Annotated in this window: 48 protein-coding genes (2 of these 48 running past the window's edge); 29 read left to right on the top strand and 19 right to left on the bottom strand. The window is 73.1% G+C overall.

What is annotated here, in order from left to right:
- The 4 genes in view from sufC to ACQ452_RS19205 are tightly spaced (at most 32 nt apart) and all read left to right on the top strand, a layout consistent with a single transcriptional unit that may run on beyond the window.
- Positions 1 to 729, top strand: partial view of a Fe-S cluster assembly ATPase SufC gene (gene sufC, locus ACQ452_RS19220; protein WP_433386510.1) — the 3' portion only. It extends 45 nt beyond the left edge of the window; only the last 729 of its 774 coding nucleotides appear in the window; the start codon falls outside the window, past its left edge; its stop codon occupies positions 727 to 729.
- Positions 730 to 761: 32 nt separating this feature from the next.
- The gene (locus ACQ452_RS19215; RefSeq protein WP_433386509.1) at positions 762 to 2,066 is read left to right on the top strand and encodes a cysteine desulfurase; all 1,305 of its coding nucleotides are present in this window, start codon (positions 762 to 764) and stop codon (positions 2,064 to 2,066) included.
- The gene (sufU, locus tag ACQ452_RS19210; protein WP_433386507.1) at positions 2,066 to 2,533 is read left to right on the top strand and encodes a Fe-S cluster assembly sulfur transfer protein SufU; all 468 of its coding nucleotides are present in this window, start codon (positions 2,066 to 2,068) and stop codon (positions 2,531 to 2,533) included. The genes ACQ452_RS19215 and sufU overlap by 1 nt, the downstream gene beginning before the upstream one ends.
- A complete protein-coding gene (locus ACQ452_RS19205) occupies positions 2,530 to 2,961 on the top strand; it encodes a metal-sulfur cluster assembly factor (RefSeq protein ID WP_433386505.1) in 432 nt (143 codons plus the stop codon). Before sufU ends, ACQ452_RS19205 begins: the two co-directional genes overlap by 4 nt.
- A gap of 76 nt (positions 2,962 to 3,037) precedes the next feature.
- Here ACQ452_RS19205 and ACQ452_RS19200 read toward each other — a convergent pair whose 3' ends face one another.
- On the bottom strand, positions 3,038 to 4,516 hold the full coding sequence (locus ACQ452_RS19200) for a PQQ-binding-like beta-propeller repeat protein (protein ID WP_433386503.1): 1,479 nt from the start codon (positions 4,514 to 4,516) through the stop codon (positions 3,038 to 3,040).
- A 315-nt stretch (positions 4,517 to 4,831) separates the two neighbouring features.
- Here ACQ452_RS19200 and ACQ452_RS19195 point away from each other — a divergent pair, with 315 nt between their 5' ends.
- A complete protein-coding gene (locus ACQ452_RS19195) occupies positions 4,832 to 5,485 on the top strand; it encodes an acVLRF1 family peptidyl-tRNA hydrolase (protein WP_433386501.1) in 654 nt (217 codons plus the stop codon).
- A 108-nt stretch (positions 5,486 to 5,593) separates the two neighbouring features.
- On the opposite strand, the gene ypfJ is transcribed toward ACQ452_RS19195, so the two are convergent.
- Positions 5,594 to 6,511: a KPN_02809 family neutral zinc metallopeptidase gene (gene ypfJ / locus ACQ452_RS19190; RefSeq protein ID WP_433394241.1), complete on the bottom strand. Its 918-nt coding sequence runs from the start codon at positions 6,509 to 6,511 to the stop codon at positions 5,594 to 5,596.
- A gap of 246 nt (positions 6,512 to 6,757) precedes the next feature.
- On the opposite strand from ypfJ, the gene ACQ452_RS19185 reads away from it, so the two are divergent.
- From ACQ452_RS19185 to ACQ452_RS19170, 4 genes are all read left to right on the top strand, one after another.
- Positions 6,758 to 8,365 (top strand): ABC-F family ATP-binding cassette domain-containing protein, encoded by a 1,608-nt coding sequence (locus tag ACQ452_RS19185; protein WP_433386499.1) that lies wholly within the window; start codon positions 6,758 to 6,760, stop codon positions 8,363 to 8,365.
- 238 nt (positions 8,366 to 8,603) lie between these two features.
- Positions 8,604 to 8,831: a helix-turn-helix domain-containing protein gene (locus ACQ452_RS19180; RefSeq protein WP_007462679.1), complete on the top strand. Its 228-nt coding sequence runs from the start codon at positions 8,604 to 8,606 to the stop codon at positions 8,829 to 8,831.
- Positions 8,832 to 8,877: 46 nt separating this feature from the next.
- A complete protein-coding gene (locus tag ACQ452_RS19175) occupies positions 8,878 to 9,645 on the top strand; it encodes an enoyl-CoA hydratase/isomerase family protein (RefSeq protein ID WP_433386497.1) in 768 nt (255 codons plus the stop codon).
- 113 nt (positions 9,646 to 9,758) lie between these two features.
- Positions 9,759 to 11,738, top strand: coding sequence for an ABC transporter ATP-binding protein (locus ACQ452_RS19170; protein WP_433394239.1), 1,980 nt, complete (start codon positions 9,759 to 9,761; stop codon positions 11,736 to 11,738).
- 56 nt (positions 11,739 to 11,794) lie between these two features.
- On the opposite strand, the gene mug is transcribed toward ACQ452_RS19170, so the two are convergent.
- From mug to ACQ452_RS19140, 6 genes are all read right to left on the bottom strand, one after another.
- Positions 11,795 to 12,415, bottom strand: coding sequence for a G/U mismatch-specific DNA glycosylase (gene mug, locus ACQ452_RS19165; protein ID WP_433386495.1), 621 nt, complete (start codon positions 12,413 to 12,415; stop codon positions 11,795 to 11,797).
- The gene (locus tag ACQ452_RS19160) at positions 12,415 to 13,182 is read right to left on the bottom strand and encodes an SDR family oxidoreductase (RefSeq protein ID WP_433386493.1); all 768 of its coding nucleotides are present in this window, start codon (positions 13,180 to 13,182) and stop codon (positions 12,415 to 12,417) included. Before ACQ452_RS19160 ends, mug begins: the two co-directional genes overlap by 1 nt.
- A 139-nt stretch (positions 13,183 to 13,321) precedes the next feature.
- The gene (locus ACQ452_RS19155; protein ID WP_433386491.1) at positions 13,322 to 13,768 is read right to left on the bottom strand and encodes a hypothetical protein; all 447 of its coding nucleotides are present in this window, start codon (positions 13,766 to 13,768) and stop codon (positions 13,322 to 13,324) included.
- Positions 13,765 to 14,583 carry a DUF692 domain-containing protein gene (locus tag ACQ452_RS19150; protein ID WP_433386489.1) on the bottom strand — a complete coding sequence of 273 codons (819 nt, stop codon included), beginning with the start codon at positions 14,581 to 14,583 and terminating at the stop codon, positions 13,765 to 13,767. Before ACQ452_RS19150 ends, ACQ452_RS19155 begins: the two co-directional genes overlap by 4 nt.
- A complete protein-coding gene (locus tag ACQ452_RS19145) occupies positions 14,580 to 15,485 on the bottom strand; it encodes a TIGR04222 domain-containing membrane protein (protein ID WP_433386487.1) in 906 nt (301 codons plus the stop codon). Before ACQ452_RS19145 ends, ACQ452_RS19150 begins: the two co-directional genes overlap by 4 nt.
- Positions 15,486 to 15,641: 156 nt before the next feature.
- Positions 15,642 to 16,214 carry a TetR/AcrR family transcriptional regulator gene (locus ACQ452_RS19140; RefSeq protein WP_433386485.1) on the bottom strand — a complete coding sequence of 191 codons (573 nt, stop codon included), beginning with the start codon at positions 16,212 to 16,214 and terminating at the stop codon, positions 15,642 to 15,644.
- Between the two features lie 105 nt (positions 16,215 to 16,319).
- Here ACQ452_RS19140 and ACQ452_RS19135 point away from each other — a divergent pair, with 105 nt between their 5' ends.
- The 3 genes from ACQ452_RS19135 to ACQ452_RS19125 all read left to right on the top strand — a co-directional run bounded on the left by ACQ452_RS19135 (position 16,320) and on the right by ACQ452_RS19125 (position 19,170).
- Positions 16,320 to 17,189 carry a carbon-nitrogen hydrolase family protein gene (locus ACQ452_RS19135; protein ID WP_433386483.1) on the top strand — a complete coding sequence of 290 codons (870 nt, stop codon included), beginning with the start codon at positions 16,320 to 16,322 and terminating at the stop codon, positions 17,187 to 17,189.
- Between the two features lie 67 nt (positions 17,190 to 17,256).
- Complete coding sequence (locus ACQ452_RS19130; RefSeq protein ID WP_433386481.1) at positions 17,257 to 17,901, top strand: HAD family hydrolase; 645 nt, start codon at positions 17,257 to 17,259, stop codon at positions 17,899 to 17,901.
- Positions 17,902 to 18,234: 333 nt separating this feature from the next.
- Positions 18,235 to 19,170 carry a serine protein kinase RIO gene (locus ACQ452_RS19125; RefSeq protein WP_433386479.1) on the top strand — a complete coding sequence of 312 codons (936 nt, stop codon included), beginning with the start codon at positions 18,235 to 18,237 and terminating at the stop codon, positions 19,168 to 19,170.
- Positions 19,171 to 19,213: 43 nt separating this feature from the next.
- On the opposite strand, the gene ACQ452_RS19120 is transcribed toward ACQ452_RS19125, so the two are convergent.
- Positions 19,214 to 19,462: a DUF2630 family protein gene (locus ACQ452_RS19120; protein ID WP_433386477.1), complete on the bottom strand. Its 249-nt coding sequence runs from the start codon at positions 19,460 to 19,462 to the stop codon at positions 19,214 to 19,216.
- Positions 19,463 to 19,847: 385 nt separating this feature from the next.
- Between ACQ452_RS19120 and ACQ452_RS19115 the strand changes: the two genes are divergently transcribed.
- The 7 genes from ACQ452_RS19115 (at position 19,848) to ACQ452_RS19085 (ending at position 27,906) form a co-directional block, all read left to right on the top strand.
- The gene (locus ACQ452_RS19115; RefSeq protein WP_433394237.1) at positions 19,848 to 21,134 is read left to right on the top strand and encodes a cytochrome P450; all 1,287 of its coding nucleotides are present in this window, start codon (positions 19,848 to 19,850) and stop codon (positions 21,132 to 21,134) included.
- A 35-nt stretch (positions 21,135 to 21,169) separates the two neighbouring features.
- A complete protein-coding gene (locus ACQ452_RS19110) occupies positions 21,170 to 22,078 on the top strand; it encodes a terpene synthase family protein (protein ID WP_433394235.1) in 909 nt (302 codons plus the stop codon).
- A complete protein-coding gene (locus ACQ452_RS19105) occupies positions 22,075 to 23,679 on the top strand; it encodes a prenyltransferase (RefSeq protein WP_433386475.1) in 1,605 nt (534 codons plus the stop codon). The genes ACQ452_RS19110 and ACQ452_RS19105 overlap by 4 nt, the downstream gene beginning before the upstream one ends.
- Positions 23,680 to 23,791: 112 nt before the next feature.
- A complete protein-coding gene (locus tag ACQ452_RS19100; RefSeq protein WP_433386473.1) occupies positions 23,792 to 26,404 on the top strand; it encodes a sensor histidine kinase in 2,613 nt (870 codons plus the stop codon).
- Between the two features lie 89 nt (positions 26,405 to 26,493).
- A complete protein-coding gene (locus ACQ452_RS19095; RefSeq protein WP_433386471.1) occupies positions 26,494 to 26,916 on the top strand; it encodes a roadblock/LC7 domain-containing protein in 423 nt (140 codons plus the stop codon).
- Between the two features lie 5 nt (positions 26,917 to 26,921).
- Positions 26,922 to 27,308 carry a DUF742 domain-containing protein gene (locus tag ACQ452_RS19090; protein WP_433386469.1) on the top strand — a complete coding sequence of 129 codons (387 nt, stop codon included), beginning with the start codon at positions 26,922 to 26,924 and terminating at the stop codon, positions 27,306 to 27,308.
- Positions 27,289 to 27,906 (top strand): GTP-binding protein, encoded by a 618-nt coding sequence (locus ACQ452_RS19085; protein ID WP_433386467.1) that lies wholly within the window; start codon positions 27,289 to 27,291, stop codon positions 27,904 to 27,906. The genes ACQ452_RS19090 and ACQ452_RS19085 overlap by 20 nt, the downstream gene beginning before the upstream one ends.
- Positions 27,907 to 28,109: 203 nt before the next feature.
- Here ACQ452_RS19085 and ACQ452_RS19080 read toward each other — a convergent pair whose 3' ends face one another.
- Together ACQ452_RS19080 and ACQ452_RS19075 are read right to left on the bottom strand one after the other, a co-directional pair.
- Complete coding sequence (locus tag ACQ452_RS19080) at positions 28,110 to 30,965, bottom strand: aconitate hydratase (protein WP_433386465.1); 2,856 nt, start codon at positions 30,963 to 30,965, stop codon at positions 28,110 to 28,112.
- 416 nt (positions 30,966 to 31,381) lie between these two features.
- Entirely contained in the window at positions 31,382 to 32,023 is a 642-nt protein-coding gene (locus ACQ452_RS19075) for a C39 family peptidase (RefSeq protein WP_433386463.1), read from the bottom strand.
- 655 nt (positions 32,024 to 32,678) lie between these two features.
- Between ACQ452_RS19075 and ACQ452_RS19070 the strand changes: the two genes are divergently transcribed.
- Both ACQ452_RS19070 and ACQ452_RS19065 read left to right on the top strand, forming a co-directional pair.
- Positions 32,679 to 33,146, top strand: a complete 468-nt coding sequence (locus tag ACQ452_RS19070) for an ArsC/Spx/MgsR family protein (RefSeq protein WP_433386461.1) — start codon at positions 32,679 to 32,681, stop codon at positions 33,144 to 33,146.
- Between the two features lie 185 nt (positions 33,147 to 33,331).
- Positions 33,332 to 35,005 carry a right-handed parallel beta-helix repeat-containing protein gene (locus tag ACQ452_RS19065; RefSeq protein ID WP_433386459.1) on the top strand — a complete coding sequence of 558 codons (1,674 nt, stop codon included), beginning with the start codon at positions 33,332 to 33,334 and terminating at the stop codon, positions 35,003 to 35,005.
- Positions 35,006 to 35,013: 8 nt separating this feature from the next.
- Here ACQ452_RS19065 and ACQ452_RS19060 read toward each other — a convergent pair whose 3' ends face one another.
- A complete protein-coding gene (locus tag ACQ452_RS19060) occupies positions 35,014 to 35,196 on the bottom strand; it encodes a hypothetical protein (protein ID WP_433394495.1) in 183 nt (60 codons plus the stop codon).
- A gap of 19 nt (positions 35,197 to 35,215) precedes the next feature.
- Here ACQ452_RS19060 and ACQ452_RS19055 point away from each other — a divergent pair, with 19 nt between their 5' ends.
- The 4 genes from ACQ452_RS19055 to pulA all read left to right on the top strand — a co-directional run bounded on the left by ACQ452_RS19055 (position 35,216) and on the right by pulA (position 42,908).
- Positions 35,216 to 35,929 carry a hypothetical protein gene (locus ACQ452_RS19055; protein ID WP_433386457.1) on the top strand — a complete coding sequence of 238 codons (714 nt, stop codon included), beginning with the start codon at positions 35,216 to 35,218 and terminating at the stop codon, positions 35,927 to 35,929.
- A 37-nt stretch (positions 35,930 to 35,966) separates the two neighbouring features.
- Positions 35,967 to 36,356 carry a hypothetical protein gene (locus tag ACQ452_RS19050; protein ID WP_433386455.1) on the top strand — a complete coding sequence of 130 codons (390 nt, stop codon included), beginning with the start codon at positions 35,967 to 35,969 and terminating at the stop codon, positions 36,354 to 36,356.
- A gap of 115 nt (positions 36,357 to 36,471) precedes the next feature.
- A complete protein-coding gene (locus tag ACQ452_RS19045) occupies positions 36,472 to 37,164 on the top strand; it encodes a cellulose binding domain-containing protein (RefSeq protein ID WP_433386453.1) in 693 nt (230 codons plus the stop codon).
- 263 nt (positions 37,165 to 37,427) lie between these two features.
- On the top strand, positions 37,428 to 42,908 hold the full coding sequence (gene pulA, locus ACQ452_RS19040; protein ID WP_433386451.1) for a pullulanase-type alpha-1,6-glucosidase: 5,481 nt from the start codon (positions 37,428 to 37,430) through the stop codon (positions 42,906 to 42,908).
- A gap of 69 nt (positions 42,909 to 42,977) precedes the next feature.
- Here the strand turns inward: pulA and ACQ452_RS19035 are convergent, their stop codons facing one another.
- The gene (locus ACQ452_RS19035; protein WP_433386449.1) at positions 42,978 to 44,606 is read right to left on the bottom strand and encodes a hypothetical protein; all 1,629 of its coding nucleotides are present in this window, start codon (positions 44,604 to 44,606) and stop codon (positions 42,978 to 42,980) included.
- Positions 44,607 to 45,090: 484 nt separating this feature from the next.
- Complete coding sequence (locus tag ACQ452_RS19030) at positions 45,091 to 46,566, bottom strand: aminopeptidase P family protein (protein ID WP_433386447.1); 1,476 nt, start codon at positions 46,564 to 46,566, stop codon at positions 45,091 to 45,093.
- A gap of 218 nt (positions 46,567 to 46,784) precedes the next feature.
- Here ACQ452_RS19030 and asnB point away from each other — a divergent pair, with 218 nt between their 5' ends.
- Positions 46,785 to 48,746: an asparagine synthase (glutamine-hydrolyzing) gene (gene asnB, locus ACQ452_RS19025; RefSeq protein ID WP_433386446.1), complete on the top strand. Its 1,962-nt coding sequence runs from the start codon at positions 46,785 to 46,787 to the stop codon at positions 48,744 to 48,746.
- 116 nt (positions 48,747 to 48,862) lie between these two features.
- Here the strand turns inward: asnB and ACQ452_RS19020 are convergent, their stop codons facing one another.
- Positions 48,863 to 49,990, bottom strand: a complete 1,128-nt coding sequence (locus ACQ452_RS19020) for a lytic polysaccharide monooxygenase (protein ID WP_433386445.1) — start codon at positions 49,988 to 49,990, stop codon at positions 48,863 to 48,865.
- A 274-nt stretch (positions 49,991 to 50,264) separates the two neighbouring features.
- The gene (locus tag ACQ452_RS19015) at positions 50,265 to 50,639 is read right to left on the bottom strand and encodes a nuclear transport factor 2 family protein (RefSeq protein ID WP_433386443.1); all 375 of its coding nucleotides are present in this window, start codon (positions 50,637 to 50,639) and stop codon (positions 50,265 to 50,267) included.
- Between the two features lie 63 nt (positions 50,640 to 50,702).
- Between ACQ452_RS19015 and ACQ452_RS19010 the strand changes: the two genes are divergently transcribed.
- Positions 50,703 to 51,644 (top strand): carbohydrate kinase family protein, encoded by a 942-nt coding sequence (locus ACQ452_RS19010; RefSeq protein ID WP_433386441.1) that lies wholly within the window; start codon positions 50,703 to 50,705, stop codon positions 51,642 to 51,644.
- A gap of 25 nt (positions 51,645 to 51,669) precedes the next feature.
- Here ACQ452_RS19010 and ACQ452_RS19005 read toward each other — a convergent pair whose 3' ends face one another.
- Positions 51,670 to 52,323 (bottom strand): TetR/AcrR family transcriptional regulator, encoded by a 654-nt coding sequence (locus ACQ452_RS19005; protein WP_433386439.1) that lies wholly within the window; start codon positions 52,321 to 52,323, stop codon positions 51,670 to 51,672.
- Between the two features lie 138 nt (positions 52,324 to 52,461).
- On the opposite strand from ACQ452_RS19005, the gene ACQ452_RS19000 reads away from it, so the two are divergent.
- A complete protein-coding gene (locus ACQ452_RS19000; protein WP_433386437.1) occupies positions 52,462 to 54,615 on the top strand; it encodes an ABC transporter permease in 2,154 nt (717 codons plus the stop codon).
- 109 nt (positions 54,616 to 54,724) lie between these two features.
- Here ACQ452_RS19000 and ACQ452_RS18995 read toward each other — a convergent pair whose 3' ends face one another.
- The gene (locus ACQ452_RS18995) at positions 54,725 to 55,552 is read right to left on the bottom strand and encodes an MBL fold metallo-hydrolase (protein WP_433386435.1); all 828 of its coding nucleotides are present in this window, start codon (positions 55,550 to 55,552) and stop codon (positions 54,725 to 54,727) included.
- On the bottom strand, positions 55,549 to 55,953 hold the full coding sequence (locus ACQ452_RS18990) for a thioesterase family protein (RefSeq protein ID WP_433386433.1): 405 nt from the start codon (positions 55,951 to 55,953) through the stop codon (positions 55,549 to 55,551). The genes ACQ452_RS18995 and ACQ452_RS18990 overlap by 4 nt, the downstream gene beginning before the upstream one ends.
- A gap of 94 nt (positions 55,954 to 56,047) precedes the next feature.
- On the opposite strand from ACQ452_RS18990, the gene ACQ452_RS18985 reads away from it, so the two are divergent.
- A protein-coding gene (locus tag ACQ452_RS18985) for a phosphatase PAP2 family protein (protein ID WP_433386431.1) crosses the window boundary here: on the top strand, positions 56,048 to 56,621 show its 5' portion. Its footprint extends 473 nt past the window's final position; the window shows 574 of its 1,047 coding nt (coding positions 1-574); its start codon is at positions 56,048 to 56,050; its stop codon lies off the right edge, out of view.

Here is a 56,621-nt window from a genome sequence, read left to right as displayed (position 1 = left end):
CCCGAGGGTGAGCTCAAGCCGATCCTGCATGGGGTAGACCTGGAGGTGAACTCCGGTCAGACTCACGCGATCATGGGCCCGAACGGCTCCGGCAAGTCCACCCTGGCCTACTCGATCGCGGGCCACCCCAAGTACGAGATCACCGGCGGTTCGGTGACGCTCGACGGCGTCGACGTGCTGGCCATGTCCGTCGACGAGCGGGCCCGCGCCGGCCTCTTCCTGGCGATGCAGTACCCGGTCGAGGTCCCCGGCGTCTCGGTCGCGAACTTCCTGCGTACCGCCAAGACCGCCATCGACGGCACCGCGCCGAAGCTGCGCACCTGGGGCGGCGAGCTGCGCGGGGCCATGGAGCGCCTCCAGATGGACCCGGCGTTCGCCCAGCGCAACGTCAACGAGGGCTTCTCCGGCGGCGAGAAGAAGCGGCACGAGATCGTGCAGCTCGAGCTGCTCAAGCCGAAGATCGCCATCCTCGACGAGACCGACTCCGGCCTTGACGTGGACGCGCTGCGCGTGGTCAGCGAGGGCGTCAACCGGGTCCGCGACACCGGCGACACCGGGATGCTGCTGATCACCCACTACACCCGGATCCTGCGCTACATCAAGCCGGACTTCGTGCACGTCTTCGTCGCCGGCCGGATCGTCGAGCAGGGCGGCCGGGAGCTGGCCGACAAGCTCGAGGAAGAGGGCTACGAGCGGTACGCCGCCGGAGCCGGCGCGGCGCGGGCCTGAGTCCCCTCGGAAGAATGGGTGGGCCGGTCGACATGACTTCCATCGCGATCCCGGCGGGGATGCCGCAGTACGACGACGTGCCGCGTTACGACGTGGCGAAGGTGCGCGCCGACTTCCCGATCCTCGACCGGGAGGTCAACGGCCACCGGCTGGTCTACCTCGACAGCGCCAACACCTCCCACAAGCCGCGGCAGGTGCTCGACGTGCTCGGCGCGCACTACGCCATGCACAACGCCAACGTGTCGCGCTCGGTGCACACCCTGGGCACCGAGGCCACCGAGGCGTACGAGGGCGCGCGGGCCAAGATCGCCGCGTTCGTCAACGCGCCGAGCGTGGACGAGGTGGTGTTCACCAAGAACTCCACCGAGGCGATCAACATCGTGGCGTACGCGTTCTCCAACGCCTCGCTGCGGCCCGACGCCGACCCGCGCTTCCGGCTCGGCCCCGGTGACGAGGTGGTGATCTCCGAGATGGAGCACCACTCGAACATCGTGCCGTGGCAGCTGCTCTGCGAGCGCACCGGCGCGACCCTGCGCTGGTTCCCGGTCACCGACCAGGGGCGACTGGACGAGTCGGGGCTTCAGGACCTGGTCACCGAACGGACGAAGATCGTCTCGCTGGTGCACATGTCCAACATCCTCGGCACGGTCAACGCCACCTCGCGGATCACCGCGCGGGTCCGTGAGGTGGGGGCGCTGCTGCTGCTCGACTGCTCGCAGTCGGTGCCGCACATGCCGATGGACGTGGTCGAATACGACGCCGACTTCGTCGTCTTCACCGGGCACAAGATGTGCGGGCCGACCGGCATCGGGGTGCTCTGGGGTCGCGCGGAGCTGCTGGCGGCGATGCCGCCGGTGTTCGGCGGCGGTTCGATGATCGAGACGGTGTCGCTGGCGGGCTCGACGTTCGCCGCGCCGCCGGCGCGGTTCGAGGCGGGCACCCCGCCGATCGCCGAGGCGGTCGCGCTCGGCGCGGCCGTCGACTACCTCACCGGCGTCGGGATGCGGGCCATCCAGTGGCACGAGAAGGAGCTGACGGCGTACGCGCTGGACGCCCTCGCCACGGTGCCCGGCCTGCGGATCTTCGGACCCACCGTGCCGGTGGGCCGGGGCGGCACCATCTCGTTCGCCCTCGGCGACATCCACCCCCACGACGTGGGGCAGGTGCTCGACTCGCTGGGTGTGCAGGTGCGCGTCGGTCACCACTGCGCCAAGCCGGTCTGCACCCGCTTCGGCGTGCCGGCCATGACGCGGGCCTCGTTCTACCTCTACACCACCACCGGGGAGATCGACGCCCTGGTGGAGGGCCTGGCGCGGGTGCGGAAGGTGTTCGACTGATGCAGCTCGAATCTCTCTACCAGGAGATCATCCTGGACCACTACAAGCACCCGCACGGTCGCGGCCTGCGCGACGCGGACGCCCGGGTCGCCGAGGCGCACCACGTCAACCCGACCTGCGGTGACGAGGTGACCGTCCGGGTGGCCACCGACGGCGACGTGCTGCACGACGTCTCGTACGACGGGCTGGGCTGCTCGATCAGCATGGCGTCGGCGAGTGTGCTGCACGAGCTGCTGGTGGGCCGGGGCGCGGGCGACGCGTTCCGGGTGCACGAGGCGTTCGTGGAGTTGATGTCCGGCCGTGGCCAGGTCACGCCGGACGAGGACGTGCTCGGTGACGGGGTCGCGTTCGCGGGCGTCGCCCGCTACCCCGCCCGGGTCAAGTGCGCGCTGTTGCCGTGGATGGCGTTCAAGGACGCCGCGGCACGCGCCGGTGTAAGCGTGAGCCCTTCGGAGGTTGAGGCATGAGCAGCGAGGACACCGCCACCGAGGCGACCCCGACGACCGAGGGCGGGACCGCCCCGGCCGTGGACGCCGCACCGGCCGCGACCGGTGCGCCGGCCGCCGGCGGGAAGGCCGCCGTCGCCGACATCGAGGAGGCGATGAAGGACGTCGTCGACCCCGAGCTGGGCATCAACGTGGTCGACCTCGGCCTGTTGTACGGCGTGCACGTCGGCGACGACAACGTCGCCACCCTGGACATGACGCTGACCTCGGCGGCGTGCCCGCTGACCGACGTCATCGAGGACCAGACGCGGCAGGCGCTCACCACCGGCCCCGGTGGGGGCCTGGTCGGCGACATCCGGATCAACTGGGTGTGGCTCCCGCCGTGGGGCCCCGACAAGATCACCGACGAGGGGCGCGACCAGCTCCGTTCCCTCGGCTTCAACGTCTGACGCTGCATCGTCGAGCGCGGCACCCCGGTTGGGGGTGCCGCGCTCGACGCGTCACCGGACCATCCCGTGACAGGGGCTACGGGCGGCCCAGAAGTCCGTCCGCGTCGCGGCCGTCGACGAAGCTGTAGCCCTGGATGAAGGCTCGCCCCGGTGCGACTCCGGAGATGCCGGAGTTGCGCGGGTGCGGCAGGACCAGTCGGGCGGTCGTCCGGCCGGTGCGCGCGTCGAGCACCGTGATGAGGCACGCGTCGTGCTCTCCGGTGAGTTCGGTGAGCCGCTCGCCCGGGCTCGACGCCACCACGACAGCGCCCGGCCCAAGAGTGAGCATCGTCGGATAGAGAGGGCCCGGAGCGCGGAAGGTCCAGCGGGCCTGGCCGGTGGCGGCGTCCACACCGGTGAGGGTCCGGCCGCGTCGCTCGACCCACATCTCGTCGCCGGCCACACCCGTCGTGCGATGCGGAAGGAACCGGCTGTCGAAGTCGGTCTGGAGAGGGCCGGTCGCGCGCCACTGACCGTCGTCGAGACCGACCGTGACGGTGCCGGTCCATTCGTCGTCGGTGAAGTACTTGAAGTAGAGGCGCTTCTCGAAGTATCTCGGGTTTGCCTTCCAGGCACCCTTTGTACAGGGCAGGCCCTGGGTGGTCCAGATGGCCTTGCCGCCCCGGACGGCGGCGAGCTGGCATCCGCCCACGTCCAGCACTACCGTCTCGCCGATGACGGCGGTCGCGTTGCCGCGTGTGGTGCCCAGGATCCGTCCGTCGGCCCCGCGTACCGTGGTCGTCCTGATGAGGGTCGCATGCTCACCGATGGGCGGGTTCGGGTCGATGGCGACGACAGTCGGAGCGACCCGGAGGAGCGTACTACTGATGTGATCGTTGCCGACGGGGCCGAACTGGGTTTCGCGGTGGGCGCCGGTGGCCGTCCACAACACCGCGGCGGACGGCCCGTGCCCGGTGTAGACGCACGAGTCCTTGAGGCAGTCGCGCAGGACGATGGTGCCGTTGCCCATGGCGACCAGTGCGCGCTCGACAGGGACACCGGAGGGGTGCGCAAGCTGCCACAGCAACGAGCCGGCGGCGCTGTAATATCTGATTTCGTCGCTGTCATACACCGCCATGTTTCCGTCCGGGCCGACGAAAACGCGACCGTCCTTGGTCCAGATCGCGAACGTGCTCTCGCCCGTCTGCGGGTCGCGCCCCCGCAGCCCGCCACGGGTCTTCATGAGTAGCACGTGTGGCAGTGCCTTGACCTCGTCGACGAACGCGCCGAACCTGTCGTCGCCGGTGCCTCTCGACGAGTGCCACACGTACGGCCCGTCCGACTGGGACATCACCAGGCGTGGTGCCTGGACGAGTGCCCCGGCGGCGAAGGTGGCGAGGACGACCGTGGCGACGAGCAGTGGCCGTGGTCGGGTGCCGCGCAGCCCGCCGGAGATCCTGAAGACGATCACCGCGACGCCCGCCGCGGCCGTCACGGCGCCGACGCCGTACACCTCCCGGAGGGGAAGCCACCAGCCGAGGAGAAGCAGGGCCAGCCCCAGGGGCACCCAGAGCATGTCCCGTACCCGCAGCCGCCGGGAGTCTTCCGTCGCGGCGGGATCGGCTGCGCTCGAAGCCTCTGCGCCGCCCGGCGGGTCCGCACTCGTCCCGACCGGGTCGCCGACAGGACTCTCCATCCCACCCGTTTCCGCCCCCATGCCTGCCTCCCGTCGATGGTTGCCGCGGCGAGATACGACCGCCCGGAACCGGCCCCGATCCGGGGAGCCGGCCGGCGGCGAGCGTACTAGACCCGGTCGATGTCCCGGATCCGTAGCCGTCCTGCCGGGCGACCGCCGGAGGCGGGCGGCCGAGAGTGGCGTACCTTCGGGCCTATGAGCAGCAGACCGGCGGCCGGGGGAGGCCGGTGGGTGGACGTCGAACCCGGCCGGATCGGCCGCTGGGTCGAGGGCTTCGCCGACCGGCACGGCCCGCCCACCACCACCTCCCAGGGGTACGGCCTGCTGCTCGTCGCGCCGGACGGCACGACCGCCGAGCTGCACACCCCGCCCGGCGCGCCGGTCACCTCGGACGTGCCCGACTTCGTGGTCGCCGCGACCACGCCCCGCCGGATCGGCCTGCTGCTCGCCCGCAAGGGCGCGGTGGCGGTGGGCGTCGCGGCGGGGGACGAGCTGGTGGTCTCCAAGGTGGACACCCGCTACGTGCAGGGGCGCACCGCCGCCGGGGGCTGGTCCCAGCAGCGCTTCGCCCGCCGACGCGACAACCAGGCGAAGGCGGCCCTGGGCGACGCGGCCGACCTGGCCGTACGACTGCTGTTGCCACAGGCGTCGTCGCTGGACGCGCTGGTCTGCGGCGGCGACCGGCGGGCGGTCGACACCGTGCTCGCCGACCGGCGGCTCGCCCCGCTGGCGGCGCTGCGCGTGGACCGACTGCTGGACGTGCCCGAGCCCCGGCACGCCGTGCTGGTCGGCGCGATCGCCGCGGCCCGCGCGGTCCGGGTCCTGGTGCGCGACCCCGCTCCGGCCTGACCACAGCCACGGCGACCGCCCGACACACGGCACGGGCCCGGTCGCCGAACGACCGGGCCCGTGCCGTGGGGTGCCGCGGCGGCGCTCAGCCCGCCGCGCCCACCGCCCTCACAGCGCCCCGCTGAAGGTGTCGCAGGACTTGGGGTCGCCGGTGTCGTACCCCTTGCTGAACCACTGCTTACGCTGGGCGGACGAGCCGTGGGTGAACTCGTCCGGGTTGACCGGCCGGTTGGCCCGCTCGGAGATGGCGTCGTCGCCGATCTTCTCGGCGGTGTCGATGGCCTGCTGGATGTCCTGCTCGCTGATGCTGGTGAAGATCTTCTGACCGCTCGCGTCGGCCGTGCCGGTGGCGTTCTTCGCCCAGGCACCGGCGTAGCAGTCGGCCTGCAACTCCAGCTTGACCGAGAGCGCGTTCGCGTTGTCCGGGTCGCGCTGCTGCTGGCGGCGCATCTGGGCCTCGGTGCCGAGCAGGTCCTGCACGTGGTGGCCGTACTCGTGGGCGAGCACGTACGGCTGGGCGAATTCGCCTTCGGCGCCGAGCTGCTGCGCGAGGACCTGGTAGAAGGTCAGGTCGATGTAGACGAGGTCGTCGGCGGGGCAGTAGAACGGCCCGACGCCGGAGTCGGCCTGCCCGCAGGCGGTGTTGACGCCCTGGCTGAAGAAGACGGTGCGCGACGGGCGGTACTGCTCGCCGAACGCCTCTGGCAGGGCCTTCTGCCAGTAGGCCTGGATGGAGTTGACGTAGAGAGCGTTGCGGCAGTCGAGCTGCTGGAGCGCGTCGTCGGCCGCGCACTTCTGCTCCAGCGACGCGTTGTCGCCCTGCGGCTCGTCGCCGCCGCTGGTGGCCGCGTTCAGGCCGAAGCCGCCGCCGACGAGCGCGACGAGCACGGCGATGACGATGCCGACGATGCCGCCCCGGCCACCGCCGATGGGGATGGGGATGCCGCCCAGCCCGCCGCCCCCGCCGGATCCTCGCCGGTCGTCCACCTGGCTGGTGTCGACCCGTGCGTTCTCGTTCAGCTCCATGTCTACCCCGATCACCCGATTTGATCCGTTTGGTGGTTGCGGTACCGGACCGGGTCCGGACGGCGTTTCGGGTACCCGATGATCTTGATTGGTAATCCGGCGGGCCGCCCGCGCGACGCCCGGTACACTTGGCGGGTGCTGCTCTGCGAAGGCTGAACCGCCCCGCGCCGACGGGCCTCGTGCTCGCCGGCGCTTTCGCGTGCCCATGAGTCAGCCCTTCCAGACCCCGAGAGCGAGTCGTCCGACATGATCACTGCCACCGGCCTGGAGCTGCGCGCCGGCGCCCGCATCCTGCTCTCCGACACCACCCTGCGCGTGCAGCCGGGCGACCGCATCGGCCTGGTCGGCCGCAACGGCGCCGGCAAGACCACCACGCTCAAGGTGCTGGCCGGCGAGGGCCAGCCATACTCCGGGCAGATCGACAGGCGCAGCGCCATCGGCTACCTCCCGCAGGACCCGCGCACCGGCGACCTGGAGGTCACCGGCCGCGACCGGGTGCTCTCCGCCCGGGGCCTGGACGTGCTGATGGCCCAGATGAAGGAGGTCGAGGAGAAGCTCGCCGAGGGCGCCGACGACGACAAGCTGGTCCGCCGCTACGGCACGCTGGAGGACCAGTTCGCCTCCCTCGGCGGGTACGCGGCCGAGGCCGAGGCCGCCCGGATCTGCGCCAACCTCGGCCTGCCCGACCGGGCGCTCGCCCAGACCATCGGCACGCTCTCCGGCGGTCAGCGCCGCCGCATCGAGCTGGCCCGGATCCTGTTCCGCGACGCGGGCGAGAACGGCGGCGGCATCCTGCTGCTCGACGAGCCGACCAACCACCTCGACGCCGACTCGATCACCTGGCTGCGCAGCTTCCTCGCCAACCACAAGGGCGGCCTGATCGTGATCTCCCACGACGGCTCCCTGCTGGAGTCGGTGGTCAACAAGGTGTGGTTCCTCGACGCCACCCGCTCCGTGGTCGACGTCTACAACCTCGGCTGGAAGGCCTACCTGGAGGCCCGCGAGACCGACGAGCGGCGCCGACGCCGGGAGCGGGCCAACGCCGAGAAGAAGGCCGGCGCGCTGATGGCGCAGGCCGACAAGATGCGGGCCAAGGCCACCAAGACCGTCGCCGCGCAGAACATGGCCCGCCGGGCGGAGAAGCTGATCTCCGGCCTGGAGGAGGTACGCGTCTCCGACCGGGTGGCGAAGGTGCGCTTCCCGAACCCGGCCCCGTGCGGCAAGACCCCGCTCACCGCGACCGGCCTGTCGAAGTCGTACGGCTCGCTGGAGATCTTCACCGACGTGAACGTGGCGGTCGACCGGGGCTCCCGGGTGGCCATCCTCGGGCTCAACGGCGCCGGCAAGACCACCCTGCTGCGGATGCTCGGCGGCCTGCTGGAACCGGACACCGGCGGCGTGCACGCCGGCCACGGCCTGCGGCTCGGCTACTACGCGCAGGAGCACGAGACGCTCGACGTGGACCGCTCGGTGCTGGACCACATGCGCAGCGCCGCCAACGAGCAGACCGACACCGACCTGCGCAAGATCCTCGGCGCGTTCCTGTTCTCCGGCGACGACGTGGAGAAGCCGGCCGGGGTGCTCTCCGGCGGCGAGAAGACCCGGCTGGCGCTGGCCACCCTGGTCTGCTCCGGGGCGAACGTGCTGCTGCTCGACGAGCCGACGAACAACCTCGACCCGGTCAGCCGGGAACAGGTGCTCGACGCCATCGCCCGCTATCCCGGCGCGATCGTGCTGGTCACCCACGACCCCGGCGCGGTCATGGCGCTGAAGCCCGACCGCGCGATCCTGCTCCCCGACGGCGACGAGGACGCCTGGAGCGACGACCTGCTGGAACTCGTCGAGCTGGCCTGATCCCCGCCACCCCTCGGCGTTGATCATGAAGTTGTTGCACTCCGCCCCGGCGTGTCGTGGCAACAACTTCATGATCACGCGTGGGGCGGGGGTGGGGTGGGTGGTCACGCTATCGGGAAGTGGACAATGCATAGCGTGTCGGTTGGCGAAGAGTTGATATCTGGCGCATGATCGTTCGAGGCGGTCTAATAGGTGGGACCGTATCCGAACCGCACAGTCTGGGACGTGAGGACACAACATGGCAGCCACTGGCACAGCCACCAGCACTGAGAAGGGTCGCCGGATCGTCGGAGCCGAGCGTCAGACGCTCGCCAAAGACCTGGTAAAGCGGTACACCTCTGGTGAGAGCATCCGCGCGCTCGCGGCCTCGACCGGCCGTTCCTACGGGTTCATCCACCGGGTGCTCACCGAGTCCGGCGTGCAGCTGCGACAGCGTGGCGGCGCCCGCCGCCGCAAGAAGGCGTGACCCGCCCACCAACGTCGTCCGTCAGCGCCGCTCCCCAGGTCGCCCCATGACCGCCGAGGCGACCGGGGTCCGGCTGCAATGCGACGGGCCGGTCGCGACGGTCACGTTGTGTCGGCCCGACGTGCTCAACGCGCAGACCCCGGCGATGTGGCGCGCGATGAGCGACTTCTCCCGGGACCTTCCCGGCGACGTGCGTGTCGTCGTGGTCCGTGGGGAGGGGCGGGCGTTCTCGGCCGGCCTCGACCTGTCGGTGGCCGGTGCCTCCGGCCCGGGGTCGTTCGCCGAGCTGGCCAGCCTGCCCGAGCAGGAGTGCGCCGACCGGATCGCGGAATACCAGGGCGGCTTCACCTGGTTGCACCGCCCCGACGTCATCTCCGTCGCCGCCGTGCAGGGGCACGCCATCGGCGCCGGTCTCCAACTGGCGCTCGCCTGCGACCTGCGCGTCCTCACCGAGGACGCGAAGCTCTCCATGGCCGAGGTGACCCTCGGCCTGGTCCCCGATCTCGCCGGCACCGGGCGCCTGGTCGACCTGGTCGGCTACGCCCGCGCGCTGGAGATCTGCGTGACCGGCCGACGGATGGACGCCGCCGAGGCCGACCGGATCGGCCTGGCCACCCTGGTGGTGCCGAACGCCGAGCTGGACGCCGCGGTGCGCGACCTGACCGCCGGGCTGCTGGCCAACGACCGCAACGCGGTGGTGGAGATCAAGGCCCTGCTGGCCGGCGCGAGCGGCCGGTCCGCCCGGGAACAGCAGCGGGCCGAACGGGAGGCGCAGACCCGCCGGCTACGCGATCTCACCGGACGGGGAGAATAGTAAGGACCCTTCGGGAAGATCAGGGTTACGACCGAGGTTGTCAGAGTCGTCGGGAGAATCGACCCTGACGATGCGGTCAACCCGACGACCCGGAGGTGAACGTGTCCCACTCGATGTCCGGCGGCGGCATGACCGGCTGGAGCATGCTCCGGTCGATACGCAGTCGTGACGAGATCTCCACCCACCGGCTCAAGCGCGGGGTCGCCCGCCGGATCGTGGCCTTCGCCCGCCCCTACCGCCGGGACATCGTCGTCTTCCTGGTCACCGTGGTGCTGGCCGCGGTCATCGGCGTCGCCACCCCGGTGCTCGCCGGTGACGTGATCGACACGATCACCCGCGGCGGCACGGACGCCGGCAGCGTGGTGGTCCGGCTGGCGTTCGTCATCGCCGGGCTCGCGGTGGTCGACGCGCTGCTCTCCCTGGCCCAGCGGTGGTATTCCGCCCGTATCGGCGAGGGCATCATCCTCGACCTGCGCACCCGGGTCTACGGCCACGTCCAGCGGATGCCGCTGCAGTTCTTCACCCGTACCCAGACGGGTGCGCTGGTCAGCCGGCTCAACAACGACGTGCTGGGCGCGCAGCGGGCATTCACCTCGACGCTGTCCGGGGTGGTCAGCAACGTCATCCAGCTCGTGCTCACCGCGGCGGTGATGTTCACGCTCTCCTGGCAGATCACCGCGCTCTCGCTGGTGCTGCTGCCGGTCTTCATCATCCCGGCCCGCCGGGTCGGCAAGCGGCTCGCCGAGATCACCCGCGAGTCCTACGACCTCGACGCGAAGATGAACGCCACGATGACCGAGCGGTTCGGCGTCTCGGGTGCGTTGCTGGTGAAGCTCTTCGGCCAGCCCGAGGTGGAGGCGCGGCGCTTCGCCGGGCGGGCCGAGCGGGTCCGCGACATCGGCATCCAGTCCGCGATGTACTCGCGGACCTTCTTCGTGGCGATGCTGCTGGTCGCGTCGCTGGCCCAGGCGCTCACCTACGGCCTCGGCGGTTGGCTGGCGGTAACCGGCAACGTCAGCGCCGGCACCGTGGTGACCCTCGCCCTGCTGCTCACCCGCCTCTACGGCCCGCTGACCGCGCTGTCCAACGTCCGGGTCGACGTGATGAGCGCGCTGGTCTCCTTCGACCGGGTCTTCGAGGTGCTCGACCTCAAGCCGACGATCCAGGAGAAGCCCGACGCCGTGCCCGTGCCCCGGGCCAGCGGTCGCGTCGAGTTCCGCGACGTGCGGTTCCGCTATCCCAGCGCCGCCGAGATCTCGCTCGCCTCCCTGGAGGAGGTCGCCACGCTCGACCGCACGATCAACGAGCCCGTGCTCAAGGGCGTCTCGTTCGCCGTGGAGCCGGGACAGATGGTGGCGCTTGTCGGCCCCTCCGGCGCCGGCAAGTCGACGCTGTCCATGCTGATCTCCCGCATCTACGACGTCACCGACGGGCAGGTGCTGGTCGGCGGGGTCGACGTCCGCGACGCCACCCTCGACTCGCTGCGCGACGAGATCGGCGTGGTCACGCAGGATTCGCACCTGTTCCACGAGACCATCGCCGAGAACCTGCGCTACGCCAAGCCTGACGCCACCGACGACGAGATCTGGGCGGCCCTGGCCGGGGCGCAGGTCGCCGACCTGGTCCGAGCCCTGCCCGACGGGCTGGACACGCTCGTCGGTGAGCGCGGCTACCGTTTCTCAGGTGGCGAGAAGCAGCGCATCGCCATCGCCCGCCTGCTGCTCAAGGCCCCGTCGATCGTGATCCTCGACGAGGCGACCGCGCACCTCGACTCGGAGAGCGAGGCCGCGGTGCAGCGGGCGCTGTCGGTGGCGCTGACCGGGCGTACGGCGCTGGTGATCGCGCACCGGCTCTCGACCGTCCGCGACGCCGACAAGATCCTGGTACTGGACGACGGGCGGATCGTCGAGCGGGGTCGGCACGACGAACTGGTGGCCGTGGGCGGGCTGTACGCCGAGCTCTACCGCACCCAGTTCGCGGTCGCCGACTCGCCCACCCCGTACGCCGACGCGACCGGGCCCGAGCCGGTGGCCGTGCCACCGCTGCGGCCCTACCTCGCCGACGAGGCGCTGCCGCCGGCGGCGGCCAACTGACGGCGCTGCCGCCGGCCGCGCCGACCCCGGCCGCGTCGGCCGGCTGGCTGCCCGGTTCAGCCGGCGGCGACGGCCGCCCGCAACTCGCCGAACGCGGCCCCGAGTGTCTCGGGGGTGAAGTGCGCGTTCAGGCCGCTGGGGTTGGGCAGCACCCAGAGCCGGGCGCCGGCCAGCGGCTCCGGCTGCGGCCCGAAGGCGGCCTTCGGCCGGGCGAACCCGATCCGGTACGCGGTCACCCCGACCACGGCCACCCAGCGGGGGCGGTAACGGGCGACCTTGCCGGCGAGGATCCGCGCTCCCTCGACCAGCTCGGCGGGGGTCAGCTCGTCGGCTCGGGCGCTGGCCCGCGCGACCATGTTGCTGATGCCCAGGCCGTACTCCGGCAGCTCGTCCTGCTCGCTGGGGTGCAGGAGCCGGGGCGTGAAGCCACCCCGGTGCAGCGCCGGCCAGAAGCGGTTGCCCGGCCGGGCGAAGTGCCATCCGGTCGCGGCCGACCAGAGCCCGGGGTTGATCCCGACGAAGAGCACGTCCAGGCCGGGGGCGACGACGTCGGGGATGGTGCGCTCCGCCGCCGCCGCGAGATCCTCCCGGCTGGGCCGCGGATACGTACGCGCGGACCCGGTCGCCCGCCGCCGGGTGGGGGAGCCGGGGTCCCGACCGTCGGCGGGCGTGACCATCACAGGCCCCGAAGCGCGCCGCCGTCGACCGGTACGGTGACCCCGGTGAGGTAGCTGGCGGCCGGGGAGAGCACGAACGCGGCGACCCGGCCGAACTCGTCCGGCGCGCCGATGCGGCGCAGTGGGATGGCCGCCTCGGCCTGCGCGCGCGCCCGGTCGGGGTCGCCGGTGGCGGCGAAGAGCTCCACGTTGCGGTCGGTCAAGATCCGTCCGGGCAGCAGGCCGACCACGCGCACGCCCCGGGGGCCGTACTCGTCGGCGACGTCCTTGGCCACGCCCGCCAGGCCGGGCCGCAGGCCGTTGGAGACGCCCAGGCCGGGCACCGGCCCGCGCGCCGAGGTCGACAGGACCAGCCCGACCGCGCCGCCCCCGCCGTCGGCGAGGTCGTCGGCGACGGTACGGACCATGCGGACGGTGCCGAGGAAGACCGTCTCGAAGGAGCGGCGCCACTGCTCGTCGGTGACCGATGCGGCGCTGCCCGGCGGCGGCCCGCCGACCGAGACCAGCGCCCCGTCCAACCGTCCGAAGTGTTCCCGGGCCGCAGCCACGAGGCGCTGCGGCGTCTCGGCGTCGGTGAGGTCGGCGGCCAACCCGACGGCCCGTTCAGGCCCGCCGAGGCGCTGGGCGGCGGCGCTGACCGCGTCGGCGTCGCGGGCGCAGAGCACGACGCGGGCGCCGTCGGCGACGAGGCACTGCGCGGTGGCGTAGCCCAGCCCCCGCGAGGCGCCGGTGAGTACGTACACCCGATCGGTCAGTCCGAGATCCATGCCGTCGATCCTGCCGTATCAGGTCGGAACCGCCACCGGGCCCCCACGGCGCGCTCCGCCCACCGGCGGGGCGGGGCGGTGGAGCGTTCAGGGGCGTGGCGGGGCGGTGGAGCGGGCCGGCGGCGAGGCGGTGGAGCGTTCAGCGGCGGGCGGGGCGCAGCAGGCGTACCCGGCCGGCGACCTGGACCGCGACGGCCCCGCCGGCCCGCCCCCAGCCGGGCAGCCGGCGCCGGCGCGGCGCAGCGTGCCCGTCGTAACGGTTCGCGGACTCGCGCGCGGCCAGCTCCTCCGCGCCCAGCGGCGGCAACGTGCCCCGGTCGCGCAGGTCGCGGGCCAGGTCCCAGCCGTCGCGCAGCGAGCCGGGGGACGGCCGTCCCGCCGCCCACCCGGCGAACGTCGCCGGCCACCGTGGGCCGAGGCCGGCGGCCAACAGCGGCCAGTGCCGGGCCACCTCCCCGGCGCGCTTGCGCAGCAACGCGGCCCCGGCGGCGGCGAGCGCGGCGGGGTCGAAGCCGGCCGGCGCCGGGGCGCCGGCCACCAGCGCGGCCACCAGCGCCGCCTGCCGGCCGGCCAGGTCGCCGCTCACGTCACCACCGGGAAACCGGACGCGGCGGCGAGGGCGTCCAACTCGCCGCGCAACAGGGGAGCGGGCGGGTAGTGCCCGTCGCGTTCGAGCAGGAGTGCCGGCGGCCGGTGGCGGGCGCACAGCTCCCGCAGCAGGTCGAGCACCGCCGGAGGGACCGCATCGGTGTGCGTGTCGTGATAGAAACCGGCGTGCTCGGCGCCGCCCGCGACGTGCGCGTAGGCGACCCGCTCCAGCGGCAGCCGGTCGAGCAGGGCCACCGGGTCGGTGCCCCGGTTGCGGGCGTTGGCGTACACGTTGGCGACGTCGAGCAGCAGGAACGCGCCGGTGCGCTCCAGGATCTCGGTGAGGAAGTCGGCCTCGTCCAACTCGTCGTCGGGCCAGTCGAACAGCGCCGCTACGGGTTCCAACGCGATCGGTACCGGCAGCTCGGCCTGTGCGCGGGCGACGTTGGCGCAGACGACGTCGACGGCCTCCCGGCTGCGGGGCAACGGCAGCAGGTGCCCCGCCTCGACGCCGCCGGCCCGGACGAAGGCGATGTGCTCGCTGACCAGTGGCGCCCCGACCAGCCGCGCCACTGCGCCCAGGTGGGCGACGCGCGCCGGATCGACGGGCTCCGCGCCGCCGAGGGAGAGCCGCACGCCGTGGGGTACGACGGTCACGCCCCGCTGCCGCAGCGCGGCGAGCCCCGCCGGCAGGGGGCCCGTGGCGCTGATGCCCTCCGCGACGACCTCCACGAAGCGCAGCCCGGGCAGGTCGGCGACGAGACCGGCGATCTCCGGCCGCCAGCCGATGCCCACGCCGTGCGGTCCGTTCATCCGCCGCACCCGCCGCCGCATCCCCCGCCGCCACCACCGCCGCAGGAACCGCCACCGCCGCAGGAACCGCCGCTGTCCCCACCGGCGGACCCGCCGGTGCTGCTGATCGCCTGCCGCTGGATCTCGGCCTGCTCGGCGAAACCGGGGTCCATCACCCACAGCGTCGCGGGGCCGAACAGCGCGACCCCCATCGCGGCTGTCGTCGGTCCGTACATGGAGTAGGCGGGGTTCGAGGCGGGCGCGAGGTGGATGTGCTGCTTGCGGAGGCTGCGCAGCGCCCGGGTGGCCGCGTGGGTGCGCCGGGGCACCCGGTTCACAAGGAAGGCGACCACGATCAGCGGGAGCTGGCTCAGCGCGAGCCAACCCACCGGCTGGTCGTTGGCCAGGCCCGCCACGATTCGTGCGACCCCGAGCAGTACCAGGACGGCGAGCAGGCCCGCGCGACGGTGCACCGAGGACTGGATCTCGGGGGTGATCACGAGGCCGCGCTGCTCCAGATCGATCCTGAGCTGGCGGAGTGCCCGGCGGACCCACTCGTCGCGGCCCAGTTCCCTGCTGACGGCGTGCCGGCTGGCGGCGAAGTGGACCGCCCGGTCCAGGCGCGTGAGCCCGGGCGGCGGCGGACCACCCGTGGTCAGCCGCCGGTCCGGCCGTACGCCGATCGCCCCGCTGCTGCGCAGCCCGCCGAGCGAGGCGCAGATCGCCAACCGCTCACCGCCGTTGAGATAGGCGACCTGCTGCGGGTCGAGCTGACCCAGGTCGGGCGTCGACGGGCCGGCGAGGACCCGGCGGCGCTGGACGACCACGCCGATGATGATCACTGCGGCGGCGAGGAGGTAGAGCCCGAGGAAGGCGGGGCCGGGGATGCCCCAGGTGTCACCGGGGGCGGCGAGGAGGCTCATGTGCGGCTCCTGTCGATGCGGGGGTGCCGCTCAATTGTGGAGCAGGCACACCAGCCCGCGTTCGCCCGCCCGAGCGGGTGGCGGCGGACGGCCTTCGCGGACCGGCCGGGCGCCGGTTCGCTGGCGGTGGCCGTCCCGGAGCGACCGGGCACCGGTTCAGCGGCGGCGGACGGCCTCCTCGACCAGGTCGAGCACCGGGCCGAGATCACCGGCCGGGCGGCCCATCGCCAGGTGCAGCACCAGGCCGTCGTAGGCGAGTTCCAGGAACTGGGCCAGCACGTCGATCGGCACGTCCTCGCGGAGCACGCCCGCCTCCCGCTGCCGGGCCAGCCGGTCGCGGGTCGCCTCGGCGACCGCGGCGGAGCGCTCCGCCCACCGCTGGGCGAACGCCGGGTCGGTCCGCAGCCGCCGGGACACCTCAAGCTGGCTGCCGAGCCAGCCCGTGGTGTCGGGGGAGACCGAGCCGGCCAGCAGGTCCCGCATGACCTGGACCAGGCCGTTGCGGGCCACCGTTTCCACCATGGCCGCCGCGTCGTCCTCGGCGACGGCCAGGAAGAGCGAGTCCTTGTCGCGGAAGTGATGGAAGATCGCGCCCCGGGACAGCCGGGTGGCCTCCTCGAGCCGGCGGACGGTCGCGCCTTCGTAGCCGTGCCGGGCGAAACAAGCCCGCGCGGCGGCGAGGATCTCCTGCCGGCGCGCGTCGAGCTGGTCCTGACTTACTCTGGGCACGGGTCGATCGTGGCACCTCACCCCCTCGCCATGCAAACCGTACGTACGGCTTGGTTTGACCGCCGGTGATCGTCTTCCCGGGGTGCCCCGGTCTACGATCGCCCGATGACGCAGCCCCCCACCGCCGTCGCGGTCCCCGCCGCACCCCTGACCGTCGCGGCCGTGCAGGCCGAGTCCGTTCCCGGCGACGTGGCCGGCAACGCGGCGAGCGCCGCCCGGCTGGTCCGCCACGCGACCGGGCGGGGCGCCCGGGTCGCCGTGCTGCCCGAGCTGTTCCTGCCCGCGTACCACCTGCCGACGCTCGCGGCGGACCCGGCCGGCACCGACGTCGCGGCCGACGCGGCGGGCACCGTCGACGACCCGCGGCTGGACCCGCTGCGCGAGGCGGCCCGCGACGGCGCCGCCGCCGTGGTGGTCGGTGCGGCCGTGCGGCATCCCGACGGCCGGCGCACGATCTCCGCGCTGCTGGTCGACCCCACCGGCGACGTCCGCGTCGGCTACGACAAGCAGCAGCTGTGGAGCGGCGAGCAGGAGTTGTTCGTCGCCGGCGACCGGGGCGCCACCCTGCTCGTCGACGACTGGCGGCTGGGGCTCGGCATCTGCTATGACGGTTGCTTCCCCGAGCACGGCCGGGCCGCCGCGGCCGACGGCGCGCACGGCTATCTCTGCCCGAGCGGCTACCTGGCCGGCTCCGAGCACCGCCGCGACCTCTACTACGCGGCCCGCGCGCTGGACAACACGATGTACGTGGTGTTCGCCAACCTGGTCGGCGGCACCGATCCGTGGCGGTTCAACGGTGGCGCCGCAGTCTACGACCCGCAGGGCCGTCCGTTGGCCAGGGGCGCCGACACCGGCGAATCCGTGCTGGTCGTCGCGCTCGACCCGGAGATCCTCGCCGCGAGCCGGGCCGCCCACCGCATGCTGCTGGACCGCCTGCCCGGGCAGGGGGGCGCCCGGACGACGCTGACGGCCTGACCGCGCGACGTCCATCCGGTGGGCTCGGCACTGTCGGCGGGGGGTCCCGGTCCCGTAGATTGCCCGAGTGCCGCTCCTCCTCCTGGACCTGGACAACACGTTGCTCGACCGGGCCGGTCCGTTTCGCGCCTGGGGGCAGCGTTTCCTGGCCGGGGTGGGCGCGCCGCCGGCCGACATCGACTGGCTGCTCGCCGTCGACGCCGACGGGCTGACCGACCGGTGGGACGTGGCGGATGCCGTGCGCGAGCGCTACAGCCTGCGGGTGCCGTCCATCGACCTGGTCGAGGAACTGCACGACGGCGTGGTGGCGAACATCCGGCTCGATCCGCTGGTCGCCTGCGCGCTGCGGATCGCCGGCGGGGCCGGCTGGACGCCCGTGGTGGTCAGCAACGGCGGTGTGCGGCAGCAGGAGGCCGTCATCCGGCGTACCGGGCTGGACCGGCTCGTCGCCGACTGGGTGATCTCCGAGGAGGTGGGCGTGAGCAAGCCCGATCCGAGGATCTTCACGCTGGCGACCCGGCGGGTGCGGCTACCCCTGCGTGGTGCCTGGGTCGTCGGCGACGGCCCGGAGGCGGACATCGGGGGCGCCGTCGCGGCGGGCCTGCCCAGCGTCTGGCTGCACCGGGGACGGCGCTGGGTCGAGACCCGGTTCGCCCCCACCCGCACCGTGGACGGCGTGATCGCCGCCGTCGCGGCGGTGCTCGCCGCCTGAGCCGACGGCGGTGCTCGCCGCCCCGCAACGGCGGCGGTGCTCGCCCGCAACGGCGGCGGTGCTCGCCGCCCCGCAACGGCGGCGGTGCTCGCCGCCCCGCAACGGCGGCGGTGCTCGCCGCCCCGCAACGGCGGCGGTGCTCGCCGCCTCGCAACGGCGGCGCGGCCGGGGTGGGTTAATTCGGTTGACCAGGCCGGCGTCGGACCGTGAGCATGGTCGACGCATCGTGCACCCGGGCCCGCGCCCGGTCGAGGAGAGGGGGTCGGTCATGGCCGTCTTCACGGGTCGTTTCCACCTGCCCCCAACAGCCTCGAGCAAGGGAACACCACACCAGTGCGCGATCACGACCTTCCGGCGCGCGAGCGCCGTAGCAGCGGCAGACGCCGCTTCGACGACGACGAACCGCTCTTCCTGAAGCGGGGCCGGGCCGCCGCGCCCGCCCCCGCCGATCCCGACGCCGAGCCCGATCCCGACACGGGGGAGCGCTGGTCCTCCTGGGACGACGCCGTGCACGGCCCGCAGCCCCACCCGGACTGGCTGGTCACCGACCTGGCCGCCAGGGACACCGAGTTGGGTGTGCTCAAGACCGGCAAGGAGGCGGACGTCCACCTGGTGCGCCGGGCGGTGCCCGGCACCGACCGGTCCTGCCTGCTGGCGGTCAAGCGCTACCGCGACGCCCAGCACCGGCTCTTCCACCGCGACGCCGGCTACCTGGAGGGTCGCCGGGTCCGCCGCTCCAGGGAGAACCGGGCGATGGCCGGCCGCACCGCCTTCGGGCGGCAGATGATCGCCGGGCAGTGGGCGGCGGCCGAGTTCGCCGCGCTGGCCCGGCTCTGGGAGGTCGGCGCGCGCCACGGCACCATCACCGTGCCCTATCCGGTGCAGGTGCGCGGCACCGAACTGATGCTGGAGTTCCTCGGCGACCCGGACGAGGGGCTGGCCGCGCCCCGGCTGGCCCAGCTCCGGCCGGACGCGGCGCAGGTGCGCGAGCTGTGGGAACAGCTCGTCGACGCCCTCGTGGTGCTCGCCCGCGCGGGTCTCGCGCACGGCGACCTGTCGCCGTACAACCTACTGGTGCACGCCGGGCGGCTGGTGCTGATCGACCTGCCGCAGGTCGTCGACGTGGTGGCCAACCCGCAGGGGTCCGAATTCCTGGCCCGCGACGTGCGGGTCGTCGCCACCTGGTTCGCGGCCCGGGGCCTGCCCCCGGCACAGGCCGACGCGGGCGCGCTGACCGCGTTGCTGCTGCGGGAGGCGGGGCTGCGCTGACCGCGGCGTCCGGGCGGCCGCCGTGGGCCGCCCGGGACACCGGTCACTGCAGGTAGCGCTCCACCTCGGGCTTGGGCCGCATCCCCTGGGCCTCCGGGTCGGCGTGGGTCTGCCGGGCGGCCCGCCGCCGGCGGAGCAGGTCCCAGCACTGGTCGAGGGACTCCTCCAGCTCGCGTAGCCGGGTACGGGCGTCGTCGTCGGTGCCCGGCTCGCCGGTCTGGGCGTCGCCGCGCAGCCGGTGCTCCTCGTCGACCAGCTCGGAGATCCGGTTCAGGATGGTCTTGTCGTCCATGTTCTGAGCCTGGCACAGCCCGGGCGGGCGCGCCCGCGTTCCCGCGTCGCGCGCCCCGACCGGGGAGCCGACGGCGGGGGCGCCGGAAGTGAGACTTGCCACGGGATCCTTCATGGACGCGTCTTCCCATGAACAAAATTCTCATTCGGTGCCTAGCGGAGCCTCGACGGGTGATGGCATGCTTCCTCGGCATCGTGACGCAAGGCAGCCGTACGCATGACGGTCTGTCACAACGGAGCGTGACATCGAGCGGGAGGAGTCAGGGGTGCGGGATGCGACGGCCGGGCCAGGTGCCGACGACCCAGGGGGGCGGGCGACCCGGCCCGCACCACTGTGGAGGAGGCTGCCGGCCCTGCTGCGTGATCCGTTGGGCCAGCTCGTCGCGATGGCTGATGCCGCCCCCGGCGAGGTCCTGCGGCTCAACCTCGGGACGATCCGCCCCTACCTGGTCGCGGAGCCGGCCCACGTACAGCACGTGTTGCGCGACAACGCCGCCAACTACACCCGCGGCGGCCGGAGCATGCTGTGGCGGTCGGTCCGCCAGCTCACCGGCGACGGCATCATGGCCGACGGGCCACGGTGGCAGGCCAGCCGCGGCCGGATGCAGCCGCACTTCACCGCCAAGCGCATCGACTCCATGGTGGACTCGATGAGCCGCGCCGTCAGTGATGCCGTCGACGAACTCGACGAGCCGGCCCGCACCGGCCGGTGGCTCGATGCCGGCACCGAACTGGGCCGGGTCATCTGCCGGTCGGTCAGCAGCGTCTTCTTCGCCGATCGGGTGAGCCTCGCCGACCAACTCCGGATCGTGGCCGCCCAGGACGTCATCGTGACCGCGCTGCGGTTGCGGCTGCTCCTGCCCTTCGTGCCGAACGCCGTGCCGGTGCCGGGCGACCGCGCCCTGCGCCGCGCCGTCGGCGTCGTTGACGACATCATGCTGCCCCTGGTGCGCGCCGAGCGGGCCCGGCCGCGCGACGGCGACGACCTGCTCGCCGCGCTGGTCAACGCCCGCGACGAGGATGGCCGCCCGCTCGATGTGCAGGGGGTACGCGACGACGTGGTGTCCGTGTTCGCCACCGCGACCGAGACGACGTACGCCGTGCTGACCTGGCTGTGGCCGATCCTGGACGCCAACCCGGAGGTCGCCGACCGCCTCTACGCCGAGCTGGACGAGGTGGTGGGCGCGGACCGGGTGATCAGCCGGGAGCAGTTGCTCGCCCTCACGTACACCCGGCAGTTCGTCGACGAGCTGCTGCGCATGTACCCCGCCGGTTGGCTGGTGCCCCGCGCGGCGGTGGCCGACGACGTCATCGGCGGCACCAAGATCAAGGCAGGCAGCGTGGTCGCCGTCAGCTCCTACGTCACCCAACGGCTGGCCCGGTACTGGGACCGCCCGGACACCTTCGACCCCGAGCGGTTCCGCGACGACCAGCCGCGCCGGGCACGGGCACACCGGTACGCGTACTTCCCGTTCGGTGGGGGCCCGCACCAGTGCCTCGGGCAGTACCTGTTCAACCTGGAGGCCCCGCTGGTGGTGGCGACGATCCTCAGCCGGTACCGCTTCCGCCTGCGCGACGCCGGGATGCCACCCAAGCAGCTGGCCGCGACCCTGCGTCCGGGGCGGCCGGTGGTCGTGGCACTGACCCCGGTGCGCGAGCGGAGGCCGGCATGAGCGCCGTGCCGGCGCCCGACCGGCTGCGCGCGGTGATGGCGGCGGTGACGCCGGGCGGGCGCGACGAGCTGCGTGACGCCCAGGAGCAGGGCCGCGTCTGCGGCCTGGCGGTACGCGGCCAGCGCGACCTTCAGGCGTCGGCCGCGACCCACCCCGAGCTGTTTCCCGCCGACCCCTTCGACACCATGCTGTTCACGAACATCTCGCTGGCCCTCGCCTTCGGCGCCCCGTGGTGCACGGCGGAGCAACTGCGGGCCGCGAACCGCACCGTGCTGTGGGGCTTCGCCCTCGACTGGCTGGTCGACCACCGGGCGCGCACGGGCGACGAGGTCGACGGGCTCGTCGCGCGCTGCCGCGCGGTCGCCGCCGGCGACGCACCGGCCGCCGACGACCACCTCGGCGCCTACCTGGCCGCCCTCCAGGACGAACTCGCGACGTCCCCCGCCTTCGCGGCGCACCGTCCGCTGTGGCGCGACCGCCTGGACGCCACGGTGTGCGCGATGGCCCGCGAGTGGCGGTGGAAGGCAGCCTGGCGGCCCGGTGACCGCTCGTCCCTGCCGAGCCTCGACGCATATCTCGACAACGCCGACAACCACGCGTGCACGATCGTCAACGTCGCGCACTGGCTCTACACCGGTGACGAGAACACCCTCGCCCGGCTCGACGAGCTGGTCGCGGTCAGCGACCAGGTGCAGCGCGCCCTGCGTCTCGTCAACGACCTCGGCACGTACGAGCGTGACCTGCGCTGGGGCGACCTGAACGCGCTGCTGCTGGTCGAGGACCGCACGGAGGTGGAGCAGCGGCTCGCCGACCTGGTGGACACCTGCCGCCGGATGCTGGTGCCGCTGCGCGCGTCCTGCCCGCGCGAGGCGGACTACCTGGCCCGGCAGGTCGGCTTCAGCAGCGGCTTCTACCAACTGGCGGACTTCTGGGGGATGTTGTGACGGCGCCCCCGGTCGCCGTCGGGGAGCTGGCCGGGCAGGGGCTCGCCGGGGCCGGCCGCCGACTGGTGGCGGCGATGCTGGACGCCCCCGCTGGCACGGTCTCACCCTCGGTCTACGAGACCGGCCGGCTGGTCAGCGACGCGCCCTGGCTGCCGGGGCACGCCGAGCGGTTGCGCTACCTGCTGGACACCCAGCGCGCCGACGGCGGGTGGGGGGCGCCGGGCGCGTACGGCCTGGTGCCGACCCTCAGCGCGGTGGAGGCACTGCTGGGCGCCCTGGACGGGCCGGGAGGCGTCGGCCCGCGGGAGGCGGGCCGGCTGTCGCCGGCCGCGCGGCGGGGCGTGGCGACGCTGCGCGACCGGCTGCTGGTCGCCGCCGAGCCCGTGCCGGACATGCCGGGCGTCGACCTGATCGTGCCCGCCCTGCTCGACCGGATCGACGCGCGCCTCGGCGCCGGGGCAGGGCGCCAGCCGGCGCTGCCGATGCCGCACGGCATGACCCGGCGCCGGGTCGAGGCCGTCGGGCGGCTGCTCGCGGCGGGCGCTGCCGTGCCGCAGAAGCTGTGGCACGCCTTCGAGGTGCTGGACGAACGGGCGCGGCGGCACCTGCGGGCGACACCGGTGGCCGGGGCCGTCGGCGCCTCGCCGGCCGCCACCGCGGCCTGGCTGGGTGATCCCGCCCGGCCCGACGCGGACGGGGCCGCGCTGGGCTACCTGCGGGGTGTCGTCGCGAGCGGCGGCGGGCCGGTGCCGTGCACGACACCCATCGCCGTGTTCGAGCGGGCCTGGGTGCTCGGCAGCCTGGCCCGCGTCGGCGCGGCGGTGGACGTGCCCGCCGAGCTGACCGTCGGCCTGGCCGCCGCGCTGGGTCCGACCGGCGCGGCCACCTCGCCCGGCCTGCCGGCCGACGCCGACACCACCGCCGCGGTGCTCTACGCGCTGGCGCGGCTCGGCCGCCCGGTCGCGCCCGAGAGCCTCCTGGCGTACGACACCGGCGCGCACTTCTGCACCTGGCAGGGCGAGGACGGCGCCTCCGTCACCACGAACGCCCACGTGCTGGAGGCGTTGGGCTGGCACGCCCGACACCGACCGGGTCGCCCGCACGCCGACGTGGTGCGGCGGGTGGCCGGCTGGCTGGTCGACGGCCAGCGCGCCGACGGCTGCTGGACGGACCGTTGGCACGCCTCGCCCTACTACGCGACGGCCAGCGTCGCGACGAGTCTTGCCGGGTACGGGCCCGACGGCACGGGTGCCCGGCTCGACCGGGCGGCCGGGTGGGTACGCGACACCCAGCGCGCCGACGGCTCGTGGGGACTGTGGGCGGGTACGCCGGAGGAGACCGCGTACGCCCTTCAGGTGCTGCTCGGCACCGGGCGGGCGGCCCGCGCGGGCGACGCGACGGTGGTGCGCCGGGCGCTCGCCTACCTCGACGAACACCGCGACGCGACCGGCGGGAGTCCACTGTGGCATGACAAGGATCTCTATCATCCGGTGCTCATCGTGCGGGCCGCCGTGCTTGCCGCGCGGCACCTGGCCGTGTTGACCGGGCACGCGGGGCGCGCGGCCTCCGATGAGGACGCGCCGGCCATGTCCCGCTCATGATCAGCACTGCTTGAGTGATCCTCGGGACACTGCTACCGTGCGCCGGTCGGTCGATGCGCCATGCGGAAACCGCCGATCGGACGAATCAGGCTCCCGGCGAGGGATGGTTTCAATGAGTTCCCGCAGTTCCAATCTGCGCCGGAAAGTCGTGGCCCTGCTGGCGTCACTCGTTGCGCTGTGGGCGTTCGCCGCGTGGGTGACCCTCCGGGAGGGCGTCAGTCTCCTCTGGGTGCAGGTGCTCGACGCGCAGGTCGCCCAGCCCGGTGAGCCGCTCGTGCTGGAGTTGCAGGCGGAACGCCGGGCCTCCGCGGCCTACCTGGGCGGTTCGGGCGCCGCCGAGCGGGAGCAGCTCGACGCGCAGTGGCGGCGGACCGAGGGCGTCGCCGACGACTTCCGCAAGTCCGTCAGCAGTTGGCGGGTGGACCTGGCGGCCGAGGAGAGTCAACGGCAGATCGACGTGGTCGTCAGCGGCCTGGACCAGCTCGGCGAGGTGCGTGAGTCGATCCGCGACCGCCAGGTGGACCGCGCCGCCGCCACCCGGGAGTACACCGAGCTCATCGACTCGGTGCTGCGGATGTACGGGTCGTTGGGCAACCTCGACGACGATCGGTTCACGCAGGAGACCGCCGCGCTGATCCAGCTCGTGCGGATCCGCGAACTCATGTCCCAGCAGGACGCCCTCGTCACCGGTTCCCTGGCCGCGGGCCGGATGACGCCCGAGGAGACCGCCGCCTTCGCCCGGGCCGCCGGCGCCCAGCGCTACCTCGACAGCCAGGTCCACAGTGAACTGGCGAGCACCGACCGCACCCGCTACGAGGCGCTGCTCGCCAGCGAGCCGTTCACCGCGTTCCGGTCCCTCGAGGACCGCATCGTCCTGCAGGGGCGGGCGGGCGGTACGCCGCCCGTGTCGGCGGCCGAGTGGCGCGCGGCGGCCGACGTGGTGGCCGAGCAGCAGCAGGGCTTCATCATCGAGGCCGGCGACGCGCTCGTGGACCGGGCCCTGCCGATCGCCGTCGGCGTCGTGCTGCGGCTGGTGCTGGCCGCCGGTCTGGGCCTGCTCGCCGTCATCGCCTCGATCGTCGTGTCGATCACCACCGCCCGCGCCCTGGTACAGCAGTTGGAACGGCTGCGTCAGGCGGCCTTCCAACTCGCCAACGAGCGGCTGCCCGGCGTGGTCGAGCGCCTCGGCCACGGCGAGGAGGTCGACGTCGCCAAGGAGGCGCCGCCGCTGGAGTTCGGCGACGACGAGATCGGCCAGGTGGGCAAGGCGTTCAACGCCGTGCAGGAGACCGCGATCCGCACCGCCGTCGAGCAGGCCGAGCTGCGCCGCAACGTGCGCGACGTCTTCCTCAGCCTGGCCCGGCGCACCCAGGCGCTGGTGCACCGCCAGCTCACCCTGCTCGACACGATGGAACGCCGCGAGCACGACGCCGAGGAGCTGGAGGACCTGTTCCGGGTCGATCACCTGGCCACCCGGATGCGGCGCAACGCGGAGAACCTCATCGTGCTCTCCGGTTCCACCCCCGGTCGGGCCTGGCGGCGCAACGTGCCGATGGTCGACGTCGTGCGCGGCGCGGTAGCCGAGGTGGAGGACTACACCCGGGTCAACGTGCTGCCCCTCGGCGCGGTCTCGCTCACCGGCCGCGCGGTCGGCGACGTCATCCACCTGCTCGCCGAGCTGATCGAGAACGGCCTGTCGTTCTCCCCGCCGCACACCTCGGTGGAGGTGCGCGGGCAGTTGGTGTCCAACGGTTTCGCCATCGAGATCGAGGACCGTGGCCTGGGCATGAGCGAGGAGGACCTGGCCGCCGCGAACGACCGCATCGTCGACCAGTCCGAGCTGAACCTGGCCAACGCCTCCCGGCTGGGGCTCTACGTCGTGAGCCGGCTGACCGAGCGGCACGGCGTGCGGGTGCAGCTCAAGGAGTCCGCGTACGGCGGCACGACCGCCGTCGTGCTGATCCCGGCCGAGCTGGTGACCACCGACGAGACGGACCCGAACACGTCCGGCGGGTTCCGCGCCGGCCTGCCCACCGGCCCGGTGCCCGGCGCGTCCGGCGAGGCCCCGCCCGCCGCCCCGCAGCCGCACCCGTCGGCGTCCGTGGCGCTCGCCGAGGCGTCGCCGGTGTCCGGGCCGCGGTCGACTCCCGACGCCGGCGTCGACGGCGACGTCGACGGCGAGGCGGGGGGCCTGCCGACCCGCTCGCGCGGCCGGAGCCTGCCGCCGGCCGGCCCGGCCCTCGACGCGCCGCTGCCGGCCCGACCCGATGGCGAGTCCGAGCGGTACGCGCTGGACGGCCCGACCTTCCCCACCGGCCTGCCGGTGACCGCCGCCCGGCCCGCCCCACCGGCGCCCGCTGCGGCGGAAACCCTCGCCGGGGCGTCCCCGGCGCTGGCGGCCGGCAGCGGGCCCGCGACGGCGGGCGGCCCGGCGCCGGCGGCCCGCGAGGTGACGGCACGCACCGACACGGGGCTGCCGGTGCGGGTCCGGCAGGCCAGCATCGTGCCGGAGCTGCGCGACGATCCGGCGACCGCCGGCGACGCGGACGGCGGCGGCACCGACGTGGTACGCCCGCCGGAGGAGGTACGCCAGATGATGAGCTCCTATCAGACCGGCACCCGGCGCGGCCGGACGGACGCCGCCCGGCTGGCCGGCACGACGGACGACAGCCGAACCCAGGCCGGCGAGGAACCCGACGCCGGCGACGACCTGCAAGCGACCTGACCGGCAGAGCCGCGGTACGGGATCTGTCCGCCGAGGCGGGCAGCCGAGACGAGCACGGCGACAACAGCCGGGGGAGAAGAGGACGACGAGTGGCGCAGAAGACGGCTTCGAGTGCCGACCTGACGTGGTTGCTGGATGATCTGGTCAGCCGGGTGAAGCAGGCCGACCACGCGGTCGCGCTCTCGACCGACGGCCTGTTGATGGCCGCCTCGCGAGGGCTCGGCCGGGACGACGCCGAACACCTGGCGGCCATGGCGGCCGGCATCCAGAGCCTGGCCCGGGGGGCGGGCAAGCGTTTCGGTGGCGGGCAGGTGCAGCAGACCATCATCGAGATGCAGTCGTCGTTCCTGTTCGTCACGGCGGCCGGACGCAACGCCTGCCTCGCCGTTCTCGCCAGCGAGGAGGCCGACGTCGGCCTGATCGCCTACGAGATGGCCATGCTGGTCACCCGCGTCGGCAAGTACGTCGCGTCGCCGTCCCGCAGCGGCGAGCAGCAGACCGGCGAGAAGTAACCGCGATGACGGCGCGGGGGGACTCCTCGGAGCACCAGTGGGTCGACGACCATGCCGGCCCGGTCGTGCGACCGTACGCGATGACTCGCGGCCGGGCCCGGCCGGTCACCGGCACGTTCGACCTGATCTCCCTGGTGACGGCTACCCGCTCCGACGTGACCCCGGAGGTCGGGCTGGGCCCCGAGCACCTGGCGATCGTCGGGCTCTGCCAGCGGATCCAGTCCGTCGCCGAGATCGCCGCCCACCTGGACCTGCCGGTGGGCACCATCCGGGTCCTGCTCGGTGACCTGGCGGCCCGCAGTCTCGTGCAGGTGCGCGAGCCGTACACCACAGCCGGCCTTCCCGACGACAGCATCTTCGAGGCGGTAATCAATGGACTACGGGCACTCTGAGCGGCCGGCGGGAGCAACGCCGCTGCCCACCGCGATCAAGATCCTCGTTGCGGGCGGTTTCGGCGTGGGCAAGACCACAATGGTCGGTGCGGTCAGCGAGACCCGCCCGCTGCGTACCGAGGAGGTGTTGACCGAGTCGGGCGTCGGCATCGACGACCTGTCCGGGGTGGAGGGCAAGACGACCACCACCGTGGCGATGGACTTCGGCCGCATCACCATCAGCGACGACCTGGTGCTCTATCTCTTCGGCACCCCGGGGCAGGACCGGTTCTGGTTCGTCTGGGACGAGCTGGCCCTCGGCGCGCTCGGTGCGGTCGTGCTCGCCGACACCCGGCGGCTGGCGGACTGCTTCCCCTCCATCGACTACTTCGAGGGCCGGGGCACGCCGTTCGTGGTGGCGGTGAACTGCTTCGAGGGGGCCCGGCAGTACCGGCTCGACGAGGTGCAGGCGGCGCTCAACCTCGACCCGGGGGTGCCGGTGCTGCTCTGCGACGCCCGGCAGCGGGAGTCGAGCAAGGAGGTGCTCATCACGCTGATGGAGCACGCCATGAAGACCCGGGAAGCCCGCCGCCGCACCGCCCTCCCCGCCCCCGAGTAGGCACGCCGCCGCGCCCCGGCGGGCGCCGTCTCCTGCTACCTGGTGGCCCGACGGACGCCTGGTGGCCCGACGGACGCCTGGTGGCCCGACGGACGCCTGGTGGCCCGACGGACGCCTGGTGGCCCGACGGACGCCTGGTGGGAGACGAAGGGCCCGGTGTCACCGCTCAGCGGCGACACCGGGCCCTTCGTCCACCTAGTGCGTCAGTCGGCGATCATGCGACGCAGGACGTACTGCAGGATGCCGCCGTGCCGGTAGTAGTCCGCCTCGCCCGGGGTGTCGATGCGGAGCACCGCGTCGAACTCGACGCCGGTGTCGGTGCTGACCCTGACCGTGCGCGGGGTGTCGCCGTCGTTCAGCGCGGTCACCCCGGCGACGGAGAAGGTCTCCGTGCCGGTGAGGCCGAGCGACTCGGCGGTCTCGCCCGCCGGGAACTGCAACGGGAGCACACCCATGCCGATCAGGTTCGAGCGGTGGATCCGCTCGTACGACTCGGCGATGACCGCCTTGACCCCGAGCAGCATGGTGCCCTTGGCCGCCCAGTCCCGCGACGAACCGGAGCCGTACTCCTTGCCGGCCAGGACGACCAGCGGGATGCCCGCCTCCTGGTAGGCCACCGAGGCGTCGTAGATCGAGCTCTGCTCGCCGGTCAGGTGGTTGACCGTGAAGCCGCCCTCCACCCCCGGGACGAGCTGGTTACGCAGCCGGATGTTGGCGAAGGTGCCCCGGATCATCACCTCGTGGTTGCCCCGGCGGGAGCCGTACGAGTTGAACTCGTGGCGCGGCACGCCGTGCTCGGCGAGGTACGTGCCGGCGGGCGAGTCGGCCTTGATGGAGCCGGCCGGCGAGATGTGGTCGGTGGTCACCGAGTCGCCCAGCTTGGCCAGCACCCGGGCCGAATCGATGTCGGAGACAGGTGCCGGCAGCCGCTCCATGCCCTCGAAGTACGGGGGCTTACGGACGTAGGTGGACTCGCCCTCCCAGGCGAACGTGTCGCCGGTCGGGGTGGGCAGCGACTGCCAGCGCTCGTCGCCGGCGAAGACGTCCGCGTACGCGGCGCTGAAGCCGGTGGCGCCGATCGCCGAGGCGATGACGTCCTGGATCTCGGCGCTGTCGGGCCAGATGTCACGCAGGAACACCGGGTTGCCCTCGGTGTCCTCGCCGATCGGCTCGTTGGCCAGGTCGATGTCCATCGTGCCGGCCAGCGCATACGCGACCACCAGCGGCGGGGACGCCAGGTAGTTCATCTTGACGTCCGGGTTGATCCGGCCCTCGAAGTTCCGGTTGCCGGAGAGCACGGAGACGACGGCCAGGTCGGCCTCGTTGACCGCGGCGGAGACCTCCTCCGGCAGCGGGCCGGAGTTGCCGATGCAGGTGGTGCAGCCGTAGCCGACCAGGTGGAAGCCGAGCTTCTCCAGGTAGGGCGTGAGGCCGGCCCGCTCGTAGTAGTCCATGACGACCTTGGAACCCGGGGCCAGGGTGGTCTTCACCCACGGCTTGCGGGACAGGCCCTTGTCGACGGCGTTGCGCGCCAGCAGGGCCGCGCCGATCATCACCTGCGGGTTCGAGGTGTTGGTGCAGGAGGTGATCGCGGCGATCACCACGGCGCCGTGGTCCAGCTCGTACTCGACGCCGTCGGCGGAGGTGACCCGGGTCGGGTTGCTGGCGCGCCCGCCGGAGCCGACCGCCGCCGTCTCCAGGTCACGCGGCGCGTCGGCCGGGTCGCTGACCCCGTTCGCCGGGGAGTCGCTGGCCGGGAAGGACTCGGCGCTCGCCTCGTCGGCGTGGCCCCGCACGCCGAACGGCTTCTCCTGCTGCGGCACGCCCGGCTTGCGGCCACGGTCGCCGCCGGTCTCGTCGGCGGCCACGTAGTCGGTCAGCGCCGAACGGAACAGCGTCTTGGCGTTGCCCAGCGGGACCCGGTCCTGCGGGCGCTTCGGGCCGGCCAGGGACGGCTCGATCGTGCCCAGGTCCAGCTCCAGGCGCTCCGAGTACTCCGGCTCGGCGTCCGGGTCGTGCCAGAGGCCCTGCTCCTTGGCGTACGCCTCGACGAGCGCGACCTGCGCGGCGTCGCGGCCGGTCAGCTTGAGGTAGCGGACGGTCTCGGCGTCGATCGGGAAGATCGCGACGGTGGAGCCGTACTCCGGCGACATGTTGCCGATGGTGGCCCGGTTGGCCAGCGGCACGGCGCTCACGCCCGGCCCGTAGAACTCGACGAACTTGCCGACGACGCCGTGCTTGCGCAGCATCTCGGTGATGGTGAGCACCAGGTCGGTGGCGGTGGTGCCGGCCGGCATCTCGCCGGAGAGCTTGAAGCCCACCACGCGCGGGATCAGCATGCTGACCGGCTGGCCGAGCATGGCGGCCTCGGCCTCGATGCCGCCGACGCCCCAGCCGAGCACGCCCAGGCCGTTGACCATCGTGGTGTGCGAGTCGGTGCCGACCACCGTGTCCGGGTACGCCTGGCCGTTGCGCTCCATGATCGTCCGGGCCAGGTACTCGATGTTGACCTGGTGCACGATGCCGGTGCCCGGCGGGACCACCTTGAACTCGTTGAACGCGCTCTGGCCCCAGCGCAGGAACTGGTAGCGCTCCTTGTTGCGCTCGTACTCCAGCTCGACGTTGCGCTCGAAGGCGTCCGCGCGCCCGAACAGGTCGGCGATGACGGAGTGGTCGATGACCAGCTCCGCCGGGGCGAGGGGATTCACCTTGGTGGCGTCGCCGCCGAGGTCGCGTACGGCCTCCCGCATGGTGGCCAGGTCGACCACGCAGGGCACACCGGTGAAGTCCTGCATGAGCACCCGCGCGGGGGTGAACTGGATCTCCACGCTCGGGTCGGCGCCGGAGTCCCAGGCGCCGAGCTGCCGGATGTGGTCGGCGGTGATGTTCGCGCCGTCCTCGGTCCGCAGCAGGTTCTCCAGGAGGACCTTCAGGCTGTAGGGGAGCCGTTCGTGGCCCTCCACCTTGTTGATCTTGAAAATCTCGTAGCTCGCGTCTCCGACGCGTAGCTGGGTCTTCGCACCGAAGGTGTCGAGGCTCGCCACGTCGTACTCCTTCACACCAGCGACCGTGAGTAGTCCTGAGCAGTCTGTCGCACCGGTCGGGGCGTCGCCGTGGTTAGGGGACACTTACCGCCGATTCTCATCAACAAAACCGTACGTCCGTCTTGCTAACTTCGCAACCTCGCGCCATCGTTCGGGACGAGGAGGCGCCACCATGATCCATCACGCGCGGCTAGCCGGCCCGCGCGGCTCCGGGGGGCCGTCCCGGCTCCCGTGCGCCCCCACCCTCAGGCCGTCTCGGCTCCCGTGCGCCCCCACCGTCAGGCCGTCCTGGCTCCCGTCCGCCCCCGATCCTGAGGGTGGCCGTCCCGGCTCCCGTCCGCCCCTGGTCTGAGGATGGCCGGGCGGCGGGGCATGCCGAAAGGGCCGGCCCCCGGGGTGGGGGCCGGCCCTCGTCGTGTGCGTGTGGTGGGTCAGGCGGTGTAGCCGCGGGTGGCGATCCAGTCGGCGAGGTTGTTGACGCTCATGCGGTAGGAGGCCTGGTGGGGGTTGGCGGAGTCGGCGATGGTGACGGTGTTGCCGTTGTCGCGGTAGCCGACGACGCTGATGTAGTGGCCGCCTTCGAAGGCGTGGGTGGTGCCGTCGGTGTCGGTGGCGGTGCCGGCGATGTTGGCGACGATGGCGTGGCCTTCGTCGATGGCGGTGACGATGTCGGTGCGCAGCTTGTCGGTCTGCTTGTCGTCGGCCTTGGTGCCGGGGATCTCGACGGACTGGTAGGCGTCCTTGCCGGTTTCCTTGTTCAGGATGGGGGTGATGTCGTTGATGGAGTCGGTGCCGGCTTCGGTGGTGCCCATGCGCTGGGCCATGCCGTGTACGTCGATGTTCTTGCCCTGCACGCTCAGGGCGTTGCGGGCGGCGGCGGGGCCGCAGTAGTAGAAGTTGGGCTGGGCTTCGTAGCGCACGCCCAGTTCCCGCTCGTGCTGCTTGCGGTCCTGGGTGACGGGCTTGGCCTCGGCGGGTGCGGCGAAGGCGGTGGCGGGGCCGGCGATGGCGCCGCCGGTGACGGCGAGCCCGGCCACGGTCAGTGCGGTCCTGCGGAAGATGTCGGTACGCATGATGGTGGCACCTTTCGATCGGGGGTACGCGACACCCACCAAGGGGGGTGGGGGCGTCGCGGGCGAAGGGAAAGGTCAAACTCAGGGGGCGTCCCGGCGGGGCCGGGGCCTGGGTTGCGGGGGATGTAACGACGCGGGTCCGGCCGGCATTCCGGGCCGTCGCCCGGGCGTCGGGAGGGCTGCGGGGGGTCACGCGCTCACGATGGTTACAACGACCCGGGCCCCCGACCCATGCCCGCCCGGCCGGTGACCCCGACCACCACAAAAGCCCACGAAGCGGACGCGCTGGCCGAATGCGTCGGCCCCGAACCGGACGCCGCCCCCCGAAACGCCGCCCGCCCGGCAACCGGCACCGCAAACGCGAGGTGGACGCATCGTGATCAGGACGCCATGGACGTCATCCGGCGGTTTAAGGTCCATGGCGTCCTGATCACGATGGCGGAGCATCGTCGACGGCAGCGGACGCCCGCCCCCGCGGAGGAAGCTTCTCGGGGCTTGGCCCGGTCCTAGCGGTTGCGCGCCGGAGGGCAGGAGTAGCGGTGCGGCAGGGGGGTTCCGGGCGGGGTGGCGGGAGTAGCGGGGCGGGGCGGGGGTGGCGGGAGCAGCGGGGCGGCGGGGGTTCCGGGCGGGCGGGGCGGTTGCGACCATGACGGGCATGGAGATCTGGAACAACCCGTCCTGCTCGAAGTGCGTCACCGCCCGCGCCGCGCTCGACGAGGCCGGGGTCGGGTACGCGGTACGCCCGTACCTGGACCGGCCGCCGAGCGCGGCGGAGCTGACCGAGGTGCTGCGCCGACTCGCCGCCCGTCCCTGGGACGTCTGCCGGACACAGGAGCCCGCCGCAGTGGCCCTGGGCATGGCCGGGTGGCCGAGGGACGAGGCGGCCGAGCCGCGCTGGATCGCGGCGATGGTGGCCGCCCCCGAGTTGATCCAGCGGCCCCTGCTGCTACTCGACGACGGGGGCGCGCTCGTGGGGCGTACCGCCGGCGCGCTGGCGGAGGCGGTGCGCCGCACCGGCCCGGTGCCCGGCACCGCTCTGGCGCCCGGCACCGGCCCGGTGCCCGGTACCGGCGCAGGGCCTGGCACCGGCGCAGGGGCTGGCACCGGCTCGGAGGTCGGGTAGCGGCGCGGGGCCTGGTACCGGCTCGGGGGCTGGCACCGGCTCGGGGTCCGGTAGCGGCTCGGGGTCCGGTAGCGGCGTGGCGGCCCGTTGCGGTGCGGGGCCGGTGGGGTAGCGCGTTTCCGGGCGGGCGCGGTGGGAATGCGCCGAACGCCGACGGGCGACCGTACGTCGGATAGGAGGGTCGGATGCGGCACCAGGATCTGTCCACCGCCACCCCGAAGCGGCTCACCCCCGTTGCCGGGGCGCCCCTGTGGTGCGACGCGCGGGAGTTCGGGCTGCGCGGCGACGGCGTGACGAACGACCAGCCGGCGCTCGCCGCCCTGGTCGACCGCCTCGGCGAGGGCTACGCCGCCGACGGGCGCGCCCGGGTCATCCACTGCCCGCCGGGGATCTACTCGATCCGTGACGCCGGCACGGTCTGGCGCAGCGGGGTGTCGCTGATCGGCGCGGGACCGGGGGCGACGCGGTTCCTGCTCAGCAACGCCGGCAACCGGGCGGACCCGACCCCGCTGGCCTTCTGGACCACCGTGCAGCACGGCGCGAGCCGCGACCGGTACATCGCGGACTGCACCTTCGCGGACTTCGAGATCGACGGCTCCGGTGTGGCCATGGTCGAGTACGACTATCTCGCCAAGGGGCTCGGCCTCCAGTACGTGGTGCGTGGGGTGTTCCGCAACCTCTACATCCACCACACCGGGGCGACGGGCCTCGGCTGCGACTTCCTGCAGGACAGCCTGATCGACGGCGTGGTCGTGGTCGGCTGCGGTCGGCTCGACAACGGCGAGGAGATGGGCGGGGCCGGCATCGGCGTCGGTATCGGTGGGTGGGGAGACGTGGAGCGGCTCACCATCGCCAACTGCACCGCCGTCGGCAACGGCACCAACGGCATCTTCCTCGAACTGCAGAAGGACTACTGGACGCCGCCGCGCGGCTACCGCATCGTCGGCTGCCACAGCCAGGCGAACCGCTTCGGCATCTCCGACTGGGGCGCCGACGGCCTGATCGTCTCCGCCTGCACCCTGACGGGCAACCTGGAGGCGGGTTTCGACGTCTCCGGCAACGGCACGGCGGGGGTGGCCGGCCGGGGCGGCATCATCAGCGACTGCGTCGTCGACCGCAACGTGCGCGACGGGATCAGCGTGGGCAACACGCCCGGCCCGTACACGGTCCGCGGGAACCGGATCAGCGCCAACGGCACTCACGGCTACCACCAGCACGACCTCGGGCACGGCGGCCCGCAGGTGGCGGCGGGCGTGGTCCTCGACGGCAACGACTTCTGGGACAACGGCCTGGACGCGATCCGCATCGACCGGCCGATGACCGACGCGATGGTGGTGAACAACCGGATCCGCAACAACGGCCGGCGGTGCGCCCCGGCCGCCACCGGCGGTGGCGAGTCGGTGCGCTACCACCACCGGTCCGTCACCGACCGCGCCGCGCACTGGCCGCACGACGGGCACCGGGGCAAGGTGGTGCGGGTCGGGTCCCGGATGGCGGTGGTGGTGTCCAACACCGACACCGACCTGACCCTCGCCGAGGTGCGGGCGGATTCACCCACCGGCTGGAACGAGGACACGCCGCCGCCCGGCGCGTCGTACGAGCTGCCGGCGGCCCCGCCGATCCGGGCCGGCCTCACCGTGAACGCGGCGTTCGACTCGGCCTCGGTGCGCGGTAACCGGATCTGGGACCACCGCGACGAGGCGACGCAGACCCACGGGATCTGGATCACCCCGGCCGGCAGTTGCGTGTCCTGCCGGATCGAGGACAACGACCTCGCCGGCAACGCCGCCGGGGCGGTGCGGCTCGATACCCCGCCGGTCGGCGGGCGCTGGGACCGCAACCACGAGGACGTGGACTGACGCCGGGGTCAGCGCCCGTCGTCGCTGGGTGTCGCCGCCTCCGCGTGCCGGTCGCGCAGCCGCGCCCGGATCTCCTCCGGCGTGTACGCCCGGCGGCGCCGCTCAGCCCGGGCGATGACCACCCCGGACGCCGCGACGCCGGCGAGACCGGCGAGCCCGAGTACCTTCCACCACCGCATCCGTTGCCGCATCCGCCTAGGGTAGACCCCCATGAGCATCAGCCTGGACGAGGCCGTGGAGCTGACCCGTACCGGCGACGTGTGGGTGTTCCGGGGGCGCAGCGTGCCGGATCGAGCCATCCAGTTCACCACCAACAGCCCGGTCAACCACGTCGGCATGGCGGTCGTGCTGGACGACATGCCGCCCCTGATGTGGCATGCGGAGCTGGGCAGGTCGCTGCCCGACATGTGGACGGGCACCCACCAGCGCGGCGTGCAGCTGCACGACCTGCGCGACGCCGTCTGCGTCTGGGCCAACCGGTACGGCCAGCGGGGCTGGCTGCGCCAGCTCGACCCGGCGGCCGACGCGGAGATGGAGAAGGCGGTGCTGCGCACGGTAGCCCGCCTCGACGGCACCCCGTTCCCGTCCACCGCCCAGCTCGCCTGGCGCTGGCTGCGCGGCCGGGTGCCTGCGGTGCGGCTGCCGGCGGCGGTGCGGCTGCCGGCGCTGCCCGGCCGGCAGCCGGAGCCCCTTCGCGCGCCCGCCGGCGGGTCCGGGCCTGGCCGCGCCGGTGCGGGGGACCGCGCGCTGGAGACGGCGTACTGCGCGGAGGTGGTCGCGGTGACCTACGAGGCCATGGGGCTGCTCCCGGCCGGGCGGCGTCCGAACTGGTACGACCCGGGGCGTTTCTGGAGCGGTGACGACCTCGGGCTCGCGGGCGGCGCCCGGCTCGGGGCCGAGATCGAGGTGCGGATCCCGCACTGAGGTTTGGCCAGCCGCCCGGGAGGCAATTGCTGTGCGCGTGAGAGCCTCCACCGACCTCGACATGCTGGCCGACTTCTTCGACCGGTACGGCGTGGCGCTGACCACCGGCGACGTGCCCGCGATCGCCGGCTGTTACGCCCTGCCGGGGCTGGTGGTCGCCGACACGTACAGCTTCTCGTTCAGCTCGCCGGCGGCGGTGGCGCTGTCCTTCGTGGGCGCGGCCCCCGACTACCAGGAACGCGAGCTGGTCGCGGCGCACGCGGCCATCGAGGACGTGCAGCCGGTGTCGGCGCTGCTGAGCATGGTCGCCGTCGAGTGGGAGTTCCTGGACAGCCAGGGCCGGGCGGTCCGTGGTGAGCGCTACCGCTACCTGCTGCGGGCCACCGATGACGGCCCCGTGATCTGTACCGTCCTGCGGACCGGCTGAGCGCGGACCGGCGGACTGTCGCGCCGGGTCGCCATGGACCGTTACGCTGCCCCGGGACATCCAGGTCCTTCGCTGCCCGCACGCGGGCGGGCTGGACGAGCGGGGGAGGGGGAGCATGCCCGGCACGCGCCACGGGTCGCGCACGTCCTACGGCACGACCGTCATCTCGTCCTCGCCGTGGATCGTGGTGTCCGTCGGCGTCGTCGTGATGGTGGTCCTGCTGGCCATCGCGCTCGGCAGCTACCGGGGGCGTGGCCCGTCGTACGAGGCGCGGCCCGGCCCGCCACTGCCCACGATCGGCCTGGCGGAGCCGGAACCGTCGGCGACCAGCCCGACGGCGACGCGGTCCCCGCAGCCGGCGGCCACGCCGTCGCGCCGGGCGACCGGCCGGCCCACTCCGCAGCGGTCCACGCCCGGGCGCGCCAGCGAACCGCCGTCGGCCACCCCCGCCCGCAGCCCCGACGCGGCGCTGATCGCGCCGCCACCGGCGCCCGCGACGACGGTGACCGGCCGGTACCGGTTGGTCGAGTCGCACGCCGCCGGCTTCGTCGGGGAGCTGCTGGTCAGCAACTCCTCGACGGCCAGCCTCGACTGGGCGGCGCGGCTCACCTTCGCGGACGGGCGACTGGTCACGGCGTGGGTCGAGGGCGCGGCGCAGGGCACGGCGCGGCGCATCGACGACGGCTTCACCTACCACAGCGGCCAGGACCTGCCCGGGGGTGCGTCGGCCACGCTGCGGTTCTACGTCGAGGGCGGGCAGGGCCGCCCGACGAACTGCACGGTCGACGGCGGCGCCTGCCGCCTCTAGCGTGCGGTCCATGGCGCTCACCCGCGCAGGATCGGTATGCGGAACGAGGGCCGGATGCGCGGCACCGCCCCGCATCCGCGACGGCTGGCGCGACTCGGATCTGTACGCCGTCCTCGCCGACGACTGAGCCCGGGGACGGCCCCGCCTCGGCGGACCGTCCTTGCAAGCCCACTGTCGTGTTACGACTTTGTTTGCAAGGTATTGCAGAACCTTTCGGTGAGGGCTAGCGTGCGGGCCAATCAGCGACCAGAGGAAGGCCGTCGATGAAACCCCCGCCCGCACCGCGCAGCACCCTGCTCGCCCTCGTCTCCCTGCTCACCCTCGCCCTCGTCGGCACCCCGGTCGCCGTACGCCCGGCCGGCGCCGCCCCCGCCGGGTCCGACCCGCTGAGCGCCGCCGGGTGGCGCAGCGAGCCCTCGGCGCAGGCGCTGCTCGCCGCCGGCAGCAACCAGGCCCGTGCCGAGCAGTTCTACTTCGTCCTGCCGGACCGGTTCGCCAACGGCGACCGGCGCAACGACACCGGCGGCCTCACCGGCGACCGGCTCGCCACCGGCCTCGACCCGGAGGACAAGGGCTTCTACCACGGCGGTGACCTCAGGGGCGTCATGGACCGCCTCGACTACATCGAGGGGCTCGGCACGACCGCCATCTGGCTCGCCCCCATCTTCAAGAACCGTCCGGTGCAGGGCACCGGGGCCGACGTCTCCGCCGGGTACCACGGCTACTGGATCACCGACTTTACCCAGGTCGACCCGCACTTCGGCACCAAAGAGGACCTCAAGCGGCTGGTCGCGCTCGCCCACCGGCGGGGGATCAAGGTCTATCTCGACGTCATCGTCAACCACACCGCCGACGTCATCACCTACGCCGAGGACAAGTACAGCTACGTGGACAAGACGACGTCGCCGTACACCGACGCGCGGGGCCGTCCCTTCGAGGACCGCAACTACGCCGACGGCAGCCGGGGCTTCCCGAACGTGGACACCACGTCGTTCCCGTACACCCCGACGTTCGCCAACCCGGCCGACGCGAAGGTCAAGGTCCCGGCGTGGCTGAACGACCCGACGATGTACCACAACCGGGGCGACTCCACCTTCGCCGGGGAGAACAGCGAGTACGGCGACTTCTTCGGCCTCGACGACCTGTGGACCGAGCGCCCCGAGGTGGTGCGCGGCCTGACCAAGGTCTACGCCGACTGGGTGGCGTCCACCGGCGTCGACGGCTTCCGGCTGGACACCGTCAAGCACACGAACCTCGACTTCTGGCCGCAGTTCAGCCAGGGCGTCGAGCGCGCCGCCGCGCGCGCCGGCAAGAAGGACTTCTTCATGTTCGGCGAGGTCTACAGCGCCGACCCGGAGATCACCTCGACCTACGTGCGGCGCGGCGGCCTGCCGGCCACCCTCGACTTCGCCTTCCAGGAGGCGGCGCGCGGCTACACCGCCGGCGACGGCTCCGCCAGGGCGCTCGCCGACGTGTACGCCCGCGACGACCTCTACCGCGCCCGCGACACCGACGCGGGCCGGCTGACCACCTTCCTCGGCAACCACGACATGGGTCGCATCGGCTCGTTCATCGCCGGCGGCGGCACCGACCCGGCCACCCACCTGCGCCGCGACCAGCTCGCCCACGAGCTGATGTTCCTCACCCGGGGCCAGCCGGTCGTCTACTCCGGCGACGAACAGGGCTTCACCGGGCCGGGCGGCGACAAGGACGCCCGGCAGGACATGTTCGCCTCCCGCACGCCGGACTACCTCGACGACGACCTGCTCGGCACCGACCGCACCCACGCCAGCGACCGGTTCGACAGCGCCCACCCGCTCTACCGGACCATCGCCGAGCTGGGCGCGTTGCGCCGGGCGCACCCGGCGCTGCGCGACGGCGTGCAGGTCGGCCGGTACGCCGCCGACGGCCCCGGTGTCTTCGCGTTCTCCCGGATCGACCCGAAGCAGCGCACCGAGTACGTCGTGGCGGTGAACAACGCCGCGACGGCGCAGACGGTCACCGTGGACACCTGGTCGGCCGGCGCCACCTTCACCGGCGTGCACGGCGCGTCGGCCGCACCGGTCGCCGGCACGGACGGCCGGCTCACCCTGACCGTGCCGCCGCTGTCGGCCGTGGTGCACCGCGCCGGCACGCCGATCGCGTCTCCCGACGCCGCGCCCCGGCTCACCCTCACCGCCCCGGCGCCCGGCGAGCCCGTCGCCACGAGGGCCGCCGTCACCGCGCAGGTCACCGGGGACCCGCTGGCCACGGTCACCGTCGCCGCCCGGGTCGCCGGCGGCCGGTGGACGCTGCTCGGCAGCGCCGAGACGGCCCCCTACACCGTGCACCACGACCTGACCGGGCTGGCCGGCGGCACGCGGATCGAGTACAAGGCCGTCGTCCGCGACGGGAAGGGCCGCACCGCGAGTGCCCGGTCCACCGCAACCGTGGGCACCCCGCCCACGGCCGCCTCCCGCGACTGGGCGCTCGTGCACTACCAGCGCCCCGCCGGCGGCTACGACGACTGGGGCCTCCACGCCTGGGGCGACATCGACCCCGCGTACGCCACGGAGTGGCCCAAGGGGCAGCCGTTCGCCGGGGAGGACTCCTACGGCCGGTTCGCCTGGGTGAAGCTCAAGCCGGGCGCGAAGTCGGTCGGATTCCTGGTGGTCGACAAGTCCGGGAACAAGGATGTGGGACAGGATCGGACGATCGACGTGACGAGGACCGGGGAGGTCTGGGTGAAACAGGGCGACCCGGCGACCTACCCGAGCCGGCAGGCCGCCACCGGCGAGCCCGACCCGCCGGTCGCCGACGGCACCGCCGTCATCCACTACCGCCGCGCCGACGGCAACTACGCCGGCTGGGGGCTGCACCTGTGGGACGGCGCGGCGAACCCGACGGACTGGGCCGCCCCGCTCGCCCCGGAGCGCGTCGACGCCTTCGGCGCGGTCTTCCGGGTGCCGCTCGCGGCCGGGGCCACCGGGCTGAGCTACATCATCCATTCCGGCGACGAGAAGGACCTGCCGACCGACCAGCGGCTCGACTTCGCCAGCGCCGGCCGCGAGGTGTGGCTGCTCGCCGGCACACCCGGACGGCTGCTGCCGTCCACCGTCTCCGGCGCCGCCCGCGACGTCGACATCACGAAGCAGAAGGCGCACTGGATCGACCGCTCGACCGTCGCCTGGCAGGCCGGGCCCACCGACGGCCGGACGTACGCCCTGGTGGCCGCCCCGGCCGGCGGGGTCACCGTCGTCGACGGCGAGCTGGCCGGGACGTACACCACGCTGCCGTTGGCCGCGCAGCGCAACGGGCTGACCGAGGCCCAGCGCGCGGCCTTCCCGCACCTGTGGGCGTACGGCGCCCTCACGCTCGACCGGCGGGACCTGGCGAAGGTCCCGGCGGCCCTGCGCGGGCAGCTCCTGGTGACCGAGCGGGACGCCGAGGGCGACCTGCTCGCCGCGACGGGCGTGCAGATCCCCGGCGTGCTCGACGACGTCTACGCCCGGGCCACCGACGCGCGGCTCGGGCCGACCTTCGCCGGCAGGGTGCCGACGCTCGCGCTCTGGGCACCGACGGCGCGGCAGGTGTCGTTGCAGCTCTTCGACTCGCCGACCGCGACGCCGAGGACGGTGGCGATGCGCCGGGACGACCGCACCGGCGTCTGGTCGGTACGCGGCGCCCGCGACTGGACCGGCCGGTACTACCGCTACCAGGTGCAGGCGTGGCAGCCGGCGGCGCAGCAGGTGGTCACCGCCGCCGTGACCGACCCGTACTCGCTGGCGCTGGCGCCCGACTCCACGCACAGCCAGATCGTGGACCTCGCCGACCCGGCGCTCGCGCCGCCCGGCTGGGCGCGGCTGCGCAAGCCGGCGGCGGTGCCGGCGGCGAAGGCGCAGATCTCCGAGCTGTCCGTGCGGGACTTCTCCATCGCCGACGCCACGGTGCCGGCCGAGCGGCGGGGCACCTACCTCGCCTTCACCGACCCGGGCACCGCCGGCATGAAGCACCTGAAGGCGCTCGGCGACGCCGGGGTGACGCATCTGCACCTGCTGCCCGCGTTCGACTTCGCCACGATTCCCGAGCGCCGCGCCGACCAGCGGCAGCCGGCCTGCGACCTGGCCGCGCTGCCGCCGGACTCCGAACAGCAGCAGCGGTGCGTCGCGGCCGTGGCCGACACCGATGGCTACAACTGGGGGTACGACCCGCTGCACTACACCGTGCCGGAGGGTGGCTACGCCGTCGACCCGGCCGGCGCGAAGCGCACCACCGAGTTCCGGCGGATGGTGGCCGGCGTCAACGGCGCCGGGCTGCGGGTGGTGATGGACGTCGTCTACAACCACACCTCGGCGGCGGGCGTCGACGAGAAGTCGGTGCTCGACCAGATCGTGCCCGGCTACTACCACCGGCTGCTCGACGACGGTGCCGTCGCCAACTCCACGTGCTGCGCCAACACCGCCCCCGAGCAGGCCATGATGGGCAAGCTGGTGGTGGACTCCCTGGTCACCTGGGCCCGGGCGTACAAGGTGGACGGCTTCCGGTTCGACCTGATGGGCCACCACCCGAAGGCGAACATCCTGGCCGTACGCGAGGCGCTCGACGAGCTGACCGTCGCCCGCGACGGCGTCGACGGCAGGAAGATCCTGCTCTACGGCGAGGGCTGGAACTTCGGCGAGGTGGCGAACGACGCCCGGTTCACGCAGGCCACCCAGGCCAACATGGCCGGCACCGGGATCGGCACCTTCAACGACCGGCTGCGCGACGCGGTGCGTGGCGGCGGGCCGTTCGACGCCAACCCCCGGGTGCAGGGCTTCGCCTCCGGCCTGTTCACCGACCCCAACGGCGACGACGTGAACGGCTCCGCGGCCGAGCAGCGGGCCCGGCTGCTGCACCAGCACGACCTGATCAAGGTGGGGCTGACCGGCAACCTGCGCGGCTACCGGTTCACCGACTCGGCGGGCCGGCAGGTGACCGGGGCGCAGGTCGACTACAACGGCTCGCCCGCCGGCTACACCGCCGCGCCGGGGGAGGCGGTCACCTACGTCGACGCGCACGACAACGAGATCCTGTACGACGCGCTGGCGTACAAGCTGCCGCAGGACACCCCGGCGGCGGACCGGGCCCGGATGCAGGTGCTGGCGCTGAGCACGGTGGTGATGGGGCAGGGCACGGGCTTCGTCACCACGGGCACCGAGCGGCTGCGCTCCAAGTCGCTGGACCGCAACTCGTACAACTCCGGTGACTGGTTCAACCAGATCCGCTGGGACTGCGCGCAGGGCAACGGCTTCGGCGCCGGCCTGCCGCCCGAGCAGGACAACCGCGACAAGTGGCCGTACGCCAGGCCGCTGCTGGCCGATCCGGCGCTGGTCCCCGACTGCGCGGCGATCAACCTGGCCGACGCCCGGTACGCCGAGCTGCTGCGGATCCGGGCCTCCTCGCCGGTCTTCGGGCTGAGCACGGCCCAGCAGGTGCAGAAGCGGGTCGCCTTCCCGCTCTCCGGCACGGGCGAGACCCCGGGCGTGCTCACCATGACGCTCGACGGCCGGGGCCTCGACGGGCGGTGGAAGTCGGTGACTGTGGTCTTCAACACCACCCCGGACACGGCGCGGCAGCGGCTGCTCGGGCTGCGCGGGGCGGACGTCGCGCTGCACCCGGTGCTGCGGACCTCGGCGGACGAGGCGCTGCGGGCGGCCTCCTTCGACCGCGCCAGCGGCACGTTCACCGTGCCGGCGCGCAGCGTGGCGGTCTTCGTGCAGCGCTGAACCTGGGCGCACGGGGCCGGCTTCTTTCGTCTCGCGGTCGGTGGGAGCTGGTGCTCCGTTCCGGTCCGCTCAGCCCTGGCAGTTGGTGATCGCGGTGCCAGCGCAGTTGTTCGGGTTGTTGCGGAACACCAGCGTCCGGACGTCGATGGTGGCGACGCCGCCGTTGAAGATGCCGCCACCGGTGCTGCCGGCCTGGTTCTCGGTGATGATGCCGCGCTGGACGACGAGCGTCGCCCCGGCGGCGTTGTAGATGCCGCCACCGGCGTTGGCGGCCTGGTTGCGCAGCACGACGCTGTCGGACAGCGTGAGGGTGCCGCCGTTGTAGATGCCCCCGCCGTTGGTGCCGGCGACGTTGCCGAAGAACGTGGTGCCGTTGTGCTGCTCCGCCTTCTTCTCGTACTCGACGCCGACCGGGCCGGCCTGCTTGCCGCCGTCGGCCTGCTTGCCGCCGTCGGCCTGCTTGCGGCCGTCGGCCTGCTTCTTGCCGTCGCCGCTGTCGCCCTTTTCGCCGCTGCCGCCCTTGCCGCCCTTGCTGTCCTTCTCCTTGGCGGCTTCGCCCCGGTACTGCTCGGACAGCTCGGTCGACCACCGGTCGTCACCGGGCAGGATCGTCGTGGTGGTACCGGCGCCGGTGTACAGGCCGGCACCGGCGAGGATCGCCGTGTTCTGCACGAACTTGACGTCGCGCAGCTGGAGCGTGGCCCCCGTGTTGGCGATACCGCCACCGTTGCCCAGCGCGACGTTCAGCCGGAAGGTGCTGTCGCTGACGTCGGCGGAGCCACCGGTCAGCAGCAGGCCGCCGCCGTTGCCGGCGGTCTGGTTGCCGACGAACTGGCTCTTGCGGATGGTCACCGATCCGGCGGCGCTGGCGATCGCACCGCCACCTGAGGGTGCCGGGCTCTGGGCCCGGTTCCCCTCGAAGTAGGACTTCTCCACCGTCAGGGTGCCGGTGTTGTACACCGCGCCGCCGCTGGCTCCGGCGTTGTTGAGGGTGAAGCTGGTGTCCTTCAGGGCGGTGGTGCCCAGGTTGGTGATCGCGCCGCCGTTGACCCCGGCGGTGGACGCGTTGTTCTGGGTCAGCTTGACGTCCTTCAGCTCGGCCCGCCCACCGGCCTGGACCAGCAGCGCCCCGCCGCCGGGGGCGGCGGTGACCAGGCCGTTGCGCAGGGTCGTGTCGCTCAGGCGCAGGCTGCCCCCGGCGTTGACCTGGAAGATGCGGAACAGGGTCGGTGCCGCGCTGGCCAGGTCGAAGGCCCGTTCGAGGACCGAGTGCTCACCCAGGATGGTGATGTCGGTGGTGATCGGGGGCAGCGCGTTGCTGCCGGTCGCCGTGGCGGTGCCGTTGCGCAGCTCGTACCGGCAGTTGCGGGCCAGCTTGAGCGTGCCACCGAACTGCTGGTTCGCCTCGTTGATGGCGGCGAACAGGGCGGTGACGTCGCACGGCACGGATGTGACGCGCCTGCCGTCCTGCCCGGAGTGGCCACCGTCGCGTCCGTCCCAGCCGTTGCCCGAGCCGTCCTTCTGGCCCTGCTTTCCGCCGAGATCATCGGACCGACCGTCGGCGCTGGCGTTGGTGGCGGCCAACATGCCCAGGCTGACCATGCCGGTCAGACCGGCGACGCTGATGGCGAGCCACTTCTTACGGCGGTTGCTCGACGCCGGGTTGGCGGCGTCGGTCTTCTTAAGGTGATTGGACATCGGAGCTCTCTGCCCTCTCCTCGCATCAGACAAGGTCGCTCGCCGCGGCGAGGCGCCCCTTGGCTACAAATCGGTTGTAGCTGCAGAAATCACCGTAGAAGAGCTTTTTTCGCTTCGCGGGCATATCCGATAAAAACCCGCATTAGATGTCCGAGGCGGCCCTGGGCGGAGCAGACGGGACTCGAGGCGCGCGGCGCACCCCAGGGACGGAAGGGCGCGTACGGGGCGGTACGGATCGGGGCCTGTGCCCGGACTCGTCGTCCGCGGCGCAGGCCCCGCGCTATGTGGATCAGCCGACACCGGAGGTGGCGTCGACGTGGCTCGCCGGCGGTGCCGGCGACTGGAACGGTGGATGGATCGGTGCCGACAGGTCGTGCCGTTGAAAACACCGTAGCGACCGAACCGCCCCCAAGGCGGACGTATCCGAAGAAACTCCTTATTCGGCGCTTTACCCCCGTCTCCGGGACGAGCGTCGCCGCCCCCGTCAGTCCGGCAGGCGCGGGCCCGCCTCGCGCTGCTCGGCCAGCCACGTCTCCACCTCGCCGGCCGCGCGCGGCAGGCCGGCGGAGAGGTTCACCGCGCCGGCCGCCGTGACCAGGATGTCGTCCTCGATCCGGATCCCCATGCCACGCAGCTCCGCGGGGACCAGCTCGTCCTCGGGCTGGAAGTAGAGGCCGGGCTCGACCGTGAGCACGTGGCCCGCGCGCAGCATGCCGTCCCGGTACGTCTCCCGGCGGGCGTTCGCGCAGTCGTGCACGTCGAGGCCGAGCATGTGGCTGGTGCCGTGCAGCGTCCAGCGCCGGTAGACCGTCGACCGCCCGTCCATCGCCTCGTCCACGCCCACCGGCAGCAGGCCCAGGTCGGAGAGCGCCTGGGCGAGCACGCGCATGGCCGTCAGGTGGACCTCCTGGAACGCCACGCCCGGCCGGATGGCGTCGATGCCGGCCTGCTGCGCGGCGTGCACCGCGTCGTAGACCTGGCGTTGCAGCGGGGTGAACCGGCCGTCCACCGGCAGCACCCGGGTGACGTCGGCCGTGTAGAGGTTGCGGTTCTCCACGCCCATGTCCATCAGCAGCAGCTCACCCGGGCGCGTCGCGCCGTGGTTGTGCACCCAGTGCAGGATCGTGGCGTGTTCGCCGGCGCCGACGATCGAGCCGTAACCGACGTCGTTGCCGTCGTGCCGGGCGCGCAGCGCGAAGATCCCCTCCAGCAGGCGTTCCGAGACGCCCCGGTCCGCCGGCAATGCCCGCGCCACGTCCTCGAACCCGCGGACCGTAGCGTCGACCGCGTCCTGGAGCTGGGCGATCTCCCACTCGTCCTTGACCAGCTTCAGCTCCGAGATGGCGATCGCCAGTTCCCGGTCTCGGCCCGGCCGGCCCTCGGCGCGGCCACCGTCGTAGGGGTGCACCGACGCGTCCACCCGCGCGTCGAAGCCGCGCAGCACGCGCGTACGCCCCGGCGCCAGGTCGGCCAGCGTCGTCTCCAACTCCACCAGGTCGGCCGTCGGCAGGCCCAGTTCGGTCGACTTCTCGGCCAGCGTGTGCCGCCGGCCGACCCACAGCTCGCCGTTGCGGCTGCGGAAGAACTCGTCGGTCAACCGGGACGAGCGGGGCCGCAGGTAGAGCGTCGCGTCGTGACCCGTCCCGTCCGGCCGCATGACGAGCACGCTGTCCGGGTCGTGGTCGCCCGTCAGGTAGACGAAGTCGCTGCCGGGCCGGAACGGGTGGGCGGTGTCGTTGGCGCGTACCTTCTCGCCGCCGGACGGGATCACCAGCGTCTCGCCCGGGAAGGCCGCCGAGAGCGCCGCGCGCCTCCTGGCGTGGTCCGGCGCCTCCGGCCGCGGCCCGACCGACAGGGCGGTGTCCCGCCAGCCCTGCCGCATGAACGTCAGGAACGCCTCGGGGAAGTCCGGGTCGTGCGACCCGGTGCCGTCCGCCGGCCCGGCGGGTTCCTCGTTCATGCTGGCTCCCTTCGCGTCGTTGCAGCTCAGAACGCTACCGCGCGGCGTTCGGGGTCGTCCCGGGCGGGATCGGGCGGGTGGCGCGACCCACGGCGCGGGCCCCGTGGGCGGGGCGCCGACGACTGCCCAGGGGACGGGGCCGGCCACGCAGCGTTGCCGTCGGCGAGAGCCCAGCGGTGCCGCGACGCCCGCGCGGGCCGCGTGGAAAGATGGCCATCATGTGCGGACTCCTGGCCTTCTTCAGTGCGCGCGGCGACGCCGCCGCCCACCGCGACAACATCGCCGGGGCGTTGGAATGCCTGCACCACCGCGGCCCGGACGAGACCGGTGTCGAGGTGGTCGGCGACGCCTCCGGCCGGTACGCGGACGGGGTGTTCGCGCACAAGCGGCTCGCCATCATCGACGTGGCCTCCAGCCAGGAGCCGCTGCCCTACGCGAACGGGCGTTACCTGCTCACCTTCAACGGTGAGATCTACAACTACATCGAGCTGCGTGAGCAACTGGCCCGGGAGTTCGGCGCGCAGTTCGCCACCGCCGGTGACGGTGAGGTGATCGTCGCCGGCTACCACTTCTGGGGCGAGCAGGTGCTGACCCGGTTGCGGGGCATGTTCGCCTTCGTCATCTGGGACCGGCAGGAACGCCGGGCGTTCGGCGGCCGGGACTACTTCGGCATCAAGCCGATGCACTACCTGGAGACCGCCGACGGCCTCTACCTGGCCTCGGAGAAGAAGGCGCTGCTGCCCTTCGCGCACTCCAACTACCAGGGCGACGCCGGCATCGACGCGGCCAACCTCAGCCACTACCTGACCCTGCAGTACGTGCCCGAGCCCGGCACCCTGCACAAGGGGATCAACCGGATCGGCTCCGGGGAATACCTGACCTGGACCCCGGGTGGGCGCATCGACGTGCGCCGGTGGTACCGCCCGGTGTTCCGGCCCACCCCGGTCGACGACGAGCAGCGGCTCTACCACGAGATCCGGGAGACGCTGCGGGAGAGCGTCCGGATGCACATGCGCTCCGACGTGCCGGTGGGCTCGTTCCTCTCCAGCGGCATCGACTCGACCGCGGTGGTGGCCCTGGCCCGCGAGTTCAACCCGAACATCCTCACCTTCACCGTCGGCTACGACGTGCCGGGCTACTCGGAGATCGACGTCGCCCAGGACTCGGCCCAGCACCTCGGCGTGACGATCATGCCCACCAAGATCGGGCCGTACGACATGATCGAGGCGCTGCCGAAGATCGTCTGGCACCTGGACGACCCGGTGGCCGACCCGGCGCTGGTGCCCCTCTACTTCGTGGCGAAGAAGGCCGCCGAGCACGTCACGGTGGTGCTCTCCGGGGAGGGCGCCGACGAGTTCTTCGGCGGTTACACCATCTACCGGGAGCCGCTGTCGTTGAGTTCGGTCAACGGGCTGCCGGGCGGGATGCAGAAGGGCCTGCGGGCGGTCTCCAAGGCCATCCCGCAGGGGGTCAAGGGCAAGAGCTTCCTGGAGCGCGGCACCACCCCGATCGAGGAGCGCTACTACGGCAACGCCCGGATGTTCACCGAGGAGGAGAAGCGGCACCTGATGCGCCGCTACGACCCCTCGGTGCGCTACACCGACGTCACCGCCCCCATCTACGCCGAGTGCACCGAGCTCGACGACGTCACCAAGATGCAGTACGTCGACCTCTACACGTGGCTGCGCGGCGACATCCTGGTCAAGGCCGACCGGATCTCGATGGCCCACTCGCTCGAGGTGCGGGTGCCCTTCCTGGACCGGGCCGTCTTCGACGTGGCGTCGAGGATCCCGGTGGACCTGAAGCTGCCACCGCGGACCGACGCCACCAAGTACGCGATGCGTCAGGCCCTGCAGGGCGTGGTGCCGCCGGCCATCGTCAACCGCAGGAAGCTGGGCTTCCCGACCCCGACCCGGGTCTGGCTGCGCGGCGAGATGTACGAGTGGGCCCGGCACGTGCTGTCCACCTCCGGCGCCGGTGACCTGCTCGACCTGTCGTACGCGATGCGGCTGCTGGAGGAGCACAAGCGGGAGGAGGCCGACCACTCCCGCAAGATCTGGACGGTGTTGATCTTCTGCATCTGGCACGCCATCTTCGTCGCCAAGACCCTCGACCCGGGCATCCAGCGCAACCAGTCCGCCCTGCTCACCAAGCCGGTGGTCGGCTCCATGGTCCGCTGACCCCTCCGGGCCGGACCCGCCCCGGACCGGTTGTCGATCAGGAGGTTCGCGCCACCGGAAGCGATTCCGGTGGCGCGAACCTCCTGATCATTGTCGGGCCGGTGGGGCGGGGTGCGTCAGCTGCCGGAGCAGGTGACCGTGGGCAGGGTGTTGGTGCCGTTGGTGGTGGCCACGAAGCCGAAGGTCGCGGTGCCCTCCGGTGCGAGCACGCCGTTGTGTGCCGCGTTGGTCACGGCGACAGTGGCACCGGAGCCGTTCAGCGTGCCGTTCCACAGGTTGTTGATGCGCTGCCCGCTGGGCCACGTCCAGTTTGCCGTCCAGCCCGACCATGCCGACGCGGTGTGATTCATGATCATGACTTCGCCCTGGAAGCCACCGTTCCAGGAGCCGACGACCTTGTAGACCGCCATGCAGTCCCCGCTGTGCGGCGGCGGCGTGGTCGGGTTGGGCGGCGGGGTCGTCGGGTTGGGCGGAGGAGTGGTCGGGTTGGGCGGCGGGGTCGTCGGGTTGGGTGTGGGCGGCGGCGTGCCGCCGGGGCCGACGCCGGTCACCTCGCCGTTGCCGCCGTCGAAGGTGACGTCCGAGCAGCCGAAGAAGTTCTCCTGGCTGTCCGAGCGCACCCACCGCGAGTAGATGACGTGCCGGCCGCTCTTGTTGGTGGGCAGGTTGCCGCTGAAGTAGTAGTGCCCGTCGTTGGTGCCGACCCCGCCGCGCTGCGGCGGGTTCGTCACCGTCAGGAACGGCTCCTCCAGGTCACTCCAGGCCAGCGGCCGGTCCGGGCGCCAACTGTCCTTGGTCACATAGAAGTAGAACGTGCCCGGGTGGTGGGCCCAGTTGCTGTAGCGGAACTCCATGTTGGCCCCGGCGGTGAGGTGGGTCAGCGGCCAGTCCGTGCGGGCCAGGTCGAAGCCGGTGTAGCCGGGGTTGCCGCCGCTGCACAGCTTGCCGTCCGGGATGAAGCCGACGGTCCGGCCGCCGGCGTCGGAGCGCAGCACGCTGAACCAGTTGTAGAGCGAGTTGGCCCCGCTCTGGGCCACGGCGGCGGAGCAGGCCGGGTTGTTCGGGCGGATCTCACCGGTGCTGGAGAGGCCGTCCTTCCAGCACAGGAACGTCCGGCTGCCCGGGGTCATGGCGGTGCCGTGCGCGGCGGCGGGTTCGGGCCCCGCCGTCAGGGCGACGGCGGCACCCAGGAGGAGGGTGGCGGCCGCCGTGAGCAACGCGGCCGTACGCGATCGGTGGGACACGGGTTCTCCTCACTCGCGGGACGCGGACGCCCCGCGGGCAACGCGCGGGAGGCGGCCACGCCGGCCGCCCCGCTGCGACGCGGATACGACGGTCGCGGCGGACGTGCCCCGGCGCGGATGGCCGGCGTACGTGCGCCGTCGGTGGTCCGGCTCGCGGACCATGCCCTCGCGTGGTGTGTAACCCGGCGCCGGCGGCACGGCAGCCCCCGCGCCACCCGGCAAGCGCCATCCCACCACGGGGCGCGACGACGCGCAATAGCCGTTGCTCGATGTGTCAGTAGCGCTGCGCGAGGTGCTCGCGGCCGGCCGGCGGCTCGTAGGGCTCCGGCCAGAACTCGGTCACCTCGCGGACGAGGCCTGCCTCGTCGAGGTCGAAGAAGGTGGTGGCCGTGAGCTGCGCGCCCTCGTGGGCGCAGCTGACGAGGCTGGCGGCGTGCCGGCCCGCGCCGATCACCCGGGTCACCGTGAGGTGCCACCCGTCGGGGTATTCCCGGTTGAACCGCACGAGAGCGGCGCGGCCGATGATCCGCTCCCGGGTCTGCGGCAGGTGGTAGACGGCGTCGTCGGCGAGCAGCCCACCGAAGGTCTCCCAGTCCCGCGCCTCGCAGGACTGCCAGTAGGCCAATACGGTGGCTTCAGCGCTCGTCATGGCCGGCACTGTGCCAGCCTGGTGCGACAAGATCGTTCGGGCGCGCGTGGACGGAGGAGCCCCATGGGATACGCGGTGGTGCTCGGCGAGGCGCTGGTCGACCTGCTCGACACCGAGCGCGACGGCGAGCCGGTCTACCGGCAGGCCGTCGGCGGCGGCCCGCTGAACGTCGCCGTGGCCGTCGCCCGGCTCGGCGGCGCGGTGCAGTTCGTCGGTTCGCTCGGGGACGACGTCCTGGCCGGGCGGATCCGCGACTTCCTGACCGGGGCGGGCGTCGGCCAGGCCGGCGCGGTGACCGTCGCCGCCCCCACCGCGCTGGCGGTGGCCACCTTCGCCGGCCCCGAGCCCGACTTCCGGTTCTACGGCGAGCCGCCCTCCTACGGCCTGCTCGGCCCCGACGACCTCGACGCCGACCTGGTCGCGCGCGCCGGGGTCGTCTACTGCGGGTCGATCGTGCTGCTGCGTCCGCCGACGCTGGCCGCCGCGCGGCGGGCCTGGGGGCTCGCCGGCGGGCTGCGCGTCTTCGACCCCAACGTGCGCCCCCGGCTGCTCGACGGGCCGGCCGCGCTGGCCGGGCTGCGCGAGGTGGTGGCCGAGTTCGCCGCCGCCGCCCACCTGGTCAAACTGAGCGCCGCCGACGCGGAACTGCTCTACCCGGGCGAACCCGAGGAGGGCGTGGCGACCTACCTGCGGGAACTCGGCGCGGGCACCGTCGTGGTCACCCTCGGCGCCGCCGGCGCGGTGCTCGCCACCGCCGGCGCCGACCCGGTACGCGTACCCGCGCCGAAGGTCGTCGCGGTCGACGCCACCGGCGCCGGTGACTCGGTGATGGGCGCGCTCATCGCGGACCTGCTGGCCGACGGCGCACCCGCCGAACCGGCGGGCTGGCCGGCGCGGGTGGCGTTCGCGCTGCGCGTGGCCGGACTGGTCTGCGAGTCGCCCGGCGGCGCGACCGCCATGCCCACCCGCGCCGACGTGCTCGCCCGCTTCACCGAGACCGGCTGAGCGCGCCGGCACGCGCCGGGTCGGCTCAGTCGGCGCCGGGCACGGGATCGATCAGCGGGTTGAGGTGCCCGGTCGGGCTGATCGGCGCGGCCAGCATGCCGGCGATGGCGTCGGCGAGGAAGCTGCCCACCGCGAGCCAGCGCGGCCCCTGCCCGTCGCGCTCGAGGCGCGCCTCCACCTCGGCGGCGGCGGTCGTGACGATGCGGGTGATCAGGACCGACCGGCCGGCCACCACGTCGGGGTCCAGGTGGGCGAGCCGGGCGCGCAGGGACAGACTCAGGCGTACGCCGTCGCGGGAGGCCATGGCGGCTTGCATCACGAGGGTGCGCAGGGCCGGATCGTGCAGGGCCTGGCCCAGGAACCGGGCCCGCCAGCTCGGTCGGGGCAGCGTGTCCAGCACCTTCATGGTGGGCATGACCAGGTTCCGCACGTCGCCCAGCACCGAGTCGCTGTCCTCGTGCGTCTGAGGTGCCCAACTCTCGACGGCCGTCGAGTGGCGTTCGATCAGGGCGTGCAGCAGGCCCTCCCGGCCGCCGAAGTAGTAGCGCACCGCCGAGTGGTTGGTGTTGCCCGCGGCCTCGGCCACCCGGCGGTCGGAGACCTGGGCGATGCCGGACTCGGCGAAGAGCCGTTCCGCGGCGTCCAGCAGCGCGGTGCGCGCCGCCTCCGATCGGGCCATCGCTGGCACCCCCTTCCTGCTCGTAGCGATGAAGCTAGCCGCTGCGCCGGTGGCGTCGGCCACCCGCCCCTTTGTAAGTCGACTGACTTACGCTAGCTTGTAAGTCGATTGACTTACTAGCCTCGGGAGTGCACACCTATGGAGCCCGCGATCGACACGTCCGGCGCCGTCGCGCCCGGAAGCGATGCGCCGGGGGCGGACCGCAAGGAACGGATCGTTCGCACGACCTTCCTGTTCGTCATCCCGTTCCTCATGATCACGATGATGTTCGCGACCTACATGGCGACCATGCACAGCCCGCACCCGCGGGACATGCCGGTAGCCGTGATCGGCGGCGGCGCCCAGGCGCAGACGATCGTCGACCAGCTCAACGCCGCGCCCGGCGCCACCACCGAAGCCCGCCTGGTCGCCTCCCGCGACGACGCCGTCGACCTGCTGAGGGACCAGCAGGTCACCGCCGCGCTGCAGCTTCCCGCCAGCGACGGAAACACCGCGACCATCCTCACCGCGGCGGCTGCCGGCGCGTCCCAGGCCAGCACCGCCCAGCAACTGCTGGCCCCGGTGGCCGTCGGTGCGAACTGGACGACAACCGTCGAGAACGTCGCGCCGCTGCCCGACGGGGACATGGCGGGCATCGGGGTCATGTTCGCCGCCATGGGCATGATGCTCGCCGGGTACGTGCCGCTGAGCGTGCTGTTGATGGCCACCCCGCACCTGCTGCGGGTACGTCGCTTCCTGCCCCTGCTGGCCGGCTGGTCGGCGGTGACCAGCACGGTCATCTGGCTGATCCTCGGGCCGATCGTCGGCGCGGTCGACGGCCACTACCTGACGTTCCTCGGCGTGGGCATGCTCGCCACCGGTGCGGTCGGGCTCGCCCAACTGCTCTTCACCAAGCTGCTCGGGCCACTCGCGGTCCTGCTCGGCATGCTGCTCTACGTCGTGTTCGGCATGCCGTCGTCGAACCTCGCCCTGTCCGTGCACACCATGCCCGACTTCTTCCAGTTCCTGCACGGCGTGCTGCCGCTGCCGGCGGCGGGAGAGGCGCTGCGCTCGGCGCTCTACTTCGACGGCCGGGGCCTGCTGCCGCACCTGATCACCCTGGGCGTCTGGATCGTCGTCGCGCTCGCGCTGAGCCTGCTCAAGGAACGCGGCGCCGGCGGGCAGACCCTTCCCGGTGCCGCCCCGGTCACCGACCCGGACGTCGAGCTGCCGGCCCTCGCCGGCGGTCCGCCGCGCTCGAAGCGGTTCCGGTACGCCACCGTAGCCGCCTTCCCGCTGGCGATCCTGGTGCTCGTCGTCGGCCTGATGAGCTTTTCGATGCACAAGCCGCAGCCGCACGACATCCCGGTGGTGGTCGTCGGCGCCACGACCGGTCAGGCCGAACAGGCCGCGGCCGGACTGCGATCGCAGCTCGGCGGGATCCTCGACGTCGGCGTCGCCGCCTCGGTCTCCGCGGCCACCGACCGGATCCTCGAACAGGATCTCGTCGCCGCCTTCGTCCTGCCCAGCACGCCGGGCGGCGAGGCCGAGCTGTACTCCTCGTCGGCGGCCGGCTCCAGCCAGCAGATGGCGGTACGGGGCGTCTTCCAGCAGGTCGCCGCAGCCCAGCAGACCCCGCTCACGTTGACCGACGTGCAACCGCTCAACGACACCGACACCGCGGGCAGCAACAGCCTGTACGTCGGCATGTCCTGGATCATGTCCGGTTTCCTGCTGATGGCCGTGCTCCGCGGCGGCGCCCCGCACCTGCGCCGGCTGCGCCAGTTCCTGCCGTTCCTGGGTGGCTGGGCGGTCGGCATGGCGGTGTGGCTGTGGTTCCTGTTCGATGTGCTCATCGGCGCGGTCAACGGCAACGCCTGGGAGATGATCGGCTTCGGCGCCGTCACCATCTTCGCGGTCTCCCTGGTCACCGGCGCCTTCACCCGCACCTTCGGTCTCGCCGCGATCATCCCGGTGATGGCGGTGATGATGATGGCCGGCGTGCCGGCCTCGGGCGGTGGCCTGTCCATCTACATGGTCCCGGAGTTCTTCCGGACCCTGCAGGACGTCCTTCCGCTGCCCGCGGCGGTGGACACCGCCCGATCGCTCACCTACTTCGACGGCTCCGGCGTCGGCCGCAACCTGCTGACCATCGCGATCTGGGCCGCCGCCGGCCTGCTGCTCAACCTCGGGGTCGACCGGTTGCTCAAGCGCCGCGAGTCCCGTGGCGACCCGACCGACCCGGGCGCCCCGCTCGGTGCCGACGCGACGCCGCCCCGCGCCGGCGAGCTGCTACCGGCAGCCGCGCACTGAACGCCGCCGGGGCCCGTCACCCGACGGGCCCCGGCCCCGCCCCCGTGGAGCCGGCGGCCGTCCCGCCCCGGAGCGCGATCGGGTGCTCCCGCCGCCCGGGCCGGTGCCGTCAGACGGTGCCGTCGAGTTCGGCGTAGCCACGGCGGGCGGCGGGCAGGGCGGCGCGGGCGCCGAAGGGCGCCTCGGCGGCGACGCGTTCGGCGGGAGCGCCGCCGGCGTGCCCGGCGCGGATGAGCCGGGCCAGCTCGACGAGCTGGGCGTGCTGGGCGCGGACGAACCCGGCGTCCACCGGATCGCCGTGCCCCGGCACGACCACGGTGGCCCCGGTGGTCATCCGCAGCAGCTCGGCCACCGTGTCGGGCCACTGCAACGGGTACGAATCCTCGAAGGCCGGCGGGTCGCCCTGCTCCACCAGGTCCCCGGCCACCAACACGTCGACGTCCGGCACGTGCACCACCAGGTCGCCGGCGGTGTGCCCGCGACCGGGATGGCGCAGCACCACCCGCCGGCCGCCCACGTCGAGCACCGTCGCGCCGCGCACGGTGTGCGTGGGGGCCAGCGGCACGGTCCGGGCGACCTCCTCGGCCAGCGCCGGATGCGGGCCGCGCAGCTCCGCGTACGCCTCCCGGCGCAGCCGCTCCGGCGCACGCATCGCCTCGGCGGCGACGTGGTGGGCGTACACCGGGCGGGGCGGATCGGCGGCGAGGGTGGCGTTGCCGAAACAGTGATCGAAGTGGTGGTGGGTGTTCACCACCGTCCACCCGGCGGTGGTGACCGCCCGCGCGGCGTCGGCCAGCGCGGCGGCCTGACCGGCGGTGGAGAGCGTGTCGACCAGCAGGGCCGCCCCGTCGCCGACGACGAGGGTGACGTTGACCTTCAGCAGCGGCTCGCGCAGCACGTGCACCCCGTCGGCGACCCGCACGAAGCGGACTGTCACGACGGCCGTGCGGCGCGTTGCACGAAGCGCCGCCGGTCGACCAGCACCCGCTCCACCCGGCCCTCGGCGACGGTGTCGTCGCCGTCGCTGACCCGCACCTCGAAGTGCAGCCGCCGGCCGTCGACGGCGCTCAGCCGCGCCTGCGCCACCACCGTGCGCCCCACCCCGGTGGCGGCCAGGTGGTCCAGCTCGACCCGGGTGCCGACGCTGGTCGACCCCTCGGGCAGCCGGGGGGCGACGGCCGCCACCGTGGCCGCCTCGGCGAGGGCGAGCACCCGGGGCGTGCCCAGGACAGGCACGTCCCCGGAGCCCAGCGCCTCGGCGGTGTCGCCGGCGGTGACGGTCAGCTCCACCCGGGCGGTCAGACCCGGCGTCAGCGCGGTCTCCGGCTGCTCCTGCATGATCAGAGCCTAGACGAGACGGCCCCGCACGGCGGGCCGCCGGCGGCGGGTGCGGCGTGGGTCGATGCCGCCCGCGCCGCTAACCTTGACCGCGATGTCTGTCACGACCGACCCTGAGCCCCCCGCCCGGACCGAGCCGCCCGCCTCGCCCGACGGCGGGCGCCGCCGTGTGATCGCCATGACGGTGTGGGGGGTCGCCTTCGTCGTCGGCTGGTTCGGCATCGGCCTGCCCACCGACCCGGCGTACGCGTTCCTGTGGATCTGGGCGGGCACGATCGCCTGGAACAGCAGCCGGCCGTGGCGCAGCCATCTGCGCTTCGCACGGGACTGGGTGCCGGTGGTGCTGCTGCTCGCCGTCTACAACCTGTCCCGGGGCTTCGCCGACAACGGCGCCACCCCGCACGCGTACGAGCTGATCGTCGCCGACCGGGTGATGTTCGGCTGGGCCACGGGCGGCCAGGTGCCCACGACCTGGCTCCAGGAACACCTCTACCGGCCGGAGGTGCAGTGGTGGGACGTCGCGGTGAGCTGGGTCTACTTCTCGCACTTCGTGGTGGCGCTCGCCGCCGCGGCGGTGCTCTGGCTGCGGGACCGGGGGCGGTGGGCGGCCTTCATGCGACGCTGGGGCTTCCTGTGCGCCAGCGGGCTGGTCACCTACTTCCTCTACC

It is taken from the genome of Micromonospora sp. KLBMP9576, from assembly GCF_050941805.1.
GTDB lineage: Bacteria > Actinomycetota > Actinomycetes > Mycobacteriales > Micromonosporaceae > Micromonospora.
This window is presented reverse-complemented; position numbering and strand designations above follow the sequence as displayed.

Coding starts and splice junctions, on each gene's coding strand:
- sufU (WP_433386507.1), top strand. CDS start 2,066: ATGCAGCTCGAATCTCTCTACCAGGAGATCATCCTGGACCACTACAAG.
- ACQ452_RS19030 (WP_433386447.1), bottom strand. CDS start 46,566: ATGAACGAGGAACCCGCCGGGCCGGCGGACGGCACCGGGTCGCACGAC.
- ACQ452_RS19115 (WP_433394237.1), top strand. CDS start 19,848: ATGGCTGATGCCGCCCCCGGCGAGGTCCTGCGGCTCAACCTCGGGACG.
- ACQ452_RS19215 (WP_433386509.1), top strand. CDS start 762: ATGACTTCCATCGCGATCCCGGCGGGGATGCCGCAGTACGACGACGTG.
- ACQ452_RS18990 (WP_433386433.1), bottom strand. CDS start 55,953: ATGCAGGAGCAGCCGGAGACCGCGCTGACGCCGGGTCTGACCGCCCGG.
- ACQ452_RS19145 (WP_433386487.1), bottom strand. CDS start 15,485: ATGAGCCTCCTCGCCGCCCCCGGTGACACCTGGGGCATCCCCGGCCCC.
- ACQ452_RS19205 (WP_433386505.1), top strand. CDS start 2,530: ATGAGCAGCGAGGACACCGCCACCGAGGCGACCCCGACGACCGAGGGC.
- ACQ452_RS19195 (WP_433386501.1), top strand. CDS start 4,832: ATGAGCAGCAGACCGGCGGCCGGGGGAGGCCGGTGGGTGGACGTCGAA.
- ACQ452_RS19180 (WP_007462679.1), top strand. CDS start 8,604: ATGGCAGCCACTGGCACAGCCACCAGCACTGAGAAGGGTCGCCGGATC.
- ACQ452_RS19100 (WP_433386473.1), top strand. CDS start 23,792: ATGAGTTCCCGCAGTTCCAATCTGCGCCGGAAAGTCGTGGCCCTGCTG.
- ACQ452_RS19200 (WP_433386503.1), bottom strand. CDS start 4,516: ATGCTCTGGGTGCCCCTGGGGCTGGCCCTGCTTCTCCTCGGCTGGTGG.
- mug (WP_433386495.1), bottom strand. CDS start 12,415: ATGGTCACGCCCGCCGACGGTCGGGACCCCGGCTCCCCCACCCGGCGG.
- ACQ452_RS19110 (WP_433394235.1), top strand. CDS start 21,170: ATGGCGGCGGTGACGCCGGGCGGGCGCGACGAGCTGCGTGACGCCCAG.
- ACQ452_RS19150 (WP_433386489.1), bottom strand. CDS start 14,583: ATGAACGGACCGCACGGCGTGGGCATCGGCTGGCGGCCGGAGATCGCC.
- ACQ452_RS19085 (WP_433386467.1), top strand. CDS start 27,289: ATGGACTACGGGCACTCTGAGCGGCCGGCGGGAGCAACGCCGCTGCCC.
- ACQ452_RS19170 (WP_433394239.1), top strand. CDS start 9,759: ATGTCCGGCGGCGGCATGACCGGCTGGAGCATGCTCCGGTCGATACGC.
- ACQ452_RS19000 (WP_433386437.1), top strand. CDS start 52,462: ATGGAGCCCGCGATCGACACGTCCGGCGCCGTCGCGCCCGGAAGCGAT.
- ACQ452_RS19070 (WP_433386461.1), top strand. CDS start 32,679: ATGGAGATCTGGAACAACCCGTCCTGCTCGAAGTGCGTCACCGCCCGC.
- ACQ452_RS19060 (WP_433394495.1), bottom strand. CDS start 35,196: ATGCGGCAACGGATGCGGTGGTGGAAGGTACTCGGGCTCGCCGGTCTC.
- asnB (WP_433386446.1), top strand. CDS start 46,785: ATGTGCGGACTCCTGGCCTTCTTCAGTGCGCGCGGCGACGCCGCCGCC.
- pulA (WP_433386451.1), top strand. CDS start 37,428: ATGAAACCCCCGCCCGCACCGCGCAGCACCCTGCTCGCCCTCGTCTCC.
- ACQ452_RS19160 (WP_433386493.1), bottom strand. CDS start 13,182: ATGGATCTCGGACTGACCGATCGGGTGTACGTACTCACCGGCGCCTCG.
- ypfJ (WP_433394241.1), bottom strand. CDS start 6,511: ATGGAGCTGAACGAGAACGCACGGGTCGACACCAGCCAGGTGGACGAC.
- ACQ452_RS19135 (WP_433386483.1), top strand. CDS start 16,320: ATGACGCAGCCCCCCACCGCCGTCGCGGTCCCCGCCGCACCCCTGACC.
- ACQ452_RS19055 (WP_433386457.1), top strand. CDS start 35,216: ATGAGCATCAGCCTGGACGAGGCCGTGGAGCTGACCCGTACCGGCGAC.
- ACQ452_RS19185 (WP_433386499.1), top strand. CDS start 6,758: ATGATCACTGCCACCGGCCTGGAGCTGCGCGCCGGCGCCCGCATCCTG.
- ACQ452_RS19065 (WP_433386459.1), top strand. CDS start 33,332: ATGCGGCACCAGGATCTGTCCACCGCCACCCCGAAGCGGCTCACCCCC.
- ACQ452_RS19045 (WP_433386453.1), top strand. CDS start 36,472: ATGCCCGGCACGCGCCACGGGTCGCGCACGTCCTACGGCACGACCGTC.
- ACQ452_RS19175 (WP_433386497.1), top strand. CDS start 8,878: ATGACCGCCGAGGCGACCGGGGTCCGGCTGCAATGCGACGGGCCGGTC.
- ACQ452_RS19035 (WP_433386449.1), bottom strand. CDS start 44,606: ATGTCCAATCACCTTAAGAAGACCGACGCCGCCAACCCGGCGTCGAGC.
- ACQ452_RS19015 (WP_433386443.1), bottom strand. CDS start 50,639: ATGACGAGCGCTGAAGCCACCGTATTGGCCTACTGGCAGTCCTGCGAG.
- ACQ452_RS19120 (WP_433386477.1), bottom strand. CDS start 19,462: ATGGACGACAAGACCATCCTGAACCGGATCTCCGAGCTGGTCGACGAG.
- ACQ452_RS19075 (WP_433386463.1), bottom strand. CDS start 32,023: ATGCGTACCGACATCTTCCGCAGGACCGCACTGACCGTGGCCGGGCTC.
- ACQ452_RS19005 (WP_433386439.1), bottom strand. CDS start 52,323: ATGGCCCGATCGGAGGCGGCGCGCACCGCGCTGCTGGACGCCGCGGAA.
- ACQ452_RS19090 (WP_433386469.1), top strand. CDS start 26,922: ATGACGGCGCGGGGGGACTCCTCGGAGCACCAGTGGGTCGACGACCAT.
- ACQ452_RS19010 (WP_433386441.1), top strand. CDS start 50,703: ATGGGATACGCGGTGGTGCTCGGCGAGGCGCTGGTCGACCTGCTCGAC.